The organism is Streptomyces sp. NPDC050674 (genome assembly GCF_040654575.1).
Lineage (GTDB): Bacteria > Actinomycetota > Actinomycetes > Streptomycetales > Streptomycetaceae > Streptomyces.
This window is the reverse complement of the sequence record NZ_JBFAIG010000028.1, coordinates 1-57,671: the sequence shown is the minus strand read 5'-3', so window position 1 is coordinate 57,671 and position 57,671 is coordinate 1. Positions and strand designations below refer to the sequence as shown.

Genomic DNA, 57,671 nt, shown 5'->3' with positions numbered 1-57,671 from the left:
GCCCGTCGCGGTCCGGCCCGTGTTCACCCAGCGGTGCTCGGCGCCGTCGCACACGGCGCGGGTGCCGCCGATGCCGTAGCGGGTCGGGGAGACGCCCTGACGCACCGAGGAGCTGACGAAGACCGGGCCACTGGAGCTCACGCAACGATAGGTGCCGGACAGGGTGACGGTGCCGTCGGCGGCGAGGCGGCCCACGGGGTCGACCGTCACGGAACCGGCCGGGGCGAGCACGGAGGCGCCGGCGGGCGTCGCGCCGGCGCCGGTGAGCAGGAGCAGCGCGGCACCGGCCGCCGCGCCGAGAAGGGGACGTACACGCATGGGGGAAACCTCCCGAAAGGAGCGGAATTGCGTCTTCCACTCGTACCGGCCCTGCGGGTCGGCGCCCGTGACCCTCACCCCTTCGGTGGCGAGTTGGCGCCGGCCGTCGTGGAACCGTCCGGGGAATGTCCTGGGCGTGTCACGCTTCCCGCCGGGCCGTTCCGATGAGTCCGGTACGGGAGGATGGTCTGTCTGTGAGCGTCGTACGAATCCTTCGGACGGCCCTACCGACGTGGAGGTGCGCCATGTGTGCCCACCAGCCCCAGTGCCCCGCGACCGACTCCCCCGCCGCGCACGTCGTCGCGGCCCGCCCCGAGCAGGGCTGGAGCCTGCTGTGCGACGGGAGGGTCGTCTTCGACGACACCGGCGAACTGCTCCCCGACGGCCGTGTGGTGCAGCCGCGCCGGGCGGCGGCGCAGGGACTGGCCGTCGCGGCCTGAGCCGGGCGTCACCCCCGGGCCGTGGGCGGGGCTCTACGGCAGGACCGCGAAGCCGTCGAGTTCCACCAGCGCCTCCGCGTCCCAGAGCCGGACCACCTGGACGACCGCCATGGCGGGGTAGTCGCGCCCGGCCGACGCCCGCCACAGGCGGCCCAGTTCGGGCGCGTGCGCGCGGTACGCCTCGACGTCCGTGGCGTAGACGGTGACGCGGGCCAGGTCGGACGGTGTGCCGCCGGCCGCGGCCAGGGCGGCCAGCAGGTTGGTGAGGGCCTTCTCGAACTGCTCGGGCAGGGTCCGCCCCACCACCTTGCCGTCGGCGTCCAGGGCGGTCTGGCCCGCCAGGAACACCACCCGTGAGCCGCAGGCCACGACGGCGTGGGAGAAACCGGCCGGCGGGGACAGCTCGGGCGGGTTGACGCGCTCGGTGCTCACCGGTCCTCCTGACGGGCGAACAGCTCCTTGGCGATGATGCCGCGTTGCACCTCGCTGGCCCCCTCGTAGATGCGCGGGGCGCGCACCTCGCGGTAGAGGTGTTCGAGCAGGTGGCCGCGTTGCAGGGCCCGGGCGCCGTGCAGTTGGACGGCCGTGTCGACGACGTACTGCGCGGTCTCGGTGGCGAGCAGTTTCGCCATGGCGGAGCGCCGGGGCACGTCCGGGGAGTCCGCGTCGTACGCCGACGCCGCCGCGAGGACCATCAGCCGGGCGGCCTCGGTGCGCAGGGCCATCTCGGCGACCTGGTGCGAGACGGCCTGCAATTCACGCAAGGTGCCCCCGAAGGCGTGACGTCCGGCGGTGTGGTCGAGGGTCGCGTCGAGGGCCGCCTGCGCCATGCCCACCGCGAACGCGCCGACGCTGGGCCGGAACAGGTTGAGCGTCCCCATGGCGACCCGGAAGCCGTGGTCCACCGCACCGAGCACGTCGTCGGCCGTCACGGGCACGGCGTCGAAGTCGAGTGCGCCGATCGGGTGCGGTGAGAGCATGTCGAGAGCGTGGCCGGTCAGGCCCGGGCGGTCGGCGGGCACGAGGAAGGCCGTGACGCCGCGCGCCCCGGCATCGGGACCGGTGCGGGCGAAGACGGTGTAGAAGTCGGCGCCGGGGGCGTTGGAGATCCAGCACTTCTCTCCGGTGAGGCGCCAGCGGGTCGAGCCGTCGGGGGCGGCGGTGAGGGCCGTACCGGCCGGGCTGCCGCCACCTCGTGGCGCGTCGGGCTCCGCTCGCAGCGCCAGCGCCGCCGCGTCCGATCCGGCCCCCGGCTCGCTCAGCGCGAAGGCCGCGATCGCCGTGCCGTCGGCCACCCGCGGGAGCCACCGGGCGCGCTGTGCCGGGGTGCCGTACGCGTGCACCGGGTGGGCGCCCAGGCCCTGGAGGGCCAGGGCCGTCTCCGCCTCCGTGCAGGCGTAGGCCAGGGACTCGCGCATCAGGCACAGGTCGAGCGCGCCCGAGGTGAACAGGCGCCCGAGCAGTCCGAGGCCGCCGAGTTCGGCGACCAGGGCGCGGTTGACCTGGCCCGGTTCCCCCTTGTCCGCCAGCGGGCGGAGCCGTTGCGCGGCCAGGGCGCGCAGTTCGGCGCACCAGGCGAGTTGTGCCGGTTCGAGCGAGAATGCGGTCATCGCCGGTCCCTTCTCCGCCACCCTGCGTTCCGGCCGGGTCACTCCGAGGCTATCGCGGACCGTTGACTGTCGTCACCAACACGATACGCTCCAGGGGCGAGCCCACCACGCCGAGGGGGCAACCGTATGAACGCACGGGGCACTGCCCACGTCGACACCTTCACCCGGGACCATCTGCCACCCCCCGACCAATGGCCCGAGCTCCGCTTCGACCTGCCGGAGCTGCGCTACCCCGAACGGCTCAACAGCGCCGCCGAGTTGCTCAGCGGCCCGCCCGACGACCGCCCCGCCTTCCACACCGGGACCGGCGCGTCGTGGACGTACGGCGAGCTGCGGGCCCGGGTGGACCGCGTCGCCCATCTGCTCACCGGCGGACTCGGGGTCGTCCCCGGCAACCGGGTGCTGCTGCGCGGCCCCACCACCCCCTGGCTCGCGGCCTGCTGGCTGGCGGTGCTGAAGGCCGGGGCCGTGGCGGTCACGGTGCTCGCCCAGCAGCGTCCGCACGAACTGAGCACGATGTGCGAGATCGCGCGGGTGCGGCACGCCCTGTGCGACGTGCGGTCCGTCGACGACCTCGCCAAGGCCGAGATCCCCGGCCTCAGGATCACGACCTACGGCGGTGACGCCCCGGACGACCTGTTCAGCCTCGCGGCGCCCCCGAGACCGTTCGAGGCCGTCGCGACCTCGGCCGACGACGTGGCACTGATCGCCTTCACCTCCGGCACCACCGGCCGCCCCAAGGGCTGTATGCACTTCCACCGGGACGTCCTGGCGATCGCCGACACCTTCTCCCGGCACGTCCTCGGGCCCCGCCCGGACGACGTGTTCACCGGCAGCCCCCCGCTCGGCTTCACCTTCGGCCTCGGCGGGCTGGTGGTCTTCCCGCTGCGGGCCGGCGCGAGCGCGCTGCTGCTCGAACAGGCGGGGCCCCGGCAGTTGCTGCCCGCCATCGCCCGGCACCGGGTCTCGGTGCTGTTCACCGCGCCGACGGCGTACCGCGCGATGCTCGACGAGCTCGACGGGCACGACGTCTCCTCGCTGCGCCGCTGCGTCTCGGCCGGCGAGAATCTGCCGGCGGCCACCTGGCGGGCCTGGTACGAGCGCACGGGTCTGCGCGTCATCAACGGCATCGGCGCCACCGAGCTACTGCACATCTTCATCTCCGCGGCCGGCGACCGGATCCGCCCCGGGACCACGGGCGTTCCGGTGCCGGGCTGGCAGGCACGCGTGCAGGACGCGGACGGCGAGCCCGTGCCCGACGGGCAGCCGGGGCTGCTCGCCGTGCGCGGACCGGTCGGCTGCCGCTACCTCGCCGACCCGCGGCAGCGGGACTATGTCCGCGACGGCTGGAACATCACCGGCGACACCTACGTCCGCGACCCCGACGGATACTTCCGCTACGTCGCCCGCGCCGACGACATGATCATCTCGGCCGGCTACAACATCGCCGGGCCCGAGGTGGAGGACGCGCTGCTGCGGCATCCGGACGTGGTGGAGGCGGCGGTCGTGGGGCGGCCCGACGAGGCCCGCGGGCAGGTCGTGCAGGCCTTCGCCGTCCTCAAGGAAGGCGCGCGGCGGGACGCCGAGGCACTGCGCGCCTTCGTCAAGAGCGAACTGGCACCGTACAAGTGCCCGCGCGAGATCGTCTTCCTGGACGCGTTGCCGCGCACGGCCACCGGCAAGCTCCAGCGGTTCAGACTGCGCGCCCCGGGGGTACCGGAAGGCGACCGGGACTGATCCGTACGACCTAAGATGATCAACGTGTCCGACCAGCATGCACCACGGTCTCTCATCGTCACGCTCTACGGCGCGTACGGCCGCTTCGTACCGGGCCCCGTGCCGGTGGCCGAACTCATCCGGCTGCTGGCCGCGGCCGGTGTGGACGCGCCGTCCGTACGCTCCTCGGTGTCCCGGCTGAAGAGACGGGGACTGCTCGTGCCCGCCCGTACCGCCCAGGGCGCGGCCGGGTACGAACTGTCTCCGGACGCCCGCCAGTTGCTCGACGACGGTGACCGGCGCATCTACGCCTCGGCGCCGCCCGGGGACGAGGGCTGGGTGCTCGCGGTGTTCTCCGTGCCGGAGTCGGAGCGGCAGAAGCGGCACGTCCTGCGCTCCCGGCTGGCCGGGCTCGGTTTCGGCACGGCCGCTCCGGGCGTGTGGATCGCGCCGGCGCGGCTGTACGAGGAGACCCGGCACACCCTCCAGCGGCTGCGGCTGGACGCGTACGTCGACTTCTTCCGCGGTGACCACCTCGGCTTCGCCCCGACCGCTGAGGCCGTCGCCCGGTGGTGGGACCTGGCGGCCATCGCCAAGGAGCACGAGGCGTTCCTCGACCGCCACGCGCGCGTGCTGCACGCGTGGGAGAAGCGCGCGGACACCCCGCCCGAGGAGGCCTACCGGGACTATCTCCTGGCCCTGGACTCCTGGCGCCACCTGCCCTACACCGACCCGGGCCTGCCGTCGGAGTTGCTGCCGGCGGACTGGCCGGGGGTCCGCTCGGCGGCGGTGTTCCGGGGGCTGCACGAGCGGCTGCGGGACGCGGGGGCGGCGTTCGTGGGGCTCTGACCCACCCGGGCGCCGCCCGGTTTGCCGCGTTTGCTCCGCTATGGAACCGTCAACGATGTCCGCGAGTGGACGGAGCGCGCACCGGGAGGCGGACCGAGGGATGACCGTCACCACCACACCGCCGAGGACGGCGGGCGCCCGCGCGGACCGGCTCCCGTGAGGCGGTGGGGTCGCTCGGTGCACGGCGGGTGGAAACGGATCGGCGCGCACACCCTCGTCCGGCAGGGCAGGGACGTGGAGTTGCTGCACCGGGCCACGGGGTTCGCCACGCTCGCGCTGGTGACCCTGGCACCGCTGCTCATCGTGGTGGCCGCCGCCGACCCGCTGGCACGCGGCGGATTCGCCTCCTGGCTGGCCGACGGGATGGGGCTGTCCGGACGGTCGGCCCGGCTGCTCACGGACATCATCAGCCCGCCGCGCAAGGTCATCGGCACCACGAGCGTCCTCGGCGGGGTCGCGCTCGCGGTCTTCGGTGTGGCGTTCGGCGGGAGCGTGCAGAACGGCTACGAGCGCATCTGGGGGCTGCCCTCGGGTCCGTGGCACCGAGTCTGGCGGCAGGCGGTGTGGATGATCGCGATGACCGCGTACCTGTACCAGGAGGTGCAGACGCGCAGCCTCGTCTCGGGGCCGGAGCGGATCGCGCTCAGCTCGGCGTCCGGCGTGCTGTTCTTCTGGTGGGGCCAGCGCTTCCTGCTCGGCGGACAGGTCCGCTGGAGCGATCTGCTCCCCGGGGCGGTGGCCACCATGGCGGGACTGGTCGGCCTGCGCATGTTCTCCTACTTCGTCTTCACGCCGCTCATCGTCACCAACGCGATCAGCTACGGCGCGGTCGGAGTCGTCCTCGTCGTGGAGTCCTGGCTGATCGGCGTGGGGTACGTGGTCTACGGCGGCGCGCTTCTCGGCCGCTGGGCACTGGAGCATCACGGCCACGGCCACGGCCATCTCCACCGCCACCGCGATCCCGGCACCGGCACCGGCACCGGCACCGGCACCGGCACCGGCACCGAAGAGTAGGCCCGGCCCGCGCCGACCGCCCCGTGCGAACGCACATGCCACCCCCAGCGATCCTCGCCCCGGCTCATGCGAATCGCCAGGCGACTTTCTCCTCGCATCTGCGGCATTATCATCGGCGTACCGAGCAGAGGGAGCAGCCCGTGATGACCCGTACCGTGCGTCGGACCCGCCGCCCGCTCCAGGTGGCAGCGGGGGGAGCCGCCGCCCTGCTGGCCCTCGGCGCCTGTTCGTCCTCCGGCTCGGATTCCTCGGCGCAGGCCGGCTCCTCCGGGTCGGGCAAGCCGTCCGGCGAGGTGACCGTGTTCGCCGCGGCCTCGCTGAAAGAGAGCTTCACGACGCTGGGCGAGCGGTTCGAGAAGGAGCACCCCGGCACGAAGGTCACCTTCAGCTTCGGGGGCAGCGACTCCCTCGCCGCGAGCATCACCGGCGGCGCTCCGGCCGACGTCTTCGCCTCGGCCAGCCCCGGCACGATGAAGATCGTCACGGCCGCCGGGGACACCTCGGGCCCGCCCGCCACGTTCGTCCGCAACGAGCTGGAGATCGCCACCCTGCCCGGCAACCCCGCCGGGATCTCCTCGCTCAGGGATCTCACCGAGCCGGGCCTGAAGGTCGTGCTCTGCGACAAGCAGGTGCCCTGCGGTGCCGCCGCGCGCAAGGCCCTCGACGCGAGCGGGCTCGAGCTCACCCCGGTCTCCTACGAGCAGGACGTGAAGGCCGCGCTCACCAAGGTCGAGCTGAAGGAGGCCGACGCCGCCGTCGTCTACAAGACGGATGTGCGCGCGGCGGGTGACAAGGTGGAGGGCGTGCGGTTCCCCGAATCCGCCGACGCCGTCAACGACTACCCGATCGCCCTGCTCAAGGACGCGAGGAACGCCGAGGCCGCCAGGGCGTTCATCGCGCTGGTGCGGTCCGCCGAGGGCCGGAGGGTCCTGGGCGCGGCCGGGTTCCTCGAGCCGTGACACCTGCGACCGGCGAGCCCCGCGCCGAGGCCGTGACCCCCCGGGGCGGTCCGCGGGGCCGGCGGGTCCGGACGGGCGTCCCGCTGCCGCTGCTGCTTCCCGCCCTGCTGGGCCTGGCCTTCCTGCTGGTGCCGCTGGTCGCCCTGCTGGTGCGGACCCCGTGGCAGAGTCTGCCCCGGCAGCTGACCGGCCCGGACGTGTGGCAGGCCCTCAGGCTGTCCCTGCTGTGCGCCACCGCGGCCACCGCGGTGAGCCTGGTCATCGGCGTACCGCTGGCCTGGCTGCTGGCCCGCGTCGACTTCCCCGGCCGCGGCCTCGTACGCGCCCTCGTCACCCTGCCCCTGGTCCTGCCTCCGGTCGTCGGCGGTGTGGCGCTGCTGATGGCGCTGGGCCGCAACGGCATCGTCGGGCGGTGGCTGGACTCGTGGTTCGGGATCACGCTGCCCTTCAGCACGGCGGGGGTGGTGATCGCGGAGGCGTTCGTGGCGATGCCGTTCCTCGTGATCAGCGTGGAGGGCACGCTGCGGGCCGCCGATCCCCGCTACGAGGAGGCGGCCGCCACCCTGGGCGCGTCCCGCTTCACCGCGTTCCGCCGGGTCACGCTGCCGCTGATCGCGCCGGGCATCGCGGCGGGCGCCGTCCTGGCCTGGGCGCGGGCGCTGGGCGAGTTCGGCGCGACGATCACCTTCGCGGGCAACTTCCCCGGCCGCACCCAGACCATGCCCCTGGCCGTCTACCTGGCCCTGCAGAGCGACCCGGAGGCCGCGATCGCCCTGAGCCTGGTGCTGCTGGCGGTGTCGATCGCGGTCCTGGCCGGGTTGCGCGACCGCTGGATGCGTGCCGGATGACCCCCGCCCACCCCGCCACCGGGCCCTCCAGGGACGGGCTCGACGCCCGTCTCGTCGTGGACCGCGGGGGCTTCCGCCTCGACGTGGCGCTGAGCGTCCCGCCCGGCGAGGTCGTCGCCCTGCTCGGGCCGAACGGCGCCGGCAAGACCACCGCGCTGCGCGCCCTCGCCGGACTGACCCCGCTGTCCGGCGGTCATCTGCGGCTGGACGGCGCCGACCTGGGCCGCACACCGCCGGAGGCCCGTCCCGTCGGTGTCGTCTTCCAGGACTACCTGCTCTTCCCCCACCTCACGGCCCTCGACAACGTCGCCTTCGGGCCCCGCTGCCAGGGCGCGGGCAAGGCCGAGGCGCGTGCGCTGGCCGCCGAGTGGCTCGACCGCCTCGGCCTCGCGGCGCACGGCGGAGTCAGACCACGCCGGCTCTCCGGCGGCCAGGCCCAGCGCGTCGCCCTCGCCCGCGCCCTGGCGACCCGCCCCCGGCTGCTGCTGCTGGACGAGCCGCTGGCGGCCCTGGACGCCCGCACCCGTCTGGAGGTCCGCGCCCGACTCCGGCGCCATCTGGCCGACTTCGAGGCGGTGGCCGTGCTCGTCACCCACGACCCGCTCGACGCCATGGTGCTGGCCGACCGGCTGGTGGTCGTGGAGCACGGCCGGGTCGTCCAGGAGGGCACCCCGGCCGGTATCGCCCGCCACCCCCGCACCGACTACATCGCGCGGCTGGTCGGCCTGAACCTCTACCGGGGCGAGGCCGACGGCCACACCGTGCGCCTGGCCGACGGCCCGTCCGTCACCACCACGGAGGTGTGGTCCGGCCCGGTCTTCGTGGCGTTCCCGCCCGGCGCGGTCACCCTCCATCGCGCCCGGCCCACCGGCTCCAGCGCCCGCAACCTCTGGCGCTGCGAGGTGGCCGGTCTGGAGACCCACGGCGACCAGATCCGCGCCGACCTCACCGGCGAGCTGCCCCTCGCCGCCGACCTCACGACGGTCGCCGCAGCCGAGCTCGACCTCCACCCCGGCGCGGAGGTCTGGGCCACCGTGAAGGCGGCGCAGACCCACGCCTATCCGGTCTGAGACGGCCGGCGTCCCCACGGCTCAGGCCGCCGTCCTGACCGGCGAGGCCTCGGCGACGGCGGTCTCCCGCACGACGCGACGCCGGACCCCCATGACCATCGGGTGGGCGACCGTCCAGGCCGCGCCCTTGCAGATGATCTCCTTGTAGAAGGCGGCGAGCCGGCCGGTAAGGGCCCACCGGACGGCACGGTCGTCGGCGGTGACGAACTGGATCAGGCCGTCCTTGCGGCCCAGCGAGATGCACTGGTTGAAGTAGCGCACCGGCACGGTCGGGACCTTCCCGCCGGTCAGACGGGCCGCGATGGCGTCGACGGCCTGCCAGGCGGTGAAGACGCCCGAGGCGCACGACATCCGCAGGGGCTTGTCGCCGGGGCCCATCGCCAGCGCCGCGTCGCCGACGGCGTACACGTCCGGGTGGGACACCGAGCGCATGGTCCGGTCGACCACGATCTGGCCGGTGCCGGAGACCTCCAGGGTGGTGGCCCGGGCGATCGGGTGGACGGCAAAGCCCGTGGTCCACACGGTGACCGCGGCCGGGATGCTCGTGCCGTCGGCGGTGGTGACGCGGTCGGCCTCGACGGCGGTGACGGCGGTGTGCTCGTGGACGGTGATGCCGAGCCGGTCGAGGACCTTCCGCAGGTGCCCGCTGCCCTTGTCCGAGAGCCAGTCGCCGAGGCCGCCGCGGGCGGCGAGGGCGACGTCGAGGTCCGGGCGGGTCTCGGCGATCTCGGTCACGGCCTCCAGGCCGGTGAGGCCGCCACCGACCACGACCACGGACTCTCCCGCGGCCAGGCCGGCCAGACGCTCGCGCAGCCGGAGCGCTCCGGCGCGGCTTGCGACCTCGTGGGCGTACTCGGCGGTGCCGGGCACCCCTTGGTCGTTCCAGCCGCTGCCGAGGGCGTACACGAGGGTGTCGTACGCCAGCTCCTCGTCCTGGGGCTCCCCGGTGCCGTCCGCGAGGGCGGCGACGGTGACGGCCTTGCGGTCCACGTCGACGGCGGTGACCTTCCCCTGCTTCAGGGTGACGCCGGTGCCCTCGAACATCTCGTCGAAGGGGCGGGGCGCGAGGTCCTGCCCGGCTGCGAGCTGGTGCATCCGGACACGCTCGACGAAGTCGGGCTCGGCGTTGACGAGGGTGATGGCGACGTCCTCGCGGTGCAGCCGCTTGGCGAGGCGCCCGGCGGCGGTGGCTCCCGTGTAGCCGGCTCCGAGGACGACGATGCGGTGCTGCATGGCGTAGCTCCTGTCATGACGGCTGTCTCCAGCGATTCACCCTTTGAACCGGGCGGCCCGCCGTTTCCTGACAGGAGCGTGATGTGATCCACGTCACATCGCTGGAGGCCGGGTCAGAAGACCCTGAGCAGGGGGTCGCCGTGATCGTCGGCGGCCCATCGCCGGGTCGCGCGTTCGAGCTTGTCGGGGTTGACCTGGTTGCGGAACGCGGCGATGCCGTCGGCGCCGACCTCCAGGCACATGACGCCGATGACCCGGCCGTCGACGACCACCACGACGGCGGGGTCGCCGTTGGCGGTCGACGCGTACGCCGTGGGAGAGCCGCCGACCAGGTCACGCTTGGCCTTGGAGGGCTTGAACAGGCCGCGCATGAACTTGGCGACCGCGAGCGCGCCCTCGAACGCCCTGGCGCGAGCCGGGACCTTGCCGCCGCCGTCGCCGATCGCGACGGCGTCCTGGGTGAGCAGCCGCACCAGGGGTTCGGTCTGCCCGCTCGCGGCGGCCGCGAGGAACTCGTCGATGATCCGGCGCGCGGTGGCGTCGTCGATCTCGGTGCGGCTGCGGGCCCTGCCCTCCGCGACGTGCTTCTTCGCCCGGTGCAGGATCTGCTGGCTGGCGGCCTCGGTGATGTCGAGGATGTCGGCGATCTCCCGGTGCGGGTAGTCGAAGGCCTCCCGCAGCACGTACACCGCCCGCTCCTTCGGGGCGAGCCGCTCCAGCAGGACGAGCACCGCGTACGACACCGATTCCCGCTGCTCGGCGGTGTCGGCGGGCCCGAGCATCGGATCCCCGGCGAGCAGCGGCTCGGGCAGCCACTGGCCCACATAGGTCTCGCGCCGCGCACGCGCCGAGGTGAGCTGGTTGAGGCACAGGTTGGTGAGGACCTTCGTCAGCCACGCCTCGGGGACCTCGATGAGGTCGGGGTCGGCGCCCTGCCAGCGCAGGAACGTCTCCTGCACGGCGTCCTCGGCCTCGCTCGCCGACCCGAGCAGGCGATAGGCCACCGCCTCCAGGCGCGGCCTGAAGGCTTCGAACCGGTCCACGTCGTTCATGGTCAGGGCCATGCCAGGGATCCTAGCGCTCCCGGGCGTCGGCGCCTCCCAGGCTCAGGCGCGGTTTGGGGGCGTCCAGGCGGCCGGTCCGGGGGCGCCGGCTGCCCGCGCGGTACGGGGCCGGCCAGGACACGCCCGGGCCCGCGTAGCCCTGCTCGGCCGCCGCGTGCAGGGTCCAGTGGGGGTCGTAGAGGTGCGGGCGGGCGAGCGCGCAGAGGTCGGCGCGGCCCGCCAGGATCAGGGAGTTGACGTCGTCCCAGGAGGAGATCGCCCCGACCGCGATCACCGGGAGGCCGGTGGTGTGGCGGATCCGGTCCGCGAACGGCGTCTGGTAGGACCGTCCGAACTCCGGCCGCTCGTCCGCCACGACCTGCCCCGTCGACACGTCGATCGCGTCGGCGCCGTGCGCGGCGAAGGCCCGGGCGATCTCGACGGCGTCCTCGGCGCTCGTGCCGCCCTCGGCCCAGTCGGTGGCGGAGATGCGCACGGTCATGGGCCGCTCCCCCGGCCACACGTTCCGTACGGCGTCGAAGACCTCCAGCGGGAAGCGCAGCCGCTTGTCCAGGGAGCCGCCGTAGGCGTCGGTGCGCCGGTTGGTCAGCGGGGAGAGGAACCCGGACAGCAGGTAGCCGTGCGCGCAGTGCAGTTCCAGCAGGTCGAAGCCGGCCCGGGCGGCGCGCACGGCCGCCGCCGTGAACTGTTCGCGGATGTCGGTGAGCTGGGCGCGGGACAGCTCGCGGGGTGTCTGGCCGGACTCCTTGTACGGCAGCGCCGAGGGGGCCACGAGCGGCCAGTTGCCCTCCTCCAGCGGCTCGTCCATGCCCTCCCACATCACCTTGGTCGAGCCCTTGCGGCCGCTGTGGCCGAGCTGCACGCCGATCGCCGTGCCGGGGGCCTGGGCGTGCACGAAGCCGGTGATGCGTTTCCAGGCCTCGGCCTGACGTCCGGTGTAGAGGCCGGCGCAGCCGGGCGTGATCCGGCCCTCCGCGCTGACGCACACCATCTCGGTCATCACCAGGGCGGCCCCGCCCAGCGCCCGCGCGCCCAGGTGGACGAGGTGGAAGTCGCCGGGCACGCCGTCGACGGCCGAGTACATGTCCATGGGCGAGACGACGACGCGGTTGCGCAGGGTCAGGCCGCGCAGCCGGAACGGTGTGAACATCGGGGGCGTGCCGGGCGGGCAGCCGAACTCGCGCTCCACGCTCTCGGTGAAGCGCGCGTCGCGCAGCCGCAGGTTGTCGTGGGTGACGCGGCGGCTGCGGGTGAGCAGGTTGAAGGCGAACTGGCGGGGCGGCTGGTCCAGGTACAGGGCGAGGTTCTCGAACCACTCCAGGCTGGCCCGGGCCGCGCGCTGTGTGGAGGCGACGACGGGGCGCCGCTCCGCCTCGTAGGCGGTCAGGGCCTCGGGCAGGGTGTCCCGCTCCTCCAGACAGGCGGCCAGGGCGAGCGCGTCCTCGACGGCGAGCTTGGTGCCGGAGCCGATGGAGAAGTGGGCGGTGTGGGCGGCGTCCCCGAGGAGGACGATGTTGCCGTGGGACCAGCGGTCGTTGACGACCGTGCGGAACGTCGTCCAGGTGGAGTTGTTCGACCTCAGGGGGCGGCCGTTGAGCGCCTCGGCGAAGACCTTGGCGCAGCGCTCGATCGACTCCGCCTCGTCGAGTTCGTCGAACCCGGCCGCGTGCCAGACCTCTTCGCGCATCTCGACGATCACCGTGGAGGCGTCGGGCGCGTAGGGGTAGCCGTGGAGCTGCATCACGCCGTGTTCGGTCTCGGCGATCTCGAAGCGGAAGGAGTCGAAGGGGAAGTCCGCGGCGAGCCAGATGTAGCGGCAGCGGTGGGTCGTCACCTGGGGGCGGAAGACGTCCGCGTGCCGCTCGCGGGTGGTGCTGTGGATGCCGTCCGCCGCGATGACCAGGTCGTGGGTGTGCGGCAGGTCCTGCGGGGCCTCGGTGCGGAAGCGGAGGTCGACGCCCAGGTCACGGCAGCGGGTGTGGAGGATGTCGAGCAGCCGCTTGCGGCCCAGGGCGGCGAATCCGTGGCCGCCGGAGGTGTGGCGCACGCCGCGGTGGACGATGTCGATGTCGTCCCAGCGGGTGAAGTGCCGTTGCAGGGCCTCGTGGACCCGGGGGTCGGCGTGTTCGATGCCGCCGAGGGTCTCGTCGGACAGGACCACGCCGAAGCCGAAGGTGTCGTCCGGGGCGTTGCGTTCCCAGACGGTGATCTCCCGTGCCGGGTCGAGGCGTTTGAGGAGGGCGGCGGCGTAGAGGCCGCCGGGGCCGCCGCCGATGATCGCCACGCGGAGGGGGTGGCTGGTGTCGTGGTGCGGCTGCGGGTGCGTCGTGGCTTGTCGCGCAGTTCCCCGCGCCCCTTCGGGGACGTCCACTATCGTCCGCTCCATTTCGGGGGGCGCTTCTCCGTGAACGCCGCGTGGAACTCGGCGTAGTCCTCGCCGTTCATCAACAACGCCTGCGTCGAGGCGTCGAGTTCGATCGAGGCCGCCAGGGGCATGTCCAGTTCGGACGTGAGCAGCGCCTTGGTCTGGGCGTACGCGAGGGCCGGGCCCTGGGCCAGGCGGTGGGCCAGTCGCCGGGAGGTCTCGTCCGCCCGGCCCTCCTCCGTCAGTTCGCTGATCAGGCCGATGCGCTCGGCCTCGGCGGCGCGGACCGGGTCGCCCAGCATCAGCAGGCGGGTGGCGTGGCCGAGGCCGACGACGCGAGGCAGGAGGTAGGCCGCGCCCATGTCGCCGCCGGAGAGCCCGACGCGGGTGAAGAGGAAGGCGAAACGGGTGGTGGGGTCGGCGACGCGGAAGTCGGCGGCCAGGGCGAGGACCGCTCCAGCGCCCGCGGCCACCCCGTGCAGCGACGCGATCACGGGGAACGGGCACTCCCGGATCGCGCGGACCACCTGGCCGGTCATCCGGTTGAAGTCCAGGAGCCGGGCGGTGTCCATGCCGAGGGTGGCGCCGATGATCTCGTCGACGTCACCGCCCGAGCAGAAGCCACGGCCCTCCCCGGCCAGCACCAGGGCCCGCACGGACCGCTCCCGGGACAGCTCGGCGAGCAGGTCGCGCAGGTCGGCGTAGGCGCCGAAGGTGAGCGCGTTGAGCTTCTCGGGGCGGGCCAGGGTGACGGTCGCGACGCCGTCGGCGACGTCGAGACGCAGATGCTCCCAGCCGGGGGTGCGGGCGGCGGAGCCGGTGAAGGGACTCATGACGTGCGGCCTCCTCGGGCGGGCACTGCCTCACTGAGCTCTACCCCACGAAGCTATCACTCATTCGTGACTGTCGTCATGAGTGCGCGATAGACCGTGCGGGTAGGAATCCGGTGTGGAGCCGGATGTGACCCGCGCCGGTCACATCCGTCACAGATCGTCCACACCGGCGTAACGGCGGGAGCAGCTGTGCGCGGCGCCGCGTTCACCTGGGTAAGCCGTCGGCAAGGAGGCAAAGGCGCCTCCGGCGGTGCCCCTCGAACGCGTGCGGAGAGCGGCGCCGTACCATTCACAAGGTTGAAAGCAGGACGTCCTGCTCCATGAACGGACCCGCCGTGTACGAACTCCCCTCAGCCCCCGCCTCCTGGCGCATCGCGCTGCCGCACACCACAGCGGCGGTGCCCGTGGCACGCGCCCTGGTCCGTACGGCGCTGGCCGAGCTGGAGCACACGGCGGACTGCGACACCGCGGAGCTGCTCACCGCGGAGCTGGTGGCCAACGCCGTGGAGCACACCACGGGCGAGACGCCGATAGAGCTGGTCGTGGAGCTGATGCCGTCGGGCTGCCAGGTCGAGGTGCACGACACCGACCCGGCCCCGCCCGGCGACCTCACGCGTCCGGCCGGCGGCCCGCCCGACCCCTGGCAGGAGCACGGGCGCGGGCTGCTGCTGATCCGCGCCCTGAGCTCCTCCTGCGGGCACCGCCCGACCGAGTCCGGCAAGGCCGTCTGGTTCAGACTGTCTGCGGTACCGGCTCAGCGGCGTCCGTCGGCGTGACCCGGGCGAGCCGGGAGTTGCGCCGCCCGTAGAGCAGGTACAGGGCGACCCCGACCGCCAGGAAGCCCGCGAACTGGATCCAGGTCGTCGCGCCCGTCTCGTACATCAGGTACAGGCAGAAACCGACGCCGAGCAGCGGGGTGACGGGGTACAGCGGCACCCGGAAGCTGCGGGAGAGGCCGGGCTCGCGGCGGCGCAGCGCGATGACCGCGATGTTGACGACGGCCATGGTGGCGAGGGTGCCGATGGTGCACAGGTTGACCACCGCGTCCAGCGGGGCGAAGGCCGCGGGGATCGCGAAGACGACCGCCACGATCAGCGTGCCGGCGACCGGCGTGGACGTCCTCGGCGACACCTTCTCGAAGACGCGCGGGACGAGTCCGTCGCGGGACATGGACATCAGGATCCGGGTCTGGCCGTACATCACGGCGAGCACGACCGAGGCGATGGCGACGACCGCGCCGAAGGCGATCACCCCGCCGCCGACGCCGGAGCCGGTGACCTGGTCGACGACGTAGGAGAGGGCCGCCGGACGGCCGCCGACCGCGTCGCCGCCGATGGCACCGATCGCGGCGAGCGCGACGGCGCAGTAGAGCAGCGTGACCAGGCCGATGCAGACGAGGATCGCGACCGGGATGTCCCGGCGGGGGTTCTTCGCCTCCTCACCGGCGGTGGTGATCGCGTCGAAGCCGATGTACGAGAAGAACGCGGCGGTGGTGCCCGCGCCGATGCCGGCGAGGCCGGTCGGCGAGAACGGCGTGAGGTTGCCGTCCTCGAAGGCGGTGAAGCCGATCGCCAGGAACGCGACCAGGACGGCGAGCTTCAGCACGGCCATCGCGGCCGTGGCCCGGGCGCTCTCGCGCACCCCGCGGACCAGCAGGACGGCGGCCAGGGCGATGACGATCACGGCCGGGAGGTTCACCACCCCGCCGTCGCCCGGGCCGGCCGACAGGGCCGCGGGCAGGTGCAGGCCGATGACGCTGTCGAGGAGCTCGTTGACGTACTGGCTCCAGCCGACCGCCACCGCGGACACCGACACGCCGTACTCCAGCAGCAGGCACCAGCCGACGAGGAAGGCCGTGCCCTCGCCGAGACCGGCGTAGGCGAAGGAGTACGAGGAGCCGGAGACCGGGATCGCGCCGCCCAGCTCGGCGAAGGCGAACGCGGTGAAGACGCAGGTGATCGCGGCGAGGAGGAAGGAGACGACGACGGCCGGGCCGGCCTGGGCGACCGAGTCGGACAGGCCGACGAAGATGCCGGTGCCGACGATGGCGCCGACACCGAAGCAGATGAGCTGGAAAAGGCCCATCGTGCGCTTCAGGCCGTGGCCTTCACGGTCGGCGCCCGATTCCGCCACGAGAAGGGCGGGGGACTTGATCCGGGGAGCGGGCATGCGGGTGGTGCTCGTTTCTGGTGGTGCGGGGAGTGCGACGGGTCCGTCGCGCGGCGGCCGCGAAGAAGGGGTGGTTCCGGGCCGCCGGTCAGCATAAGGCCTGTTCAGGCGAGGGTCGCCACCAAGACCGCCTTGATGGTGTGCATCCGGTTCTCCGCCTCGTCGAAGACGACCGAGTGGGCCGACTCGAAGACCTCGTCGGAGACCTCCAGGTACTCCAGGCCGTGCGCGGCGTGGATCTCCCGGCCGACCTTGGTGCCGAGGTCGTGGAAGGCGGGCAGGCAGTGCAGGAACCTCACGTCCGGGTTGCCGGTGGCGCGCAGCACGTCCATGGTCACGGCGTAGGGGGCGAGGGCGGTGATGCGCTCCGCCCAGACCTCCTTCGGCTCGCCCATGGAGACCCAGACGTCCGTGGCGACGAAGTCGGCGCCCCGGACGCCCTCCTCCACGGTCTCGGTGAGCGTGACGCGGGCGCCGCTGCTCTCGGCGAGGGCCCGGGCCCGCTCGACGACCTCCTCGGCCGGCCAGTACTCCTTCGGGGCGACCAGCCGGACGTCCATGCCGAGCAGGGCGCCGGTGACCAGGTAGGAGTTGCCCATGTTGAAGCGGGCGTCGCCGAGGTAGGCGAAAGCGACCTCGTGCAAGGGCTTGGCGCAGTGCTCGGTCATGGTCAGCACGTCGGCGAGCATCTGGGTGGGGTGCCAGTCGTCGGTGAGCCCGTTGTAGACGGGGACACCGGCGTGCGCCGCCATCTCCTCGACCTTCCGCTGACTGTCGCCCCGGTACTCGATCGCGTCGTACATCCGGCCCAGCACCCGCGCGGTGTCCTTGACCGACTCCTTGTGCCCGATCTGGGAGCCGGAGGGGTCGAGGTAGGTGGTCGAGGCGCCCTGGTCGGCGGCCGCGACCTCGAACGCGCAGCGGGTGCGGGTGGACGTCTTCTCGAAGATCAGCGCGATGTTCCGGCCCCGCAGGTACTGGGTCTCGGCCCCGGCCTTCTTGGCGGCCTTCAGCTCGGCGGCCAGCTCGACCAGGGCGCGGAACTCCTCCGCGGTGAGGTCCAGCTCCTTGAGGAGGTGGCGGCCGGCGAGGGCGGTCGGGACAGTCGCCATGGGGGCGCTCCAGGAGTGCGGGGACACAGACGTCTGGAATACTATACGAACTTCAGCATGCCTATACGGAGAGCGGCGGCCGCGGACCCCTTCCCCGCCTCCTCCCCGGCCCCTACACGGGGTCCCGCTCCACCGGGCAGCTCATGCACCGCGGTCCGCCCCTGCCCCGGCCCAGCTCGCTGCCGGGGATCTCTATCACCTCGATGCCCTGCTTGCGCAGGTGCGTGTTGGTGGTGGCGTTCCGCTCGTAGGCGACCACGACCCCGGGTTCGACGGCCAGCACGTTGCAGCCGTCGTCCCACTGCTCGCGCTCGGCCGCGTGCACGTCCTGGGTGGCGGTCAGCACGCGGATCTCGTTGAGGCCCAGCGCGGCGGCGATCGCGCGGTGCATGTGCTCCGGCGGGTGGTCGGTGACCTTCAGTTCCTTCTCCCCGACGCCCGGCTCGATGGTGTACGAGCGGAGCATGCCGAGGCCCGCGTACTGGGTGAAGGTGTCGCCGTCGACCATCGTCATCACGGTGTCCAGGTGCATGAAGGCACGCCGCTTGGGCATGTCGAGGGCCACGATCGTCTCGGCGGACCCGGCGGCGAACAGCTTGTGCGCGAGCATCTCGACGGCCTGCGCGGTGGTGCGCTCGCTCATGCCGATGAGCACCGCCCCGTTGCCGATGACCAGCACGTCGCCGCCCTCGATGGTGGACGGATAGTCGGCCTGCCCCTCCGACCACACGTGGAACGCCTCGTCCCGGAACAGCGGGTGGTGCCGGTAGATCGCCTCGAAGTGCACGGTCTCGCGCTGCCGGGCGGGCCAGCGCATCGCGTTGATGGAGACGCCGTCGTAGATCCAGGCGGAGGTGTCCCGGGTGAAGAGGTGGTTGGGCAGCGGGCCCAGCAGGAAGTCGTCCAGTTCCATGACGTGGAAGCGGACCGAGGTCGGCTCCGGGTGCACGTCGAGGAACTCGCGTTTGGTCATGCCGCCGATCAGGACCTCGGCCAGCTCCCGCGGGGGCAGGTTCTCGAAGGCCGCTCTGAGCGGGTCGGTGGCCAGCGGGCCGTACTCCTTCTCGTCGAAGACCCGCTCCAGGACGAGGGATCTGGCCGCCGGAACCTCGAGCGTCTCGGCCAGCAGGTCGCCGAAGAGGTGGACGGCGACGCCCCGGTCGCGCAGCACGTCGGCGAACCCGTCGTGCTCGGCGCGGGCCCTGCGCACCCACAGCACGTCGTCGAAGAGGAGTGAGGTCTTGTTGCTCGGGGTGAGCCTTTTGAGCTCGAGGTCGGGCCGGTGCAGGATGACGCGGCGCAGCCGCCCGGCCTCGGAGTGGACGTGGTATGCCATGCCTTCATCCTGACCGCCGGGGCCGGGGTTGACGCGCTTCTCGGCGGTTTCCGTGAACGCCGGTTCTCGTCACACCGACGACGGACGCGGCAGGGCGGGGTCACACCCGGGGCGACGGCTCCAGCAGCTCCTCCGGCCGGGCCAGCGTCCGGCGGGCGGCCCGTCCCGGTTCGAGGATCGTCCGGGCCACGATCCAGCCCGCGAGCGCGTGCGGTTCGGCCGGGGCGTCGGCCAGGAGATCGGTGTACCGGGCGAGCGCGGTGGACGCATCCCCGGCGGCGAGGTGTTCGTCGGCGGTGCGGGGGGCGGCCGGACGGGTGGCGAAGGCATGGGTGCGCTGGTCCGGCCAGGAGGTGCGGCCCGGGCGGAAGCGGAGGTCCGCGGGCCCGGTGGCCCGGGCGGGCACGACGTTGCGCAGGCGCCATTCGGTGCGGTGGAGCGCGGCGGCGGTGCGGGCCCGGGTGAGGGCGGCGTACGGGACCGGCTCGCGCAGCCAGCCGTCGAGCGTGCGGGCCAGTCCCGTCACCAGGACCCGGCCCTGCGGGGTGAGACGGCCCTCCGTCAGCAGCGTGCGCACCACGAGCCGGCTCTGCAGCCGGCGCAGCGCGAAGTGGTACCCGGCCGTGTCGGCCGCCCGGGCGTCGCGCGCCACGGCCAGCCGGTCCCGCCAGAACCCGGCGACACCGGTGAACGCGTAGGCCCCGTGCAGCAGACCGGTGAGGTGGCGCGGATCCGGTCGCCAGGGGGCGTAGTAGCGCTCCTCCCGGTCGTCGTCGAGCAACGGGAAGAGGTGCAGCAGGGCGGCCAGCTTGCTGTGCTGGAACTCGTGGACCAGGGTCTCGGCGAGCGCCGTACCGCAGGACGGGCGGGCGATCACCATGGCCCCGAAGGAGTCTCCGCTGGTGGCCGACACCGACACGGTGGGCGGGGCGGGCGGCAGCGAGGCGGTGCGCCCCCAGGGCACCACGGCCCGGATGTCACGGGGGTCGAACCGGCCCGGTCCGTCGCCGCCCGGTGTGGCGAGGAGGGCCGCGGCCTCCTCGAAGAGCCGCTGCCAGGCCGCGGCCTCGTCGGGGTCGAGCCGGGCCGGCGGGAGGGGGTCGTCCAAGTCGCGGTAGGGGTCGAGGTCTTCGAGGGGGATGCCGACCGGGCCGCCGGGGGTGCGGTGGGTGAGGATACGCAGGGGCAGCCAGGCGGGGGTGTCGGCCGCCGGCGCGGGCAGCGGCCGCGTCGCCGGGCGGACCGTCGATGACAGGGGGGTGCCGTCGCGGCCCGGGCCGGACAGCGTCAGCTCGCCCCCGTTCGTACGGGCCCGGCCGATCGTCGGCCCCTCCTTCGCCCCGGGGAGCCGGGCCAGTCCCAGTCCGGGCAGCGGCAGCGCGCCGTCGGTGAGGGCCACCCGGAGGTCCGCCCGTGTGCCGGCGCGCAGGGACGCCGCGACGGCCAGGGCGCACAGATGCCCGGCCTCGGCCCACAGCGGTGGGCCCGACGCGGTGCCGTGCAGCCGGCGCAGGAGGTGGGCGATCCACCCCCCGGTCGCCGGTGCGAGCAGCAGCCGGTCGACCGGTCCGGGCGCCGCAGCGGCGGCCTCCTTGAGGACGCCCCAGGCCTCGGCGGCGGAGCTCAGCGGGGTGCTCAGGGCGCCGAGCCGGTCCAGCAGGGTCCGCAGGAGCAGCAGCCGCCTGGCCCGCTCCGCGCGCACGAGGAAGGCGACGGCCTCCGCGGAGCCGCCCCCCGCCGCCAGTTCCGCCAGGATCCGCTCGGGCATGCGGAACGGGGGGTGGCGCGGCTCGCTGGGCATGCGGGACCTCCGGTCGCGGGTGCGGGCGTGGGCCCCGGCACAGCGTCGAGGCCACGGGCGGGCCGCCTGCCGGGGGTCTGCAGACCTATTCGGCCCGGGCGCTCCCCTCGCTGCCCCCTCTGATGCTGCCGCGGGCCCGCAGGACCTCGCCGAGCAGACGGGCGGAGGGCCGCAGAGGGGCGAGAGCGTCCACCGCGGTCAGGGGCAGCTCCGTCAGATCGGCGAGATCCGACTCCCAGACGGCGGTAGCAGCAGCCGCGGCCGGCTCGCGGACGGCGACTTCGGCGTGGCACAGAGCGGGCTGCTGGTCCAAGATGCTCCCCCTTCTCGCACGGTGGCACGCGATGCCCCGTGCCCGTCCTTTTCCATCATGGCCATTCCGGCCCGGGTCGAAAACCGTACGATCACGCCACCCGATCATTTCCGATCGCCCGGGCGTCGCGTCGAGGCCGTGAACTCGGTCAGTGCCGCGCCCAGTTCGGCCTGGAGATCGGGTGCGTCGTCCAGCGCGACCACGGCGTCGAACAGCTCCCACAGCGCCTCCGGCCCCTTCCGGGCCATCCCGTTGAGGATGCTGACGATATCGGTGCGTGCCTTGCTGTGGCGGGCGAGTGTGCCCGTGACGCGCGGGTCCAACGAGCTGACGAGCGCCTGCCGTTCGGCGGGGTCCCGCATCAGCGGATAGGCGAGGAGCGCGGTCACGGCCCGCTGGAGCGGTGAGGCCGGCCGGCCCTCGGCGCCCTGCTCCGCCGGTGCCATGATCTCGGTGCGCTCCGGGCTCCGCAGCCGAATCTCCGGATACTGCAGAGTACGTCCCGCTTCCCTGAGGGCCGCGATACGTGCCCGTACGGCCGGAAACAGTCCCTCCGGATCGGGCGGTGCGGGCAGGACGGCGGCCCGGTCGGCCAGCAGCGCGAGCAGGATCTCGGAGAACAGGCCCGTCCCGCGCTCGGGGTCGTTGGCAGCGGCCCGCCCGCGCCCGGCGGCCTGCAACAGCGTCTGCCGATGGGCGTGGTTGCGCCGCCCCACCGGCAGGGCGTCCGGGGGCAGTTGCTCCCGGAAGGCGAGGTCTTCCTCGAACGTCTCGCAGGCGTCCACGATCCACAGCTGCTCCCCGAAGGCCGGTACGGCGTCCCCGGCGTACCGGTCGAGCGCGCTGTCGAGGTCGATGCCCAGCTTGTCGGCGGTGCTGGCATCGGAGCAGAACAGCCGCAGGTGCCCGGCCCGGTCGAGCACCCCGTGCCCGCCCCACCAGACCCACAGGACGTCACCCCGCTCCCGGGGCAGTTCCCGGACCAGGACGCGGCGCAGGGTGGCGTGGTCGGCGGGCTCGTGGGCCACCCCGGGGGCGTGGGTCGCCAAGGGAGCAAGATGCAGCCGCAGTTGTTCCTCAGGCACCCCGGCCTCGCGCAGCAGCCGGCGGAAGGCGACCGCGTCGCGGGCCGGGCCCGGCAGGTCCCAGCCGGGTCCTGCGTCGTAGCGCTCGATGCCGACGATCAGCGCGTGCACGCGGGCGGGGTTCACGGCAGCCGGTCCACGATGTGCCGGTAGACCTCGGGGTTGGTCCAGTAGGCGCTGTGGGAGGCGGGGAAGGGCTGACGGCTGTCGACCCGGACGTCCGTGACGCGGCCGGGGAAAAGACCCGCGCCGAGGTAGGAGAGCAGGTCGCGGGGGTCGTAAAGGTTCAGCCAGTCGGGCAGGTGCGGCGGGAGCGGCGCGGGGTGTTCGAGGGAGGGCAGGGATCCGGACTCGTAGAGGAAGGGGCCCTGGGAGCCCGCTGTCACCAGGAGCCGGACCTGGGGCAGCGGGGTGGTGATCAGGGTGTCCAGGGCGATGATGCCGCCCAGACTGTGGCCGACGAGGGTGACGGGCGGTTCCAGGCCCGCGACCAGCTCGCGCAGGTCGGTGCGGACCGCCTCGCCCCGGCTGAGGTAGCGCAGGATGTCGGCGGCGGCCGGGTGGGCGGCCTCGGTGAGGGCGCGCCGGCGGCGCAGGACGGCACGGGATGCCATCGAGCCCGCCGTCCGCAGCATCAGCGAGCGCACCCCGCGTTCCGTGCCCCGGGGCGCCGCGCCGAGTGCCACGGCCAGCCGCTCGGCGACGGCGTCACGGCTGTCGCCGGTCGGCACCAGGGGGGCGTCGCGGTCCAGGGCGTCCGCTATGACCCGGGCGGTGAGGCTGCGGGCGGCGAGGTGAGCGAGGTCGTCGGGGGTGAGAGCCTCCGCGGCGGGCCCGAGCAGGTGATGGGCGGCGAGGTCGGTGGCGGCGTGGCCGAGGCCGGGCCCCAACTCCTCGGCTGCTTCGTCCCCCTGGGCCGCGAGTGCGGCCAGCCGTGCGCGTATCGCCTGGTCCGGCGGCAGGGTGCCGGGGGGCCGCTCCGCGCCCTGCGTGGCGCCGGCGGCGGCGAGGGCGAGCTCCGCGTACGGGTCGGCGTAGAGGGCGGCCCAGCGGGCGGCCGTCTCCTCCTCGGGGTCCGGTCCGGCCGGGCCCCGGGACGTGCCGCCCGGCGCGGCGGGAAGACTGGCGCCGCCCGCCGCGAGCGTGGCGCCGTGCGTGTCGCCCCAGTAGTACGGCACGATGCGAAGCCCCTCGCGCAGGGCGGTCAGTCCGGCCGCCACGCGCCCCGCAAGCTTCGAGAAGCCTGGTTCGCGCACCCCTGTCCCATGGATGAATACGACCGTCGCCATGTGCCCCCCGTGACACCGGTGCAGTGTTGTGTACGACTGCCGATACGCCGTCAAGTTAGCTCTATCATAGGGAGGTTGGGGTCGATCAGAGGTGTGGCGACGCGTCCACGGCCGCGGTGCGGGCCTCGGCGACTGGACACGGGGGGACACGGTGAGCCCTGAAACGGTGGTCACGCATTTCCTGTTCGCCTCCGCCCTGATCCTGGCGGTCGGCCACGGCGCCGGCTGGCTGGCCCAGCGGCTGAGGCAGCCGTACATCGTCGGCCAGCTGGCGGCCGGCATCGCCCTCGGCCCCTCGCTGCTCGGCAGTGCGGCACCGGATGCCTACACCGTGCTGTTCCCCCGGGAGATCGGCACCGCGCTGACCGGGCTCGCGCAGTTCGCCCTGGTGGTCTTCCTCTTCGCGGTCGGGTACGAGCTGGACCTGAAGATCCTCGGCGACCGGGCGCGCACGGTGGTGACGGTGGCGCTGGCGTCGTTCGTGGTGCCGATGGTGGTGGGCAGTGGCTGTGCGCTGCTGTTCCGGGAGCAGTTGCGCGAGCTGGACATGCCCGGGCTGACGGTCGGCATGGTGCTGTTCGCCGGGGTCGCCCTGTCCATAACGGCCGTACCCGTGCTGACGGCCATCGTGCGGGAGAACGACCTCGCCGACACGGTGCCGGGGATCCTCGCGGTGTCCGCGGCCGGACTGCTCGATGTGATCGGCTGGACGGTGCTGGCCGGGACGATGCTGGACGGTGACAGCGGGGATCACGCGCTGGACTGGCGGGGGCGGGCGCTGATCGCGGCCGGGTTCGCCGTGCTGATGCTGCTGGTGGCCCGGCCGGCGCTGCGCAGGCTGCTGTGGCGCACCCGTATGGAGCCGTCCCTGCGGCTGGCGCTGCTCATCGGCTTCGCCTGCGCGTCGGCATCCGTCACCCAGTTCCTCGGGCTGCACGCCATCTGCGGTGCGCTGCTCGCCGGGATCGTCTGCCCGCGCGAGGACGACGGGACCCTCGACCCGGACCTGCTGCGGCCGCTGCACGTCGTGAGCTCGCTGCTGGTGCCGTACTTCTTCGTCTTCTCCGGGCAGTCCGTCACGCTGAACAACATGAACACCACCGGGTGGCTCACCCTGTTGGTGGTGACGGCGCTCGCGGTGGTCACGAAGGTCGGCAGCGGCGCGGTGGCGGCCCGGCTGGGCGGACTGGACCGCGACGACGCGCGCACCGTGGGAGTCCTGCTGAGCGCCCGCGGCCTGACGGAGCTGATCGCGCTCAACGCCGGTTTCCAGGCGGGGCTGGTGAGCAGGCCGCTCTACACCGTGCTGGTCTTCATGGCCCTGGCCACGACGCTGCTCACCCAGCCCCTGCTGGACCTGGTGCGCCGCCTGTCGGACCACGAGCCGACCCGCGCCCCGGGACGCCCGGGGGTGATCCCCGCGCACGACCCGCGCCCGGCCGACGGCGCGTCCAGCACGCCGGTGGTGGACGCGGGCTGACCGGCCCCGGGGTGGCCCGAGCGCCACCCCGGCCGGGGTCGCCCGCTACAGCGGCATCGGCGCCATGTCGCACTCGATCCGACGGCGCTGACGGGCCGCGAGCAGCCACGGGTGATCGGCGCGCACCACCCGGGCGAACCCGTCCGTCGCCCGGCGCTGGAGCTCGTCGGCCTCCGCCCCGCGCCCCAGGCCCCGCAGGTCGAGTCCGAGGTTGGCCATGCAGGCGAGCGTCAGCGGATGCTCCTCGCCGGCGATCTCGGTGAGCAGCTCCAGATTGGCCTGATCGATCTCGTGCGCCCGTTCGAAATCGACGCGCGCATAGGCCGTGTTGGCCTGCCCGACGGCCACCGTCAGGGTGGTGACGTGCTGGGCACCCACCCCGTCCGCCAGCCGGCTCGCGGCGTCGTCCTCCAGCTCCTGGGCCTGCTCCAGGGCCCCCTGCGCGCGCAGGGTCGCGGCCAGGTTGGCCTTGGTCAGCAAGGTGTACGCGTGGTTCGCGCCGAGGCGCTGCTCGAAGCGCCGCAGCGTCACCTCCGCCAGCTGGCGGGAGCCCTCGAGGTCACCGGCGAGCCGCTGGTCGACGGAGACGTTGGTGGCCGACGACATGGCGTCGAAGTGGTCCGGGCCGTAGCGGGCGATGAAGCGGCGCAGCGTCTCCTCCGCGAGTTTGGCCGCCTCCGCGTGCGCCCCGTCACGGCGCCGGCACACCGCGAGGTTTCTGGCGACGCGCAGGGTCAGCGGGTGCTCCTCGCCGAGTTCGCTGCGCGCCCTGCGGTAGGCGTCCTCCTGGAAGTCGCGGGCGCCGGGGTAGTCCCCGCTCTCGCGCATGTCGATGGAGAGCGCGTTGAGGGTGTTGAGGGTGAAGAAACTGGCCGGGCCGAACAGCAGTTCACGCTGCTGGGCGTTCTCCTGGTCGAGCGGCAGCGCCTCCTTGAACCGGCCGCACAGCCGCAGGGCCACGCCCCAGGCGTGGGTGGCGCGCAGGGTCATCGGGTCGTCCGGTCCGAACAGGGACCGGGCCAGCTCGGTGGCCTCCTGCGTCAGGGCCCGGGCTTCCTCGAACCGGCCCTGGTAGCCGCGGGCGTCGGCCATCTCGCAGAGCGAGTCGATGAGGTTCTCCGGGTCGATGTCCGTCCTGCGGGAGATCTCCAGCGCCTTCTCGGTGAGCGGAATGGACTCGGGGACCTGGCCGATCTGCCGCAGCAGGAAACCGAGGCTCTTCATCATCCGCAGGACGTGGACGTCCTCCTCGCCCGACGCCGCGATCCAGGCGCTCCAGGCCTGGCGGGCGAAGTCGGCGGCGCCCACGTGGTCGCCCCAGTAGTAGAGGAACCAGACGGTGTCGAAGACCAGCTCCCGCACATAGGTGTCGGTGCTGGTCACGGCCTGGGAGGTGAGCACGTGCGGCAACAGCGCCTGGTAGGCGCGCCATTCGAGCGACGAGCCGTAGGGGCCCGGCTTGGCGGCGGACAGGAGCTGGTGGGCGGCGTCCCGCATCCGCTCCCGCTCCTCGGCGCTCAGTTTGGCCAGGAGCACGGTCTGGAGCAGACGGTGCATCTGGAGGGTGTCGGAGCGGGGGTCGACCTTGACCAGGGAGAACTGGCTGAGGTCGCGGACGGCGCGGTTCAGTTTGATCGACTCGCGCAGCAGGGGGTCGACCTCGGGCGTCACATTGACGCCGCGGCTGCCGCGCAGCATCGACCGGGGAATGGGCTCGGGCGCCATGCTGGCGCAGATGTCGAGCAGCTGCCGCGCGCCCGGGTTGTTCTCCTTGATCCGCTCCAGCGAGATGTCCCAGGCGGCCGCGACGGAGACCGGGTAGTCGGGGGCCGGGTCGAGTTCGAGGATCTCTGGGCTGCGCTGTGCCAGCAGGTCCAGGTACTCGTCGACCTGCATGCCGGTGACCGCCCGCCAGGCTCCGGCCTGCTCGACCGCCAGCGGCAGGTCGCCAAGCGCCTCCGCGAGCCGGTCGGCGTCCTCGGTGGACAGGTCGGGCGACCGCTTCTGGAGCAGTTCGACCGATTCCTCGCGCTCGAACACGTTGACGGGCAACGAGGTGGCCACCCTCTCCCACGCGCGGTTCCGGGACGTGACGATGACCTTGCCCGGGCCGTTGGTCGGGAAGAACTGACGCACCGCCTCGACGTCTTCGGCGTTGTCGAAGACCAGCAGCCAGTTGTCGTAGGGCGACCCGCTGCGCAGGGCCTCCAGTACGGCCGGCACGGCGGTGTTGGCGGCGGGCGCTCCGACGTCCTGGCCGGTGGGGGCGACGCCCAGCTGTGCCGCCAGCTGGGCCAGCGCGGCGAGGATGAGGCTTTCGCGCTCGGCGGGGATCCAGCAGATCACCCGGTAGTCGTGCTGGTGGGTGTAGACGTACTCCAGTGCCAGCTGCGACTTGCCGACGCCGCCGAGTCCGTGCAGGGCGTTGGGCAGCACCGCCGCGGTGTCCTGCGCCCCGAGCTGCTCCTCGACGGCACTCAGCAGCGCCTGCCGGCCGACGAACGAGGTGTTCCGCAGCGGAACGTTCACCAGGAGGGCGGGCGCTGACGAGGTCGTCATGGTGCTCGGCATGGGGGGCTCAGCCTCCGGAGGTTCTTGTGAGGTGACGTCGGATACCAGGGGTGGCACGGGAGGTTCTCCAGGTTCGTTGGGGGTGTTCGACGGTGGCAGACTTCCCGATCCGTCGGACAATCCCCCATGATCCGCTCGGTTCACCTCAGAGAGTGCAGGCTCGGACATTCCCGGACTCACTCGTTCGGTGGCACCGGGTCCGCGGGCCCGGGCCGGTCCGGGCTCGATGCGGCGGGCCCGCTCGGAGTACGGTCCCGAGAGCGCCCGCATCACGGCCAGCTCGCTGCGCACCCAGCCCCGCTCGGCCGCGTCGGGCAGCGTCGTGCCCATCGGGTCGCGCAGTGCGGCGCGCAGCGCGACCCCCCGGGCGCCGGCGGCGGGCAGTTCGCCCACCACGCTGACGGTGTGCGCGAGTTGGCTGCGGGTGGTGGTGGCGAGCAGTTCCTCACGCACCCCGTCGGCGAACTCGGGGCGCCCCTCGCCGTCGCCGTCCCAGTCGATCAGCCCGCCCATCAGGATCTCGGCGAGGTGGTCAGGGCCGGTCTCCGGCATGGTGCGCCGCCGCAACTGCTCCACGAGGTCGAACTCGAAGGGAATGGCGGCGAGTTGGGTGGCCAGTCGCCGTGCGGCCGGGGTGGCGAGGGTGAAGAAGCGGCGCACGGCGGCCTTGGCGGCGCGCGGGAAGCGCGGGGCACGCAGTCCGGGCGCGGGCGAACCCTTGGTGAGGGTGCCGGCCAGCACGACCGGCAGGGCGCGGCGCATCCCGCGCTCCCCGGTGACGAGATCGGCCCAGGCGGAGAGCGAGCCGGGCTTCAGGGAGAGCACCGGCACGGGCACGGAACCGTCACCCGCGTCGGGCAGCGGCCGCAGCGGGTCGGGCCCGCCGGGCGGCGCCCAGTGCTCGAGTCCGTCGTTGGCGACACCGAATCCGCCCGCTTCCAGAACGGCCGGGTGGGGGTAGAGCGAGGTGCGGTGCCGCAGGTGCGGGGGCAGCAGGTGGACCAGGGCGGTGGGACCGGCGTGCGCGAGCCGGCCGAGCAGGTCGTCGGCGGCGGGCGCGGCCCAGCCGTGGGCGAGCCCGTCGGTGACGACGAGGAACACGCGGTCGCCGCGTCCGTCGAGCAGTTCGGCCGGGTCGGCGGCGACCCGGCCAGTGGTCCAGCGCAGGGTGGCGGTCCCGGTGCGCGGCAGCCGCACCCGGACCGTCCGGACGGCCCGGAAGGCGCCGCTGTGCTCGGCGGCCCGGGTGAGGCGGGCGGTGGACTCGTCCCAGATGCGCAGGGTCGGGGCGTCGTCGACGAGCACGACCAGGTCGAAGGCGGCCGTCCGGGCCGGCCTGAGGAACGGCATCCACAGGCCGTCCACGACCCCCTGTTCGGCGGTGGTCTCCTCGTCGAGTTCCAGCGCCTCGCGGGTGGGCACGCGCCGGGCCAGCCGGTGCAGCGCGCGGGCGAACAGGGCGGTGGTGCGGCCCGGGGCCTGCCCGGAGTGGTCCTCGGCGGGCAGCAGGGGCTGTCCGAGGCGCAGGGTGAAGCGGCCCTCGGCGTCCGGTAACAGACGGGCCGCGCCCACCGGTTCCGCGGGAGGGGCCCATCCGGCGGCCCACGGGCGCTCTCCGGGACCGTCCGGAGCAGCCGGGGTGGAGGGGACGGCGGGCGGCTGCGGCGGGTGTGCGGCGTCGGGAGGCGTAGCGGCGGGGTCACGCCCGGCGGCCGGGGGCGAGTCCGGCGCCTTCGCCCGGTCCGGGTCCTCCGCGTCCCCTTCAGGCACGGGGGGCTGGGCGCGGGATGCCGCCTCCCGGTCCGGCACGAGACCCGGGGCGGAGGGGGCGGGGCCGCCGTGGCGGTTCCAGTACGCGGCGAGCCAGACCGCGTCGGCGATGTCCTGCCAGCGCGGGGCGGGCGCCTCGGGGGTGTCCGGCACCGTCGCTCCGTGCTCTGCCGCCTGGTCGGCGGACTCGGGGAACGCCGACGGGGGCGACGACCCCGAAACGGGAAATCCGTCGCCGAGCCCGGATGCGTGCTCCCTGGGATAACCCTTCATTCAGCGGCCCTTCGCGAGGTCGCGCAGGAGCATTTCCACGAGCTTACGCCCGTCCCCGTCCGCCTGGAAACCACCCGTGGTAGTCATATGGACAGCGCTGAGTAGCTGGTCCAGGGAGTGGGTGCCACCGGACCGGACACTCCGGACGAACAGGTCGACCAGGCTTTCCGTGCCCGGGGGCCGGGTTCCGAGGTGCCCCTCGACCATGGCCAGCAGCTGCTCCCGGGTGGGGGTGCGCATCTCCAGTGGCAGACACCGCCGGCGGAAGGCCGCGGGGAATTCGCGTTCCCCGTTGCTGGTGATCACCACGACCGGGAACTCCCGGCACTCGACCCGCCCGTCGCCCACCTCGGCCCGGCCTCCGGGGTCACTGGTGTGGACGCTCGCGGTGTCCGCGGCGTCGCGCACCAGCTCGGGGACGTCATAGCTTCCGTTCTCCAGGACGTGCAGCAAGTCGTTCGGCAGGTCGATGTCGCTCTTGTCGAGCTCGTCGACGAGAAGCACCCGGGGACGATCGTAGGGCAGCAGCGCGGTCCCCAGGGGACCCAGCGTGATGAAGTCCCCTAAAAGCGGGGGAAGTTGACGAGATTTTTGAGAAAGCGCCGTGTTGACGTCCGCGGCGGCACCGGCATCGTCCGGGTCCGGCTCCCAGGCCGTCGCGTGCCGCAGCCCGGCCCGCCAGGCGGCGATGGCCTGGGCCCGGCCCATGGCGTCGTGGGCGTAGAGGCCGTCGCGCAGGGTGGTGCGGCTGACGATGTTCCACTCCAGGACCCGGCCCAGACCCAGCTCACGGGAGATGAGGTAGGCGAGGGTGGACTTGCCGACGCCGGGCGGGCCGGTGATCAGCAGCGGCCGGCGCAGCAGCAGGGCCGCGTTGACGATGTCGATCTCTTCCTCGCCCAGCTGCGGGGTGACGTCGCCCGGGCCCATGCGGCGCAGCGCGGCCTGCGGGTCGGCCGGCGGCACGGGCCGGGACGGTCCGCCGCCGAAGCGGCGCCAGGGCGGCGGCGCGGGCAGGGCGGGTGGTTCGGCGGGGGCACTGCCCGTGCCGTGGAAGATCCGCCAGCCGTTCGGGGCCGTCTGCTCCTGCGCGCTCATGCCGGTGCCTCCTCGCTGGCGAGATCGCCTGGGTCGGTGGGCTGGAAGTCGACGGGACGCGTCGGATCGTCCCAGAAAAACCCGATATGTCTGCCGAGGAGCTCTCCGGGGCCCCGGCCCTCGCTCTCGGCGTTCCGGCGCAGCAGGTGCACGGCGACCGGGATTCTCGCCGGGGTGGGCGCCGCGGCGAACAGGGCGGTCACCACCTCGCGGCGTTCTTCACGGAAGACGCCTCTGCGGTCCCAGACGGCGATCCCTATCCCTTCCGCTATGGCGGCCTTGAGGGCCTCCAGGGCCAGAACGTCGGTCGGGGCGTCGAGCACCACCGCCGTATGCCGTGGTTCCCCGGCGAGGCCGGTTTGCCACGCGCCGAGCCGGCGGCCGTCCGGTTCGCGCCACCCGTGCACCAGGACGCCGTCCTCGCGCAGGATTCGCCAGCGTTCCCGCCACTGGTCCCGTACCAGGGCGTCGTCCGTGCGCATCCGCTCGAGACTGCGCAGATGCACCCCGTACTTCAGACTGAGCGGAAGCGGCTGACCGTCGCCGATCCGGAAGGTCAGACCCGCCACATCGTGGTTGAGGAGGTCGTACGGGAGGACGAACTCGACATACGGCGGCGGCTGCCGGCGTCCACGGGGGTCGGCGTCGCGGGGCGCCGACCAGAGGCGGGCGCCCTGCCGTAAGGCACGCTGGACGGCCGTGCCGAGTTCGTCGAGCGTGGTCGTGGCGGGTTCGCCGGGCTGGGGGTTCCAGTGACCGGGGACGGTGTTGAGCCAGGGGCGGACGACGATCTCGCCGGTGCCGTCCCGGGCCGGCTCCACGGCGACGACCAGGCAGCGCGGGATGTCCGGATCGCTCGTCACCGTGGCACGCGCCCGCCGCCGTTCCTCCATCGCCCCGGTCAGACCGGCGCGCCGGGCCCAGTCCTCGGCCCAGCCGGCCAGGGCGGCGCGGTGCGCGGGGCCGGCGGCGAGCCGGGCGGCGTGGTCGACCAGGAGGACGGCCGGGGGCAGCCCGTCCGGCTGGACGTTCCAGTCCAGGACGTGGGCGAGGAGCTGCTCCGGGGTGAGTCCGGTGGGCAGGTCGAGCCCGTTGAGTTCCTCGACGAGGGCGTCGCGCAGCCGGGCCGCGGGCAGGTCGCCCTGGGCGAGGAGGGCGCGGGCGCCGGTCTCGTCGTCACGGGTGAGGGGGCCGTGCAGGGCGGGGGGCGGGGCGGGCGCGAGCCACTGGGCGAGCAGCTGGTCGAGCTCGTCGCCCGCCAGGTCGCCCTCGAGGATCCGCACCACCTCGACCAGTACGCGCTCGCCGCCCGGCAGGTTCAGCGCGGCGCGCACCAGCAGCACCACGTCCTCGCGCAACTTGACGCCACGCAGGTCGATCTGACGCCCCAGCAGGTCTCCGAGGACGACACCGAAGTGCAGTCGCCCCTGGGCGTCCTCCATGCAGCCGAGGCCGCACAGGGCGTTGGTCAGCCCCAGCAGCAGCCGTAAGCCGTCCGCACGCCCGGATCCGCCCTCGGGCTCGCCGAACCCCGCCTGTGTCTCCACCGACTTTCCCCCTGAGCCGGTACACCCGCCTGACCGACCAGCGAAGTTAGCACGGCAACCAGCGGTTAACCAGGGACGAATGGGAACGGAAGGGCGAGGTCCGGCCAGGAGCGCCCCAGGCGGGACAAGCCTGGCCGGAATCGTTCGTGTCCGCGGTCAGAGCCTCGGGTCGACCGGCTCCGACTCCAGCGCCAGCACCCCGAACACCGCCTCGTGCACCCGCCACAGCGGTTCGCCCTCGGCCAGCCGGTCCAGGGCCTCCAGGCCCAGGGCGTATTCGCGGATGGCCAGGGACCGCTTGTGGTTGAGGAACCGCGAGCGCAGCCGGGCGAGGTTCTCCGGGCGCGTGTACTCCGGGCCGTAGATGATCCGCAGGTACTCGCGGCCGCGGCACTTGATGCCGGGCTGCACCAGGCGGCCCTGGCCGTCCCGGACGACCGCGCCGACCGGTTTGACGACCATGCCCTCGCCGCCGCGGCCGGTCATCTCCAGCCACCAGTCGACACCGGCCCGCACCGACTCCGGGTCGGCGGTGTCGACGTAGAGCCGCCGGGTGGTCTGCAGCAGGCCGCTGCCGTCGTGCTCGACGAGCCGGTCGAGCAGGGCGAGCTGCTCGTCGTGCGGCAGGCCGGCGAGGCTGCGGCCCTGGACCGCTAGGATCTGGAACGGTGCCAGGCGCACGCCCTCCAGGCCGTCCGTGCTCCAGCAGTAGCGGCGGTAGGCCTCGGTGAACGCGGCGGCGTCGGCGGCCCGTTCACCCGTGCGGGGAAGCAGGCCGGTCACGTCCACGCCGCGTTCCGCCGCGCCGCGCAGGGCGCCCAGCGCCCGCGGGAGCACCGCGCCGGACGCGGCGCCCACGGCGGCGTACTGCGACCGCAGCAGCCCGGACGCCTTCAGCGACCAGGGCATCAGCTCGGCGTCCAGCAGCAGCCAGTCCGTCTCCAGCTCGTCCCACAGGCCCGCCTCGTCGACCGCCGCGCGCACCCGGCCGAGGATCTCCTCGGTGAGCGCCTCGTCGTCGAGGAAGGGGCGGCCGGTGCGGGTGTAGAGGGACCCGGTGGGGCCCTCCACGCCGAAGCGCTTGCGGGCGGCCTCCGCGTCGCGGCACACCAGGGCCACCGCCCGCGAGCCCATGTGCTTCTCCTCGCACACGACCCGCGCGACACCGTCGTCCTTGTACTGGGCGAAGGCCTCCGCGGGGTGCTCCAGGTAGCCCTCCACGTGCGAGGTGGCCGTCGGGGCCATGGTCGGCGGGAGGTACGGCAGCAGCCGCGGGTCGACCGCGAAGCGGCTCATGACCTCCAGGGCCGCCGCGGCGTTCTCCTCGCGGATGGTGACGCGGCCCTGGTGCCGGGTCTCGACGGCCCTGCGGCCCCGCACGTCCGCCAGGTCCAGCGGCCGGCCGTCCTGCCCGCCGGGCGCCTCGGTGAGCAGCGGTTTCGCCGGCTCGTACCAGACCCGCTCCGCCGGTACGTCGGCCAGCTCGCGCTCCGGCCAGCGCAGCGCGGTGAGCTTGCCGCCGAAGACGGCGCCGGTGTCCAGGCAGATGGTGTTGTTGAGCCAGGTCGCCTCCGGCACCGGGGTGTGGCCGTAGACGACGGCGGCCCGGCCCCGGTAGTCCTCCGCCCAGGGGTAGCGCACCGGCAGGCCGAACTCGTCGGTCTCGCCGGTGGTGTCGCCGTACAGGGCGTGGCTGCGGACCCGGCCGGAGGTGCGGCCGTGGTACTTCTCGGGCAGCCCGGCGTGGCAGACGACCAGCCGGCCGCCGTCGAGGACGTAGTGGCTGACGAGGCCGTCGAGGAACTGCCGTACCCCGGCGACGAACTCCTCGCTCTCGCCCGCCATCTGCTCGATGGTCTCGGCGAGACCGTGGGTGTGCTGGACCTTACGGCCGCGCAGGTGACGGCCGAACTTGTTCTCATGGTTGCCGGGCACGCACAGGGCGTTGCCGGACTTCACCATGGCCATCACGCGGCGCAGCACGCCCGGGCTGTCGGGGCCGCGGTCGACCAGGTCGCCGACGAAGACGGCCGTACGGCCCTCGGGGTGGACGCCGTCGACGTAGCCCAGCTTGGCCAGCAGCGCCTCCAGTTCGGCGGAGCAGCCGTGGATGTCGCCGATGATGTCGAAGGGGCCGGTGAGGTGGGTCAGGTCGTTGAAGCGCTTCTCGGTGACGACCGTCGCGTGCTCGATCTCGTCGACGCCGCGCAGGACGTGCACCTTGCGGAAGCCCTCGCGCTCCAGGTGCCTCAGGGAGCGGCGCAGTTCGCGGGTGTGGCGGCCGATGACCCGGCGGGGCATGTCGGCGCGGTCGGTGCGGGCCGCGTTGCGCTCGGCGCACACCTCCTCGGGCACGTCGAGCACGATGGCTATCGGCAGCACGTCGTACCGCTTGGCCAGGTCGATCAGCTGGCGGCGGGCGTCGGACTGCACGCTGGTCGCGTCCACGACGGTGCGGCGGCCGGCGGCCAGGCGCTTGCCCGCGATGTAGTGCAGGACGTCGAAGGCGTCCTTGGTGGCGCTCTGGTCGTTCTCGTCGTCCGAGACCAGGCCGCGGCAGAAGTCGGACGAGACGACCTCGGTGGGCTTGAAGTGCCTGCGGGCGAAGGTGGACTTGCCGGAGCCGGTGGCGCCGATCAGCACCACCAGGGACAGGTCGGTGACGGGCAGCACGCGCCCCTGCGTCTCGTCGGTCATGCCGCCTTCGCCTCCTTCGGGGTGGTCATCGTGAACACGGCCATCTGGGTGGGCGGGCCCACCTCGGGGTCGTCGGGGCCCACGGCGACGAACTCGACGCCGTAGCCGTGCCGTTCGGCCACCGCCTCCGCCCAGGCGCGGAACTCCTCGCGGGTCCACTCGAAGCGGTGGTCGCCGTGCCGGACGTGGCCGGCCGGGAGGGACTCCCAGCGCACGTTGTACTCGACGTTCGGGGTGGTCACCAGGACCGTCCGCGGGCGTGCGGAGCCGAACACCGCGTACTCAAGGGCGGGCAGCCGGGGCAGGTCGAGGTGCTCGATCACCTCGCTGAGCACGGCGGCGTCGTAGCCCTTGAGCCGGGCGTCGGTGTACGCCAGGGAGCCCTGGAAGAGCTGGACGCGGGAGGCCTGCCGCTCGCCCATGCGGTCCAGCTTGAGGCGCCGGGAGGCGATGGTGAGCGCGCGCATCGAGACGTCCACACCGACGATCTCGGTGAAGGCCGGGTCCTTGAGCAGGGTCTGCACCAACTGGCCCTGCCCGCAGCCCAGATCGAGGACCCGGGCGGCACCGGACGCGCGGAGCGCCGTGACGATCGCCTCGCGGCGATGCACGGCCAGCGGGGTCGGCTTCTCCTCGGCCTCGGTCTCCGCCTCGACGGCGTTGTCGATCTCCTCGACCGCGCTGTCGTCGGCCTCGGCGAGCCGCACCAGTTCCAGGCGCTCGGTGGCCTGCCGGGTCAGCGACCAGCGGCGCGAGAGGTAGCGGCTGGTGATCAGCCGCTGCTCGGGGTGGCCGGGCAGCCAGCCCTCGCCGGCGCGCAGCAGTTTGTCGACCTCGTCGGGGGCGACCCAGTAGTGCTTGGCGTCGTCGAGAACAGGGAGCAGGACGTAGAGGTGGCGCAGGGCCTCGGCGAGGGTGAGCGTGTCCGCTTCCAGGACGAGGCTCACGTAGCGCGAGTCGCCCCACTCGGGGAACGCGGTGTCCAGCGGCACGGGTTCGACGGCGGCGGTCCAGCCGAGCGGCTCGAAGAGCGCCCGCACGAGGTCGGGGCCGCCGCGGGCGGGCAGTGCGGGCACCTCGACGCGCAGCGGCCTGGCCTGCCCCGGCAGCTCCGGGCGGGCGTGGCAGACGCCCTTCATGGCGCTGGAGAAGACGCTGCTCAGCGCCACGGCGAGCAGGGAGGAGGCCGCGTAGGGGCGGTCGTTGACGTACTGCGCCAGGGCCGCGTCCGGGGCGCCGCCGCGGCCCTTGCCCTTGCCGCGCCTGACCAGTGCCACCGCGTCGACCTCCAGCAGCAGCGCCGCCGTGCAGCGCTGGGCTTCCGCCTCGGGGTAGAGGACGTGGGCCGTGCCGTAGGAGGTGGAGAACGCCTGCGCCTTGTCGGGATGCTTGTGCAGCAGGTAGCCGAGGTCGGTGGCGGGGCGTTCCGGGGTGCCGGTGGTCGTGATCGTCAGGAACATGCGGAGGGCCTCTCCGGCTGGGTGGACGGTTTCGCCGCCGTGCGTGCGCGGGCCCCCGGGACGGTGATCCCGGGGGCCCGGCAGGACGACGCCCACAGCTTCGCACACCCGTGCCCACCAGCGCCTTCGTTTATCGAGGGCGCCCGGGACCGCTAGGCGAGCTGCGACTGCACCGGCGCGGAGATGAGCTCCAGGTGGTCGAGGTCGTCGAGGTCGAGGACCTGGAGGTAGATACGGCTCGCACCGATCTCGGCGTAGCGGCCGATCTTGTCGACGACCTCGGCCGGTGAGCCGGCCAGGCCGTTGAGCCTCAGCTCGTCGACCTCGCGGCCGATCGCGGCGGCCCGGCGGGCGACCTCCGCCTCGTCCCGGCCGACGCAGACGACGAGGGCGTTGGAGTAGGTCAGCTCGTCGCCTCGGCCGGCTTCCCCGGCGGCGGCGCGCACGCGGGCGAACTGGCGCTCGCTGTCCTCGACGGAGGCGAACGGCATGTTGAACTCGTCGGCGTACTTGGCGGCCAGCCGCGGGGTGCGGGTGGGGCCGTGGCCGCCGACGAGCACCGGGATCTTCTCCTGGGCCGGCTTGGGCAGCGCGGGAGAGTCCGTGAGGTCGTAGTGGGCGCCGTGGAAGTCGAAGGTCTTGCCGGGGGCCGTGCCCCACAGGCCGGTGACGATCTCCAGCTGCTCTTCGAGCCGGGCGAACTTCTCCTTGGGGAAGGGGATGCCGTAGGCCTTGTGCTCCTCCTCGAACCAGCCCGCGCCGAGGCCGAGTTCCACCCGGCCGCCGGACATCTGGTCGACCTGGGCGACCTGGATGGCGAGCACGCCGGGCAGCCGGAAGGTACCCGCGGTCATCAGGGTGCCGAGCCGGATGCGCTTGGTCTCGCGGGCGAGTCCGGCCAGGGTGATCCAGGCGTCGGTGGGGCCGGGCAGGCCGTCCACGTTGCCCATGCGGAGGTAGTGGTCGGAGCGGAAGAAGGCGTCGAAGCCGAGGTCCTCGGTGGCCTTGGCGACGGTGAGCAGAGTGTCGTAGGTGGCCCCCTGCTGGGGCTCGGTGAAGATGCGCAGATCCATACGTCCATCCTGCACGCCGGGGTGCGCGATCAGGAGGTCGCCTCCCCCGGGGTGCGCGATCAGGAGGCCACTCCCCCGGGCCGGTCACCCCGGAGTGCGCGATCAGGAGGCCCCTTCCCGCGGGCCGGTCACCCCGGGGTGCGCGATCGGGCGGCCGTCTCCCGCCGACCGGGCGCTCCCCGGTCGGGTGAAATTACGTCCATACCGCCTCAGGCGGCTGACCGGGCCAGTGACCGGCCCCGGCGGTGATCGTTGGCTCGGGCGGAGCCGGAGCCCCCGGCTTCCGCACCGGGGGTGGACCGCCGGGGCGTCACCCGCGTCGGCCTCCCCGGGGGGCCGGGGGCCGAGGAGGCCGTCATGTCCGAAGAGACCGTGCCGCAGCAGGGCGGGAGCGGGCAGCCGAAAGGGCTGTTGCAGCAGATGGAGGAGCTGATGGCGGCGTTGAACGCGGACCTGTCGGCGCTGGACGCCGATCTCCAGGCGGCGGGGGACGCCGAGCGCGGGGCCGTCGAGGAGGGGCAGCCGGGATAGCAGGGCCGCGCCGGACCCTGCCCGCGCCGCGCCCCGCCCGGTACGCCCCCAGGACGCCTCCCTACCCCGCTTCCCGCTCCGGCAGGGTCTGTTCCCGGTCGGCGAGTTTGCGGAGCATCTCCAGGACGCGGTCGCGGGACTCGTCCGCCGCGTCGATGGCCTCCATGCACTGCCAGTAGGTGCCCTCGTCGGCGGCGGCGCTGGCCAGGGCGACCAGGGCGATGCCGACCTCGCCGAGGAGGCCACCGAGGTACATCAGGGTGTGACGGGCCTCGCCCAGTTCGGTGAGCTGGCCCGCCCGCAGCTCGCCGGGGGCCAGTTCCGGCGGGTCGAGGACACCGCAGCCCCGGCCCGCCAGCTCCGTCAATCCCAGTGCCTCGCCCCGCAGTTCGGGCGGTCCGGCGACCGCGAGGCGGCTTCCTATCGCCTGCGCGAGGGCCTGCGCCTGCCACACCTCGGCCAGGGTCTCCCGCGCGTCGCCGCCCGCCGCCAGGGACCGCCTGCTCGTCACGATGAGCCGCACCGCGTCCATGCGCTGCCCCCGTCTTGTCCGACGCGCCGCGCGCGTCCGTCTGCCCGCACTCCCTAGTTCACTACCCAGAGTGAGAGGGCGTGAGACGAAAAGCCAGAGGAAGACGGAAATCTGCGGACAACAATTCGGATTCGGGCGGCATTTCGGTTACTCAGCGTGCAAGTGGACTGTGCGGCTCCCTGTGGCGGGAGTGAGGGGCTAGAGCGGGAACCTCCGTTCGTTCCGGTCGATCTTCGCGGCCAGGGCGGCCAGCGGATCGACGCCGAGCACCTCGCACAGCTGGAGCAGATACGCGAGCACGTCGGCGACCTCGTCGTTGACGCGGTGCGCGGTGTCCGGGTCGGCCATGACCCGCGCCGACTCCTCGGGCGTCAACCACTGGAAGATCTCGACCAGTTCGGACGCCTCCACACTGAGGGCGGCGGCCAGGTTCTTGGGGGTGTGGTACGGCTGCCAGTTCCGCGCGGCGGCGAACTCGGCCAGCCGGCGTTGCAGTGCCGCCACGTCCGGGGGTTCGTCACGGGGGCCGGGCTGCGGTACGTCGAGTGGATCAGTCACGGTCCAGGTGTACCACCGTGACCCCGTCCGTCCCGGCGGCCCAGGAGGCGTCGCTGACCGCCCCGACCAGCCGGATGTGCCCGCGTGCGCACATCCGGGCCGCCACGTCCAGCAGTTCCCGTCGCTGGCGTGGGTCCAGATCCCGGTCGAAACCGTCGGCGAGCACGGTGAGCGTCTGGAGCGCGGCGGGCACCTCGCCGGCCGGGTCGACCTCCAGCACGCCCGGTCCGGTCAGGAGCACCAACGCGAGGGCGAGGTAGCGCAGTTCACCACGGCCGAGCCGCCCGAGATCCGTGCGGAAGCCGTTGCCCCGGTCGACGGCGGCGGTGACGGACCCGGCCCCGTCGAGCCGGGCCAGCACGTCCGCCACCGGTCCCGCGCACCCCGCCCGCACCGCCGCCACGAACTGCGCGTGCCGCCGTCCGCACTCGGCGCGGGTGCGCCACAGCACGTCGGCGAGGTTGCCGCAGCCGCCCAGCAGCCGGCCGGATCCGGATGCCACCGGGCCGCGCATGCGGGCGGGTTCGGGGTCGCAGGCGAACGCCGAGCGCAGGGCGACGACCATCTGCTCGGCGGCGGCCAGCACCCTGCGCTGCCCGGGTGTCCCGCCCGCGACGCGCAGCGGCAGCAGGGGCGTGCCGAGCCGGTCGTCCGGGAGCGGCCCGCGGGTCACCGGTGTCGGTCCGGCCGTGTGCCAGGCGGCCTGCACGGCGCGCTTGCCCGGGTCGCGCAGGGCGGTCTCCAGCAGGACCTGCCCGTCGGCCGACAACCGCTCACCCACGACGCGCAGTTCGGGCTCGGCCTGCACGGCCACGTCGAGCCGGACCGGTCCGGCGGGGCCGTCGGCCGTGCAGCCGATGCGAAAGCCCCGGCGGCGCTGGGCGTCGGGCCGGGCCCGTTCCGGTACGCAGGCGACGGGGTCGGGGAACACCGCGCCGAGCACGGCACCGCCCCCGAGCCGGGCCAGGGCCTCGTACGCCCGCAGCGCGCTGGTCTTGCCGCAGCCGCTGGGACCGGCCAGCAGGGTGAGGGGCCCGAGCGGGAACGCGGCGCGACGGTGGGTGGTGAAGGCGGCCAGACGCAGTTCGGTGATGCGGGGGCGGCCGGGGAGGGCGGGCTGGGTCATGCCCGGACGGTAGGGCTCCACCGGCAGGACGAACCGTTCCGTCTCCGAGGCTTCCTACGATCGGGCTACGGCCCGCCCCGCGGTCATCACCGCGATCACCCCCGCGGTCGTCCCAGCGGTCACATCCCGGGAAGCCCCGCCCCCTCCATCAGCCCGGTCACCTCGGTCCCCGCCGGTGTCAGCAGGAAGACGTTGCGGTCCACCCGGTGCATACCGCTCGCCAGGCCGAAGACGACGCCGGTGCTGAAGTCGAGGACCCGCTTGGCGACCTCCGTCTCCGCGCCGGTGAGGTCGAGGAGGACCGGGACCCCCGCCATCAACCGCTCGGCGACGTCCCGCGCGTCGGCGAAGACATTGACGCGCAGGACGACGAAACGGCGGCGGGTCTGCGTCTCGGCCTCGGGTATGGACCGGTGGCCGACGGACGACGGCCAGGCGTCCCGGCCCCGCAGCGGTACGACCTGGGCGAGCCCCTCCCACTGTTCGTCGGTGACATCGTGGCTGCTCACCGGCATGCTCCGTCCTGGGTCGCGCTCGCTGTCTGCATCGGGCAATTCTTGCGCAGAGTCACCCGTTCGGCCCAACAGCGACACGCTCCGCCACCTCGATGCACCTCACAACGGCCGGAAGGCGGCTGTGTGACGGGCGTAACCCCTGGTGATCAAGCCGTGTGACGCAGGCGTAACGGGCGATTCGTACCGTCGGGGCATGACCACGACCCCCGGGAGCCGGCCGGACACGCGGCAGGTGCGCACCGTCTGCTCGTACTGCGGTGTCGGCTGCGGTCTCGTGCTCGACGTGGGAACGGGCCCGGACGGGCGGCGGACCGTGCTGAAGGCGTCCGGCGACAAGGCGCATCCGGCGAACGCGGGGCGGCTGTGCACCAAGGGCGCGACGACGGCCGACATGCTGGCCGCGCCCGGCCGGCTGACCGGCGCGCTGGTGCGCGACGACCGGGGCGAGGAGCCGGTCCCGGTGCCCGTGGCCGACGCGATCGCCGGGACGGCGGCGCGGCTGCGCTCGATCGTCGACGAGCACGGGCCGGACGCGGTCGCCTTCTACGTCTCCGGGCAGATGAGTCTCGAGGCGCAGTACCTGGCGAACAAGCTGGCCAAGGGGTTCGTGGGGACGAACCTGATCGAGTCCAACTCGCGGCTGTGCATGGCGAGCGCGGGCACCGGCTACAAGCTGTCGCTCGGCGCGGACGGGCCGCCCGGTTCGTACGAGGACTTCGACCGGGCGGACGCCTTCCTCGTGATCGGGTCGAACATGGCCGACTGCCATCCGATCCTCTACCTGCGCATGATGGAACGGGTCAAGACGGGCGCCAAGCTGATCGTCGTCGATCCGCGGCGGACCGCGACCGCCGCGAAAGCCGATGTGTTCCTCCAGCTCCGGCCGGGGACCGATCTCGCGTTGCTGAACGGCCTGCTGCGTCTGCTGTACGACGGCGGCCATGTGGACGAGGAGTTCGTCGCCGCGCACACCGAGGGCTGGGAGTCCCTGCCCGCGTTCCTCGCCGACTACGACCCGGCCACCGTCGCCCGGATCACCGGCGTCGCCGAGGACGACCTGCGCGAGGCGGCCCGGGTCATCGGCGCGGCGGGCAGGCGGTGGATGAGCTGCTGGACGATGGGCCTGAACCAGTCCACCCACGGCACCTGGAACACCAACGCCCTGGTCAACCTGCATCTGGCCACGGGAGCGATCTGCCGCCCCGGTGCCGGGCCGTTCTCCCTGACCGGGCAGCCCAACGCCATGGGCGGGCGCGAGATGGGGTACATGGGGCCGGGGCTGCCGGGGCAGCGCTCGGTGCTCGTCGACGAGGAGCGGGCGTTCACCGAGGAGGTGTGGGAGCTGCCGCCGGGGAAGCTGCGGTCCGACGGGTCCGGGCAGGGCACCGTCGACATGTTCCGGCGGATGGCCGACGGGGAGATCAAGGCCTGCTGGATCATCTGCACCAACCCGGTCGCCTCGGTCGCCAACCGCCGTACGGTGATCGAGGGCCTGGAGGCCGCCGAGTTCGTCGTCACACAGGACGTGTTCACCGACACCGAGACCAACGCGTACGCCGATGTCGTCCTGCCCGGCGCGATGTGGACCGAGGCGGAGGGTGTCTTCGTCAACAGCGAGCGCAACCTCACCCTGACCCGGGCCGCCGTGGACCCGCCCGGGGAGGCGATGGCCGACTGGCGGATCATCGCGGAGGTGGCGTGCGCCATGGGGTACGAGAAGGGGTTCTCGTACGACAGCGCCGAGCAGGTCTTCGAGGAGATCCGGCGGTTCCGGAACCCCCGGACCGGGTGGGATCTGAGCGGGGTCACCTACGAGCGGCTGCGCGAGACGCCCGTGCAGTGGCCCGCCGCGCGGGAGGACGGACCGGAGCGCAATCCGATCCGGTACGTCGGTGAGGAGGGGCTGCGCTTCCCGACGGCGTCGGGGCGCGCGGTGTTCTTCGCGCGGCCGCATCTGCCCGCCGCCGAACTGCCCGACGACGACTACCCGTTCGTGCTCAACACCGGGCGCGTGCAGCACCAGTGGCACACCCTCACCAAGACCGGGAAGGTCGCCAAGCTCACCAAGCTGAATCCCGGGCCGTTCGTGGAGCTGCACCCCGGGGACGCCTCGGAGCTCGGCGTCGCCGAGGGTGACCTCGTCGAGGTGGCCTCGCGGCGCGGGCGGGCGGTGCTGCCCGCGGTCGTCACGGACCGGGTGCGGCCCGGGTGCTGCTTCGCGCCGTTCCACTGGAACGACCTGTTCGGCGAGTACCTGAGCGTCAACGCGGTGACGAGCGACGCGGTGGATCCGCTGTCGTTCCAGCCGGAGTTCAAGGTGTGCGCGGTGTCGCTGGCGAAGGTGGCGTCCACGGCGCCCGAGCCGCGGTCCCCGGTCCTGGCGCCCACCGCGGTGGCGCCGGGCACCGCGCACCCCTTCGGCCTCGAACCCTCTCCTCCCCCGGTGCTCTCCGCCCAGGAGCGCCGGTACCTCACCGGCTTCCTCGCCGGGCTCGGCGCGGGCGCCCCCGGGGTGCCGGTGCTGCCGCCGGACGCGCCCTTCTCCCCGGAGCACGCGCTGTGGGTGAACGGCGTCCTGGCCGGCATGTACTCGCGGACGGGGGCGGCGGCGCCGCGGGAGAGGCCCGGACGTGAGGTCGTCGTGCTGTGGGCCTCGCAGACCGGGAACGCGGAGGAGTTCGCCACCGCCACCGCCGAGCGGCTGACCTCGACCGGGCACCGTACGACGCTGCTCGGGATGGACGACGCCGACGTCACGGCACTCGCCCGCACGGCGGACCTGCTGTTCATCACGAGCACCTTCGGCGACGGCGACGCGCCCGACAACGGCTCGGGCTTCTGGGACGCGCTCAGCGGCGAGCGGGCCCCGCGGCTGGACGGGGTGCGGTACGCGGTGCTGGCCCTCGGCGACTCCTCGTACGACGATTTCTGCGGGCACGGGCGGCGGCTGGACGCGCGCCTCGACGAGCTGGGCGGGGTGCGGCTGGCCCCGCGCACGGACTGCGAGCCGGACTTCGAGCCGTCCGCCGGGCAGTGGCTCGACCAGGTCCTCTCGGCGCTCGGCGGCACGGCTGCCGCACCCCCGGCCGAACCCAGGGCCAGGCCGAAACCCCTCACCACGGCCCGGCTCGTCGGCAACCGGCTGCTCAGCGGGGCCGGAGCGGGCAAGGAGGTCCGGCGGTTCACCTTCGACACGAGCGGGACGGACCTGGCCTACGAGGCCGGTGACGCGCTCGGGGTGCGGCCGGTCAACGCGCCCGCGCTCGTGGAGGAGTGGCTCGCGGTGACCGGCGTGGACGCCGGGGCGGCCGTACCGGTCGACGGGGTCGGGGAGGTGCCGTTCGGGGAGGCGCTGCACCGGCATCTCGACATCACCCGGATCACCCCCGACCTGCTGCGCTTCGTGGCCGAACGCGCCCGGGACAGGCATGAGTTGCGCAGACTGCTGCGGCCCGACAACAAGGACGGGCTGGCGCAGTGGAGCTGGGGGCGGCAGGCCGTGGACGTGCTCGCCGAGTACGCGGTGCGGGCGAGCGCCGAGGAGTGGGCCGGGGTGCTGCGCAGGCTCCAGCCGCGGCTGTACTCCATATCGTCCAGCCCGCTGGCCGACCCCCACCGGGTGTCGCTGACGGTGTCCGTGGTGCGGTACGAGAACCGGCACGGCCGGGCGCGCGGCGGAGTCTGCTCGCCGTTCCTCGCGGACGCCGCACCGGACACGCGGGTGCCGGTGTTCGTGCAGCGCTCGCCGCATTTCCGGCCCCCGGCCGACGCCTCCACACCGATGATCATGGTCGGCCCGGGCACCGGCGTGGCGCCCTTCGTCGGCTTCCTCCAGGAGCGGCGGGCACTCGGCCACCGGGCCCCCAACTGGCTGTTCTTCGGCGAGCAGCACCGGGCGACGGACTTCTACTACGAGGACGAACTGACGGCGCTGCTCGCCGAGGGCACCCTCACCCGGCTGGACACCGCCTTCTCCCGGGACCAGCGCAACAAGGTGTACGTGCAGGACCGGATGCGCGAGCACGGGCCGGAGCTGTGGCACTGGCTGCGCGACGGGGCCCGCTTCTACGTCTGCGGCGACGCCTCCCGGATGGCGAAGGACGTGGACCGTGCGCTGCGGGAGATCGCGATGACGCACGGCGGGCTGGGCGAGACGGAGGCGGCCGTGTTCGTGAAGCAGCTGGCGGCGGAGAAGCGGTACGTGCGGGACGTGTACTGACCCGCCGCCGGGCAGCCGACGGCCCGCTTACCCGGTCCACACCGGAATCTTCACCTCCGTCCGGGCCCCCCTCACCGGAGGCGATTAGCGTCCTGCGGCGTGTACTCGGCAGAAACCACGCTGGTGGTGCCCGGCCCGCGCACGCAGTCGGCGGGATCCGCGCCGCCGGCTCCCCCGGCCCAGTGGCACCGCGTCCTGACCCTGCTCGCCGACATCGGTCTGATGATCGGTACGCGAGCGGTGTGGACGTCGGCGGCCGGCCACCGTCCGCTGGTGGCCGCGGTGATCTCGCTGTGCTACGCCTCGATCCTGGTGTGTGGGGTGCTGGCCCTGGTCGTCGGCCGGGCCCGGTCGCTGGCCCGGGTGGACCTGTGCGTGCTGGTGACGGGCGTGACGCTCACCCTGTGCGCCTGGATCATGCTCCACAACGGCTCCGACGAGGCCCTTCTCACCACCCAGGCGGCACGCGAGCTGGCCGCGGGGCACCCGGTGTACGGGCAGCCGTGGCCCTGGCTCTTCGGCCACGGCGTGGCCCTCACCCCGACGGTGACCGGCGGCTACGACCTCACCTACGGTTACCCGCCGCTGGCGCCGCTGCTGACCGTGCCCTTCCTGTGGCTGGGGCACGGCGGCACCCCCGCGACGGCGGTGAGCACGGGCGCGCTGATCGCCGGGACGGTCGCGCTGTGGCGGATGCTGCCGGCGCCGTGGCGGTCGGCGGCGACGCTGGTGTGTCTGGGCTTCGGCATGCTGCCGTCGTACGGACGGCTGGGCTACCCGGCGATCGTGGCGCTGGCGCTGCTGGTGCCGGTGGTGGTGCGCTGGACCCGCACCGGTGCGGGCGGGCGGCTCGGTGCGGGGGGTCTGGCACGGGCCGCGTGTCTGGGTGCGGCGTGCGCGGCGCAGCAGCTCCCGTGGTTCCTCGCGCCGTTCCTCCTGGCGGGGATCTACGCGGTGCGGCGCGGTGAGCCGGGCGGGCGGGCGGCGCCGGTCGTGCTCAGGTACGCCGGGACCGCGGCCGGGGTGTGGCTGCTGATCAACGCGTACTTCGTCGTGAGCGAGCCGGGGCGCTGGCTGAAGGGGGTCGCCCTGCCGCTGACACAGGGGGCGGTGCTGCACGGCCAGGGCGTGGTCGGCATCTCGCTGTACCTGACCGACGGCAGCGACCGGATCGTCTGGTACTCCCGCGCGAGCCTGCTGCTCCTCGCCGGTCTCCTCGTGCTGCTGGTGCTGTTCGTGCGGCGGCTCGGCCCGGCCGCGACCGTGCTGCCCTGGTGCGCCTTCTATCTGGCGACCCGGTCGCAGGACGGCTACTACCTGCTGATGACGCCGCTGTGGCTGGCGGCCGCGGTGACCGCTCCGGCGTCGGCCTTCGCCCGGGCCTGGCAGCCCCGCCCCGGCCCGCTGTCCGGGCCGCACCGCCGCCCGGCCCGGATCGCGGCGACGGCCCTGCTGCTCGCGCCCGCGCTGGCCTGCGCGGCGGTGGCGGCGACGGGCACACCGCCCCTGCGCATGCGGGTCACGCAGGCCCGGCACCCCACCCCGGGAACCGTGTCCGGGCTCACCCTCCAGGTGGCCAACACCGGCGACACGGCCCTCGCCCCGCACTTCACCCTGACGACGGGCCAGGGCATGGACCCGTACTGGCGCGTGGTCCGGGGCCCGCGGACCGTGCCCGCGCACGGCACGGCCCGTTACGAACTCCGGGCGCCCGGAGGGCGCTTCCTCCTCCCCCGGCCGGGCGCCCGGATCCGGCTGCGCGCGTTCACCGCGTCGCCGCAGACCCTGTCGAGCACGGATGTCCAGGGGTCCGTTGTGCGGGGGTCCGTGCGCGCGGCGAGGTGACGGCGGGGGCGGGCCCCCGCCCGGGGGGATTGGAGGGGCGCGGTGACCGTGGCCCGGCCACGGAGGAGTCTCACCGGCGGCCCGCCAGGAACGCCCGTACGCCCGTACGCCCGTACGCCCGGCGTGATCGCCCGTACGCCCGGCGTGATCATGCCGGAACACCCTGCCGCACGGCCGTGGTCCCCTCCGGCCGCTTCCGCCAGGGGGCCCGCCCCCGGCATGCCCGTTTCGACGGTCACGCCGGATACCGGAACGCCGGGCGGCCGTACGGCCGTGTTCCGCTGCGACGCGCCCCCGTGGCTCGCCGGGCACTCCCCCGCCCCGGGCAGATCGACCGCCGCCGCGCCCCGCGCTCCGGGCGGCTTCATCTACACGGCCGTAGAATCCGGGAACACCGGCGCGGCGGCGATCGTTGTACCGGAGACACACCACACCTCTAAGGAGCGCGTTCTTGTCCGCCAGACCGACGGACCCTCCGGGGCACAGTCCCCGACCATCCCGCCACGACATGCGTGATCGCGGCACACGGCGGGGTGGTGTTCGATGAGTGCCGCCGAAGCCCTGCTGGGCCTGCTGGCCGTGTTCGTGCTGACCGCCGGCACCGGCTACTTCGTCGCCCAGGAGTTCGCCTACGTCTCCGCGGACCGGCTCACTCTCGCGCGTGAGGCCGAGGCCGGGGACCGCAGAGCCGCCCGCGCCCTCACGGTGCTGGAGCGGTTGTCGTTCATGCTGTCCGGCGCGCAGCTCGGCATCACCGTCACCGGACTGGTCGTCGGCTTCATCGCCGAGCCCTCGGTGTCCGCCCTGCTCAGGCCCGCCCTGTCGGGGATCGGCCTGCCCGAGGCGGCCGTCGGCACCGTCGCCGTCGTGCTCGCCTTCGTGCTGGCCACGGTCGTGCAGATGGTGCTGGGCGAGCTCGCGCCGAAGAACCTCGCCATCGCCGTGCCCGAGCGGCTGGCCAAGGCGCTGGCCCCCTCGACGCTGGCCTACCTGAAGGTCGTCGGCCCTGTCGTGCGGATCTTCGACAGCGCCGCCGACCGGCTGCTGCGCAAGGCCGGCATCGAGCCCGTCGAGGAGCTGCACCACGGCGCCACGCTGGAGGAGCTGGGGCACCTCATCGGAGAGTCCCACGAGCGGGGCGAGCTGCCCGAGGACACCGCCGCGCTGCTGGACCACGCGCTGGAGTTCTCCGAGCGCGCCCTCGACGAGGTGATGGTGCCGCGCGCCGACGCCGTGTTCGTCCGCAAGGACGCGGGCGCCGAGGAGGCGGTCGGTCTGATCGCCCGGCACGGCCACTCCAACTACCCGGTGCTCGGCGACCACCCCGACGACATCGTGGGCGTGCTGGGCGTGCGTGAGCTGATGGCGCTGCCCGCGAGCCGCCTGGCGGGCGCGCGGGCCGGTGAGGTGGCCCGGCGGCCGCTGCTGCTGCCGGACACGCTTGCGCTGCCCGACGCGGTGGCACGGATGCGGGAGCAGGACGACGAGTTCGCGGTCGTCCTCGACGAACACGGCGGCGTGGCCGGCATCGTCACCTACGAGGACATCGCCGAGGAGCTGGTCGGTGACATCGCCGACGAGTCCGACAAGGTCACCCTGCTCGCCGCCCCCGACGGCGACGGCTGGCTGGTGGACGCCGGCCGCCGGGTGGACGAGGTGGCCGAGGCGACCGGTGTCGGACTGCCGGAGGGCGACGACTACGACACGGTGGCCGGACTGGTCGTGGACCGGCTCGGCCGCTTCCCGACGGTCGGCGACCGGGTCACGGTCGAGCTGCCCGGGGGCGGGCGGGTCCTGATCGACGTCCGCACCCTGGACCGGCATGTGGCCGACCGGGTCCGGATCAGCCCGCTCGTGGCGGCCGGGGAAGCCGCGGAAACCGAGGAGATGGCGTGAGTTTCCCGATGGCGGTCTTCGTGACCGTGCTGCTGCTGATCGGCAGCGGTTTCTTCGTGGCGGCCGAGTTCGCGCTGGTCGCCGCCAAGCGGCACCGCATGGAGAAGGCGGCGGCCGAGGGGCGGCGCGGTGCCGGGGCGGCCCTGGCCGGGATGCGCGAGCTGTCGCTGATGCTGGCCGGTGCCCAGCTGGGCATCACCGTGTGCACCCTGGGCCTGGGCTCGGTGTCCAAGCCGGCGATCTCCCACGAGCTGGATCCGCTGCTGCACGCGCTGGGCCTGCCCAGTGCGGTGAGCTACGGCGTGGCGTTCGCCGTCGCCATGGTCGTGGTGGTGTTCCTGCACATGGTGGTCGGCGAGATGGCGCCCAAGTCCTGGGCGATCGCCCACCCCGAGCGTTCGGCGATGCTGCTGTCGCCGCCCTTCCGGGCCGTGGTGCGGGCCGTGCGGCCGCTGATCCGGCTGCTCAACCGGGTGAGCAACACCCTGGTGCGGTTGTGCCGGGTGGCCCCGCGCGACGAGCTGGCCTCGGTGCACAACCGGGAGCAGCTGACGCACCTGGTGGAGGAGTCGGAGCGGCTGGGCCTGATCAGCGCGACCGACTCGGAGCTGCTGACCCGCTCGCTGACCGAGCCGGACACGCCGGTCGCCGCGTTGCGCATCCCGGCCGCCGAGATCACCTGGGTGGAGGGCGGCGCGGACGTCGACGCGCTGCTGCGGTTCGCCGCCGAGCACGACCGCACCCGGCTGCTGGTCCGGGAGCACGGCGCCGTCCTCGGCTCGGTGCACGCGCGCGACGCCCTGGTGGCCCGGGCCCGGGGCCGGGCGGGGACCGCGCGGGATCTCGCCCGGCCGGTGCCCGAGCTCACGGAGACCGCCACGGTCGCCGAGGCGATCGAGGTGCTGCGCCGCCGCCGCTCGTCCCTGGCCGTGGTGCGCGACGGCTCGGGCCGGCTCACCGGCCTGGTCACCCTGGACGACCTGCTGGCCCGTCTGATGCAGCCGGCCGCGGCGGCCTGACGGGCCCGGGGCCCGAACATCCAGCACATCTGCACACCGCGCGCCGTGGGGCGGCGAAGTGCCCGGCCCGACGCGTAGCCTGCGCGACGGCATGGGAGCTTGGCGGCGAAGTGCCCGCTTCGGGAACCGGGGCGCAACCCTCCCGCGCCGGACCGGGCGACGGGCTGTGTGAAGGAGTGGGCGCATCCGGTGACCGGGCGGTCACAGCGGTGAAGGCGATCGCGGAACGCAGCCGTACGGCGGCGCCGGGCGGTTGGCTCTCCTCTGCGGGGAGTGCTTTCATCCTGCCCACGGCGGGAGCGGCCGGGGCGGGACCACGGTCCCCGCTCTCCGGCTTCCCCCACGCTCACCGCCCCTGCGAGACATTCACGCGAAGGGAAACACCCCCATGAACCTCACCTCTCGGGTCGACACCGCCGAGCTCTCCGACGCCGACCTGGACGCCGTCGCCGGTGGCAACGCGGGCGGCGCCGGTGTCTCCGCGGGCCTGGTGGGCGGCCTGTCCGCCGGCCTGGTCGGCCCCCTGACCGGCGAGGCCTGCGCCACCGTGCAGGCGGTCCTCTCGCCGGAGGGCGCGGCCGCCGGCGCGAGCGCGGGCGTGCACACGACGTCGCTCTGACGCGATACGCGCGAAGGGCCCCGGGAAGCGCTTCCCGGGGCCCTTCCGTGTGCGCGGCGGCGGATGCGGGGCCGGGCCCTCACACGTGTGGGATTTGCGAAGCACGTGATGGAAATCTGGACGCCCCGGGGGTGAGTAACGCGGTGGCAGGCCGTGACGCAGACTTACTCGGACCCTTCAGATCCCGGATGCAAAGCGATTGGAAAAAGCTGTGATAGCGGACTCGACACGAACCGAAGAACTGCCGATCTACGAGAGCCTCATCCGTGAACGAGGCGACGTCGTCGAGGAGGCCCGTGTGGTGGCCGAGGAGACGCAGCACCAGCTGACCCAGGCGCTGAACGGCGTCGCCCCGGCTCCCCAGGACACCGGCGCGCAGTGACACCCGGAGGCCGCCCGGCCTCCTGTCGGCATGACGCTCCCCGGGCTCCGGCCGTCACCCGCCGAGCGGGTCGTGGCCCCAGTTCATCAGGGAGTGCCGCCACCGCGTGTCCCGTACGTCCCCGGAGGGACGCTGGGCCAGGTGGCGGCGGACGTAGCCGACGACCTTGCGCATGTGCCGGTAGTCGTCGTCCGTGAGGTCGTCCTTGCCGGACCGCAGGATCTCCACGATCCGCCGGCCGGAGGCGTGCCCGGTGGACTCGCCCCCGTCCTGGTGCTGCCCGGCGCTTCGCGAGTCGTCGGACGCCAGCCACTTCTCCAGACCTGCCGGTGTCATGTTCACCAGCTCACGGAAGTCGTGCCAGGTCTCCTCGCGCTCCTCGGCGTCCACGCCGTCACTTCTTCTTCTTGAGCGCTGACGGCTTGTGCACCGCGGTCCGGCCGGACTTGTCGCTGCGCACTTCGTACTGCGGGTCGTCCGGTGAGGCGTCGACCGTGCGGCCGGATGCCTCGGTCCGTTCGGTGATCTCCTTCTCCACCTCGCCCTCGACCCGGTTGCCGTGACTGCTCCAGGTGACCTTGTCGCCCTTCTCCGGTTTCCCGCTGTCGCTGCGGCCCTTCGCCATGCCGGTGCTCCCTCGCGGTGAAGTGTGCTGTCCTCCCAGCGTGCGGGCTCGGCGGTCAGGGCGCAGCCCGGCCCCGCTCGGCCGGGGTGCCGGCGGCGTCACGCGAAGGCCGGGGCGGGTGATCGTCCCCTCACGGCTCCTTCCACACCAGCACGGTCAGCACGGCGCTCGCGACGGTGACCGGGACGGCGGCCTGGTTCAGCAGCCGCACCCGCATGCTGCGGCCCGACGCGATCCGTTTGGTCAGGGGCAGGACCACGAAGGTGCCGCCGCCCGTCCCGGTGATCTCGTGGATCGGATGGTCCGCGCGGAGCTCGTCGTCCTGGTACTCGGACATGCGCGCCTGCACGACCGCGCCCGCGGGCAGGCCGTCGAGGTGGAGGCTGAGGGTTCCGCCGAAGCGAGCCGGGCCGCGGGCGAAGACGCTCCCGCCCGTGGCGTGGTCGCCGGTCTCGTCGGTCCACTCCTCGGTGAACTCGACCGAGTCCCAGGTGCCGGGTTCGAGGGCGTACTGCTCGGCGGCGCCGAGGTTGACGTACTGGGGCATGGGGTCCTCTCCTTCCCACCGGCCCGCCGGGTGGGCCAGGGCGTCGGCGACGTCACGGCGGAAGCCGGCCATGTCGAATCCGCGCGGGTCGACCTTCCAGTCGCTCCATTCCAGGTGCCCTATGGCGCTCTTGGGGCCCCAGCCGTGGGCGCGGCACACCGCGGCGGTGGCCTTGACCATGGCGGTGTACTGGGCGGGGGGCCACGGGTCCCTGCCGTCCCCCTTGTTCTCGCATTCCCAGCCGTAGAAGCGGGCGTTGCCGTCGACCGCGCCGGGCGAGCCGTCGTGCTCGTGCGTCGGGGGCGGATACGTGCCGTAGGACTCGCCGATGACGGCGTTCAGCACGTCGCCGTCACCGCCGCCGGCGTGGTTGGCCCGGCCGTTGCCGGTGAGGTGGACGACGCCGTCCTTGGTGATGCAGCCGGTGGCGAGCGGGCCGGGCAGGGCGCTGTGACCGTGGTAGATCAGGCTGACGACGTCCGTGCCGGGCCCGGTGACGGTGTGGTGGATCACCACACCGTGCACGGGCCCCCAAGGGCCTTTGTGATTGCGGTTGTTGGTGCGCCATCCGCTGACTTCGCGAACGGCGCAGCCCTCGGCCTGCAACGCGGCGACGAGCCGGGAGGCGGTGAGCGGGGTGGCCATGTGTCGGTCCTCCGTTCCGGCGTGGGGGGATGCCGGTCTGAAGACGGTCCATCACATCTGGGGAGCGTGCCTGGACTCGGAGCGTGCCGGGTGACGCAGCGGCGTGCCGGTCCCCGGAGCCCGCTGCCCCCGGCCCTCACCATTCTCGCGCCGCTCGCCCCGCCGCTCACCTCGCCGTAGGCACGTCCGTGAAATCGGCGCGATTACGACGCCGGTGGGCCGGGGCGGGTGGGCCGCCCTCCTTGTGTGCGCCGGTCCGCGGCACGGCCGGCTCCCCGCCGGCCGGGACGAGATCCGAACCCCGGGCCGGGCCCGCCGCCGCGGACGACCTGAATCCGACCGCTTGCGGGTGGACTTGCCGGTTCCCGGCGAGGGCCGGTGTCCGCCGCGGGGGTCACGACCGGGGCGCCGCTGCGTCCGGATCGCCGCCCGAGGGGGCCGGGGGCGGAGGCGGGCGGCCGGGAGCCGAACGGTTCACGGAGGTCTGCGGGGCCTCGACCGTCCAGATGCGGCTGCTCAGGTCCGCACCGCGCAGAACCTGCACGCGCCAGGGGTCGATGCGCAGCAGGTGGTAGTCGGGGCTGTCGGGTCCGGCACTCCAGTACAGGTGCGGGTCGTAGCCGACGCCCGGCGGGCTGTTGCGGCGGTACAGCTCCCAGGCACGGAGTTTGGTGTCCCGGTCGTGCGCCCAGGCCGAGACGCTGTCGACGAACACCGCGTCCTGGCAGGGGTGCCAGTACGCGTAGGTGGTGTGGGGGTTGTTCGCGAGGTGGGCGGCCTTCACCGGGGTGCGGAAGACCGCCAGCCACCCGACCGGGCGTCCGCCGACGGTCTCCCAGACGGGCTGGACGACACGGGCCCGGGGCCGGTTGTGGCGGTCGACGGTGACCATCGTGCAGTAGACGGTCCGCTGGACGTACTCGACGAAGGCGGCCTCGATCTCGGAGAAGGAACGCACCTGTGCGGCGCCCATGGCGATACCTCGGATTCCCTACGCGGCGGCATGAACAGGGGGACAGGGGCGGGCCGCCCGGCCGCTCGGGGGGAGCGGCCGGGCGGCCCGTGGTGTCCGGTCGGAGGACCTCACGGGTCACGGGGCGGGCGGGAAGTGCCCTTCCTGGACGAAGAACTCCACGTACCTGGCAAAGAGTTCACGCGTCAGCGGCGGGCAGGCGATGCCCGTGCCGGTCAGCGCCGCCTCGGTCTCGGCCGTGTCGAGCGGCGGGTAGAAGCCGTCGGTGTCGGACGTCATCATCTCGAACGCGTGCAGCAGCGGCAGCAGGGCGTTGTCCCGGTCGGACCGCACCGCGGCGCTCCACTGCTCCCATTCCCTCTCGTCGAGCCGGTACCCGAGTCCGCGCAGGTACGACACGCAGTCGGCGAGACTCAGCGAGCTCCGGTTGAACAGGTGGAAGGTGCCACCGGCCCGTTCGCGCCGGGAGATCCCGACGATGGCGGCACTGACGTAGTCGACGGGCAGCAGGTGGAAGCGGCCGCCGACCCCGGCCGGGGCGGCCTGAGCCTGGAGGAGGCCCTTGAGGCTGAGCCAGACGAAGTCACGTGTCTGGCAGGCGCCGTTGCGGGTGTCGCCGGAGATGACGTCGACGCGGTGCACCGACACCGGCAGGCCCCGCTCCCGGGCGAGGCCGACGAGCTGTTCGGCGACCCACTTGGACTGGAGGTAGCCGCTGGGCAGCGCCTCGGCGGGGCCGGTCGGGTCGGTCACCTTCAGCGGGACGCCGGGCGTGACCGGGCCGTTGAAGACGCCGACGGTGGAGATGTAGTGCACCGGGACCGTGCGGTGGCGGGCCGCCAGGCGCAGGATCTCCCGGGTGCCGTGGACGTTGGCCGCGCGCAGTGCCTCGTAGGGGTGGAGCCAGTGGACGGTGGCGCCCGCGTGGTAGACGGCGTCCACGGTACGGGCGAGACCGTCGAAGTCCCCCTCGCTCAGGCCGAGTCGCTCCTCGGCCAGGTCCCCGGAGAGCACCCGCAGCCGGCTCTCGTCGACCTCGTCCCACACGCGGTACCAGGTGAGGCTGGAGCGCAGCCGCTCGTACGCCGCCGCGTCGTCGGCACCGCGCACCAGGCAGTGCAGGCGGGCGGTCGTGGTGCGCATCAAGTCGCGTACCAGGAACGCGCCGAGGAACCCGCTCGCGCCGGTGATCAGCAGGTCGGACGGGTCGGTGACGGTGTGCACGACCTCGTCGGCCGGGCGGATGTCGGCGGGCAGGTCCAGGTCGGCGGCGTAGTCGGGTGCGGGACCCGGCTCGGTGCCGTCCTCGGGCGCGAGGAGTTCGGCGCGCAGGTACGTCGCCAGGGACCGGGGGGTCGGATGGTCGAAGACCAGGGTGGCGGGCAGCCGCAGGCCGGTGACGGCGGCGAGCCGGTTGCGCAGTTCCACGGAGGTGAGGGAGTCGAAACCGCTGCTTTGCAGGGGTCGTTCGGGGTCGACGGTGCCGGTGCGGCCGAGGACGCGCGCGATCTCGGCGGACACGGTGTCGAGGACGAGGGTGTGCTGGGCGGCCTCGTCGAGTCCGGCGAGCCGGTCGCCGAGGGCGGGCCCGGAGTCGGCCGCGCCCCGCGCCGTGGCCCGGACCGGCACCCGCACCAGGGACCTCAGCAGCACCGGGACCTGCGGCTGGCGGCGCAGGACGGGGAGGTCGAGCGGCGTGGCCACGAGGTACGGGCGGCCGGTGTCCAGGGCCAGGTCGAACAGGGCCGTGCCGAGTTCCTGCGGGACGGTGCGGAAGCCGCTGCGGGCGATCCGCTTCAGGTCCGTCTCGGTCAGCCCGCCGGTCAGCCCGGTCGCCTGCTCCCACAGGCCCCAGGCGATGGACGTGGCGGGAAGGCCGGACGCGGCGCGGTGCTGGGCGAGGGCGTCCAGGTGGGCGTTGGCCGCGGCGTAGGTGGACTGGCCGGGGCCTCCTACGGCGGCGGCCACGGACGAGAAGAGCACGAACGCCGTCAGGTCGGCGCCCCGGGTCAGCTCGTGCAGGTTCCAGGCCGCGTCGGCCTTGGGCCGCAGCACGGCGTCGAGCCGCTGGGGCGTCTGCGCGGTGATGACGCCGTCGTCGAGGACGCCCGCGGTGTGGACGACGCCGCGCAGCGGGTGCGCGGCCGGCACCGAGGCCAGTACCCGCGCGAGGGCGGCGCGGTCGGCGACGTCCGCGGCGGCCAGGGTCACCGACGCGCCCGATGCCCGCAGTTCGGAGCGCAGCGCCGTGGCGCCCGGGGCGTCCGGGCCGCGCCGGCTGACCAGCAGCAGGTGGCGCACCCCGTGACGCGTGACCAGGTGGCGGGCGAAGTGGGCGCCGAGCGACCCCGTACCGCCGGTGACGAGGACGGTGCCGTCCGGGTCCCACACCGCGCGGGGGCCGTCGGCCGCGGGCTGCGGCACCGGGGTGCGCCGCAGGCGCGGTGCGTGGATGCGGGGCGCGGTGCCGGGGCCGGCGTTGCGGATCGCGGCCTGGGGTTCGCCGGAGGCGACCACGGCGGACAGCGCCTGGGGGCCGGGTTCGCCGTCCGCGTCGACCAGGACGATCCGTCCGGGCGTCTCCGACTGCGCGGAGCGCAGCAGGCCCCAGGCGGCAGCGGCGGCCGGGTCGGTGACGTCCTCGTCGCCCGTGACGGTGACGGCGCCGCGGGTGACGACCACCAGCGGCGTCGCGGCCAGGCTCTCCTCGGCGAGCCACTGCCGCGCCCACGACAGGGCCCGGCCCACGGTGTCCCGGACGGCGTCCTGCGCGGTGCGTCCTTCGGGGGTGGTCAGGTCGAGGCGTACGGCCCCGTGGTGCCCGCCGGCCACGGCGGCCGCGACGGCGGGTACGTCGGGGTGGTCGGCGGAGCCGAGGGTGAGCCAGTTCAAGGAGGCGGCGGGCAGGGGCCGGGCGGTCCACTCCACGTGGTGCAGGGCGTCCCGCTGCCGGGAGCCGGCGGCCCGCAGCGCTTGCGCGCGCAGGGGGCCCACGGTGACGGCGTCGGCCACCGCGACCACCTGTCCGGCCGGGTCGGTGAGGCGCACCGTGTAGCTGTCGCCGGCACCGGGGAGCGGGGCGAGGTGCACACGCAGGGTGTCCGCGCCGACGGCGTACAGCCGCAGTCCGCGCCACCGGGTCGCCGTGGACGGCGGCCCGGCCGGTCCGACGGCGTACAGCGGCTGAAGGGCGGCCTCGAGCAGGGCCGGGTGGAGTCCGAAGCCCTCGGCGGGCTGGTCGCCGTCCGAGGCCAGGGTCACTTCGGCGTACAGCTCGCCGGTGCGCCGCCACATCCGGGCGAGGCCCCGGTACACGGGCCCGTAGTGCACTCCGGCGGCGGCGAAGCGCTCGTAGAACTCGTCCTGCGCCCGCGGGAGTTCGTCGTCCTTGCCGGCGTCCCGGAGTGGCTCGGCGCCGGCCGGCGGCCACGCCGTGGCCGGCTCGGTGCCGGCCGGCGGGACGAGCGGCGCGTCGCTGAGCAGGCCGTGGGCGTGGCGCGTCCAGGACGCTTCGCCCTCGTCGGGCCGGGCGTGGACGGTGAGGGCACGCCGGCCCTCGGTGTCCGGCTCGCCGACACGGACCTGGAGGTGCAGGGCTCCCTCGCCCGGCAGCACCAGGGGCGTCTCGACGACGAGTTCGTCCAGGGTCGTGCAGCCGGTCTCGTCCCCGGCCCGGACGGCCAGTTCGGCGAGGACCGTGCTGGGCACGACGGTCTGTCCGGCGACGGTGTGGGCGGCCAGGAGGTGGTCCGTCCGAGCCGACAGGCGTGTGGTGAACACCGCCTCGTCGCGGTCTCCGGGGAACAGCGCGGCCCCGATGAGGGGGTGATCGGTGCTGTCCAGGCCGAACCCGCCGGCGTCACGGCGTCCGGCCGCGAGCGCGTCGGCCCAGTACCGCTGGTGGCGGAAGGCGTAGGTGGGCAGGGGGACCCGGCGGGCCCCTGTGCCGGCGAAGAACGCCTCCCAGTCGACGCTCACGCCCCGGGCGTGCAGGGCGCCGATGCCGTCGGCCAGCGCGGAGGGTTCGGGCCGGTCGGCCCGCTGGAGGGCCTGGACGGTGATGTCGTCCCGGTCGGCGAGCACCGTTCGGGTGAGGGCGGTGAGGACGCCGCCGGGGCCGACCTCGACCACGGTGCGCACTCCCTGGTCGGCCAGGGTGGTGACGGCGTCGGCGTAGCGGACCGCCTGCCGTACCTGGCTCACCCAGTAGTCGGCCGACCGCAGATCCTCCCCCTCGGCCAACCGG

General features: G+C 73.6%; 45 protein-coding genes (1 of these 45 running past the window's edge). 16 read left to right on the top strand and 29 right to left on the bottom strand.

Annotation, left to right across the window (positions count from 1 at the left end):
• Positions 1 to 318: the 5' portion of a DUF6299 family protein gene (locus AB0I06_RS32395; protein WP_363122427.1), read on the bottom strand. 123 nt of this gene lie to the left of the window's left edge; the window shows 318 of its 441 coding nt (coding positions 1-318); it begins with the start codon at positions 316 to 318; the stop codon falls past the left edge of the window.
• Between the two features lie 245 nt (positions 319 to 563).
• Here AB0I06_RS32395 and AB0I06_RS32390 point away from each other — a divergent pair, with 245 nt between their 5' ends.
• Positions 564 to 758, top strand: coding sequence for a DUF5999 family protein (locus AB0I06_RS32390; protein ID WP_363122426.1), 195 nt, complete (start codon positions 564 to 566; stop codon positions 756 to 758).
• 33 nt (positions 759 to 791) lie between these two features.
• On the opposite strand, the gene AB0I06_RS32385 is transcribed toward AB0I06_RS32390, so the two are convergent.
• Together AB0I06_RS32385 and AB0I06_RS32380 are read right to left on the bottom strand one after the other, a co-directional pair.
• Positions 792 to 1,190 (bottom strand): Rid family hydrolase, encoded by a 399-nt coding sequence (locus AB0I06_RS32385; RefSeq protein ID WP_363122425.1) that lies wholly within the window; start codon positions 1,188 to 1,190, stop codon positions 792 to 794.
• Positions 1,187 to 2,368, bottom strand: a complete 1,182-nt coding sequence (locus AB0I06_RS32380) for an acyl-CoA dehydrogenase (protein WP_363122424.1) — start codon at positions 2,366 to 2,368, stop codon at positions 1,187 to 1,189. The genes AB0I06_RS32385 and AB0I06_RS32380 overlap by 4 nt, the downstream gene beginning before the upstream one ends.
• Before the next feature lie 66 nt (positions 2,369 to 2,434).
• Here AB0I06_RS32380 and AB0I06_RS32375 point away from each other — a divergent pair, with 66 nt between their 5' ends.
• From AB0I06_RS32375 to AB0I06_RS32350, 6 genes are all read left to right on the top strand, one after another.
• Complete coding sequence (locus AB0I06_RS32375; RefSeq protein WP_363122437.1) at positions 2,435 to 4,105, top strand: AMP-binding protein; 1,671 nt, start codon at positions 2,435 to 2,437, stop codon at positions 4,103 to 4,105.
• 15 nt (positions 4,106 to 4,120) lie between these two features.
• A complete protein-coding gene (locus AB0I06_RS32370) occupies positions 4,121 to 4,933 on the top strand; it encodes a PaaX family transcriptional regulator C-terminal domain-containing protein (RefSeq protein ID WP_363122423.1) in 813 nt (270 codons plus the stop codon).
• A gap of 156 nt (positions 4,934 to 5,089) precedes the next feature.
• Complete coding sequence (locus AB0I06_RS32365) at positions 5,090 to 5,947, top strand: ribonuclease BN (protein WP_363122422.1); 858 nt, start codon at positions 5,090 to 5,092, stop codon at positions 5,945 to 5,947.
• A 143-nt stretch (positions 5,948 to 6,090) separates the two neighbouring features.
• Positions 6,091 to 6,906, top strand: a complete 816-nt coding sequence (modA, locus tag AB0I06_RS32360; RefSeq protein ID WP_363122421.1) for a molybdate ABC transporter substrate-binding protein — start codon at positions 6,091 to 6,093, stop codon at positions 6,904 to 6,906.
• A 32-nt stretch (positions 6,907 to 6,938) separates the two neighbouring features.
• Complete coding sequence (gene modB, locus AB0I06_RS32355; protein WP_363122436.1) at positions 6,939 to 7,754, top strand: molybdate ABC transporter permease subunit; 816 nt, start codon at positions 6,939 to 6,941, stop codon at positions 7,752 to 7,754.
• The gene (locus AB0I06_RS32350) at positions 7,751 to 8,824 is read left to right on the top strand and encodes an ABC transporter ATP-binding protein (RefSeq protein ID WP_363122420.1); all 1,074 of its coding nucleotides are present in this window, start codon (positions 7,751 to 7,753) and stop codon (positions 8,822 to 8,824) included. Before modB ends, AB0I06_RS32350 begins: the two co-directional genes overlap by 4 nt.
• Positions 8,825 to 8,845: 21 nt before the next feature.
• Here AB0I06_RS32350 and AB0I06_RS32345 read toward each other — a convergent pair whose 3' ends face one another.
• From AB0I06_RS32345 to AB0I06_RS32330, 4 genes are all read right to left on the bottom strand, one after another.
• A complete protein-coding gene (locus AB0I06_RS32345; RefSeq protein WP_363122419.1) occupies positions 8,846 to 10,057 on the bottom strand; it encodes an FAD-dependent oxidoreductase in 1,212 nt (403 codons plus the stop codon).
• Between the two features lie 113 nt (positions 10,058 to 10,170).
• Positions 10,171 to 11,121: an RNA polymerase sigma factor SigJ gene (gene sigJ / locus AB0I06_RS32340; RefSeq protein ID WP_363122418.1), complete on the bottom strand. Its 951-nt coding sequence runs from the start codon at positions 11,119 to 11,121 to the stop codon at positions 10,171 to 10,173.
• 10 nt (positions 11,122 to 11,131) lie between these two features.
• Positions 11,132 to 13,507 carry a bifunctional salicylyl-CoA 5-hydroxylase/oxidoreductase gene (locus tag AB0I06_RS32335; RefSeq protein WP_363122417.1) on the bottom strand — a complete coding sequence of 792 codons (2,376 nt, stop codon included), beginning with the start codon at positions 13,505 to 13,507 and terminating at the stop codon, positions 11,132 to 11,134.
• Complete coding sequence (locus tag AB0I06_RS32330) at positions 13,492 to 14,319, bottom strand: enoyl-CoA hydratase family protein (protein ID WP_363122416.1); 828 nt, start codon at positions 14,317 to 14,319, stop codon at positions 13,492 to 13,494. The genes AB0I06_RS32335 and AB0I06_RS32330 overlap by 16 nt, the downstream gene beginning before the upstream one ends.
• A gap of 320 nt (positions 14,320 to 14,639) precedes the next feature.
• On the opposite strand from AB0I06_RS32330, the gene AB0I06_RS32325 reads away from it, so the two are divergent.
• Entirely contained in the window at positions 14,640 to 15,095 is a 456-nt protein-coding gene (locus AB0I06_RS32325) for an ATP-binding protein (protein WP_363122415.1), read from the top strand.
• Here AB0I06_RS32325 and AB0I06_RS32320 read toward each other — a convergent pair.
• The 7 genes from AB0I06_RS32320 to AB0I06_RS32290 form a co-directional block, all read right to left on the bottom strand.
• On the bottom strand, positions 15,052 to 16,488 hold the full coding sequence (locus AB0I06_RS32320) for an amino acid permease (RefSeq protein WP_363122414.1): 1,437 nt from the start codon (positions 16,486 to 16,488) through the stop codon (positions 15,052 to 15,054). The genes AB0I06_RS32325 and AB0I06_RS32320 overlap by 44 nt on opposite strands.
• A gap of 104 nt (positions 16,489 to 16,592) precedes the next feature.
• Positions 16,593 to 17,600 (bottom strand): ornithine carbamoyltransferase, encoded by a 1,008-nt coding sequence (gene argF, locus AB0I06_RS32315; protein ID WP_363122413.1) that lies wholly within the window; start codon positions 17,598 to 17,600, stop codon positions 16,593 to 16,595.
• A gap of 112 nt (positions 17,601 to 17,712) precedes the next feature.
• Entirely contained in the window at positions 17,713 to 18,936 is a 1,224-nt protein-coding gene (locus tag AB0I06_RS32310) for an arginine deiminase (RefSeq protein WP_363122412.1), read from the bottom strand.
• 100 nt (positions 18,937 to 19,036) lie between these two features.
• Complete coding sequence (locus AB0I06_RS32305; RefSeq protein WP_363122411.1) at positions 19,037 to 20,737, bottom strand: HEXXH motif domain-containing protein; 1,701 nt, start codon at positions 20,735 to 20,737, stop codon at positions 19,037 to 19,039.
• Positions 20,738 to 20,822: 85 nt separating this feature from the next.
• Positions 20,823 to 21,050 (bottom strand): hypothetical protein, encoded by a 228-nt coding sequence (locus AB0I06_RS32300; protein WP_363122410.1) that lies wholly within the window; start codon positions 21,048 to 21,050, stop codon positions 20,823 to 20,825.
• Between the two features lie 104 nt (positions 21,051 to 21,154).
• Complete coding sequence (locus tag AB0I06_RS32295) at positions 21,155 to 22,261, bottom strand: caspase family protein (protein WP_363122409.1); 1,107 nt, start codon at positions 22,259 to 22,261, stop codon at positions 21,155 to 21,157.
• A complete protein-coding gene (locus AB0I06_RS32290; protein WP_363122408.1) occupies positions 22,258 to 23,355 on the bottom strand; it encodes a hypothetical protein in 1,098 nt (365 codons plus the stop codon). The genes AB0I06_RS32295 and AB0I06_RS32290 overlap by 4 nt, the downstream gene beginning before the upstream one ends.
• Before the next feature lie 220 nt (positions 23,356 to 23,575).
• On the opposite strand from AB0I06_RS32290, the gene AB0I06_RS32285 reads away from it, so the two are divergent.
• Complete coding sequence (locus AB0I06_RS32285) at positions 23,576 to 24,904, top strand: cation:proton antiporter (RefSeq protein ID WP_363122407.1); 1,329 nt, start codon at positions 23,576 to 23,578, stop codon at positions 24,902 to 24,904.
• 45 nt (positions 24,905 to 24,949) lie between these two features.
• Here AB0I06_RS32285 and fxsT read toward each other — a convergent pair whose 3' ends face one another.
• From fxsT to AB0I06_RS32255, 6 genes are all read right to left on the bottom strand, one after another.
• Positions 24,950 to 29,398: an FxSxx-COOH system tetratricopeptide repeat protein gene (gene fxsT / locus AB0I06_RS32280; RefSeq protein ID WP_363122406.1), complete on the bottom strand. Its 4,449-nt coding sequence runs from the start codon at positions 29,396 to 29,398 to the stop codon at positions 24,950 to 24,952.
• A 120-nt stretch (positions 29,399 to 29,518) separates the two neighbouring features.
• Positions 29,519 to 30,616: an AAA family ATPase gene (locus AB0I06_RS32275; protein ID WP_363122405.1), complete on the bottom strand. Its 1,098-nt coding sequence runs from the start codon at positions 30,614 to 30,616 to the stop codon at positions 29,519 to 29,521.
• Positions 30,613 to 32,163, bottom strand: coding sequence for a hypothetical protein (locus AB0I06_RS32270; RefSeq protein ID WP_363122404.1), 1,551 nt, complete (start codon positions 32,161 to 32,163; stop codon positions 30,613 to 30,615). Before AB0I06_RS32270 ends, AB0I06_RS32275 begins: the two co-directional genes overlap by 4 nt.
• Positions 32,164 to 32,319: 156 nt before the next feature.
• Positions 32,320 to 34,860: a polynucleotide kinase-phosphatase gene (locus AB0I06_RS32265; protein WP_363122403.1), complete on the bottom strand. Its 2,541-nt coding sequence runs from the start codon at positions 34,858 to 34,860 to the stop codon at positions 32,320 to 32,322.
• A complete protein-coding gene (locus AB0I06_RS32260; protein WP_363122402.1) occupies positions 34,857 to 36,320 on the bottom strand; it encodes a 3' terminal RNA ribose 2'-O-methyltransferase Hen1 in 1,464 nt (487 codons plus the stop codon). Before AB0I06_RS32260 ends, AB0I06_RS32265 begins: the two co-directional genes overlap by 4 nt.
• Before the next feature lie 152 nt (positions 36,321 to 36,472).
• Positions 36,473 to 37,393 carry an LLM class F420-dependent oxidoreductase gene (locus AB0I06_RS32255; protein ID WP_363122401.1) on the bottom strand — a complete coding sequence of 307 codons (921 nt, stop codon included), beginning with the start codon at positions 37,391 to 37,393 and terminating at the stop codon, positions 36,473 to 36,475.
• Between the two features lie 357 nt (positions 37,394 to 37,750).
• Here AB0I06_RS32255 and AB0I06_RS32250 point away from each other — a divergent pair, with 357 nt between their 5' ends.
• A complete protein-coding gene (locus AB0I06_RS32250) occupies positions 37,751 to 37,924 on the top strand; it encodes a hypothetical protein (RefSeq protein ID WP_363122400.1) in 174 nt (57 codons plus the stop codon).
• A 61-nt stretch (positions 37,925 to 37,985) separates the two neighbouring features.
• Here AB0I06_RS32250 and AB0I06_RS32245 read toward each other — a convergent pair whose 3' ends face one another.
• From AB0I06_RS32245 to AB0I06_RS32230, 4 genes are all read right to left on the bottom strand, one after another.
• Positions 37,986 to 38,456 (bottom strand): DUF6099 family protein, encoded by a 471-nt coding sequence (locus AB0I06_RS32245; protein WP_363122399.1) that lies wholly within the window; start codon positions 38,454 to 38,456, stop codon positions 37,986 to 37,988.
• Between the two features lie 198 nt (positions 38,457 to 38,654).
• Positions 38,655 to 39,014 carry a nucleotide pyrophosphohydrolase gene (locus tag AB0I06_RS32240; RefSeq protein ID WP_363122398.1) on the bottom strand — a complete coding sequence of 120 codons (360 nt, stop codon included), beginning with the start codon at positions 39,012 to 39,014 and terminating at the stop codon, positions 38,655 to 38,657.
• Positions 39,007 to 40,140, bottom strand: a complete 1,134-nt coding sequence (locus AB0I06_RS32235) for an ATP-binding protein (RefSeq protein ID WP_363122397.1) — start codon at positions 40,138 to 40,140, stop codon at positions 39,007 to 39,009. The genes AB0I06_RS32240 and AB0I06_RS32235 overlap by 8 nt, the downstream gene beginning before the upstream one ends.
• Positions 40,141 to 40,259: 119 nt before the next feature.
• Entirely contained in the window at positions 40,260 to 40,655 is a 396-nt protein-coding gene (locus AB0I06_RS32230; RefSeq protein WP_363122396.1) for a cell division protein SepF, read from the bottom strand.
• A 193-nt stretch (positions 40,656 to 40,848) separates the two neighbouring features.
• Here AB0I06_RS32230 and AB0I06_RS32225 point away from each other — a divergent pair, with 193 nt between their 5' ends.
• The 6 genes from AB0I06_RS32225 to AB0I06_RS32200 all read left to right on the top strand — a co-directional run bounded on the left by AB0I06_RS32225 (position 40,849) and on the right by AB0I06_RS32200 (position 50,635).
• A complete protein-coding gene (locus AB0I06_RS32225; protein ID WP_363122395.1) occupies positions 40,849 to 44,874 on the top strand; it encodes a bifunctional nitrate reductase/sulfite reductase flavoprotein subunit alpha in 4,026 nt (1,341 codons plus the stop codon).
• Positions 44,875 to 44,973: 99 nt separating this feature from the next.
• Positions 44,974 to 46,719, top strand: a complete 1,746-nt coding sequence (locus AB0I06_RS32220; RefSeq protein ID WP_363122394.1) for a hypothetical protein — start codon at positions 44,974 to 44,976, stop codon at positions 46,717 to 46,719.
• A gap of 543 nt (positions 46,720 to 47,262) precedes the next feature.
• On the top strand, positions 47,263 to 48,615 hold the full coding sequence (locus tag AB0I06_RS32215) for a hemolysin family protein (RefSeq protein ID WP_363122393.1): 1,353 nt from the start codon (positions 47,263 to 47,265) through the stop codon (positions 48,613 to 48,615).
• Positions 48,612 to 49,634, top strand: a complete 1,023-nt coding sequence (locus AB0I06_RS32210; protein ID WP_363122392.1) for a hemolysin family protein — start codon at positions 48,612 to 48,614, stop codon at positions 49,632 to 49,634. The genes AB0I06_RS32215 and AB0I06_RS32210 overlap by 4 nt, the downstream gene beginning before the upstream one ends.
• 388 nt (positions 49,635 to 50,022) lie before the next feature.
• A complete protein-coding gene (locus AB0I06_RS32205; RefSeq protein WP_363122391.1) occupies positions 50,023 to 50,253 on the top strand; it encodes a hypothetical protein in 231 nt (76 codons plus the stop codon).
• Between the two features lie 211 nt (positions 50,254 to 50,464).
• Positions 50,465 to 50,635: a hypothetical protein gene (locus AB0I06_RS32200; protein WP_363122390.1), complete on the top strand. Its 171-nt coding sequence runs from the start codon at positions 50,465 to 50,467 to the stop codon at positions 50,633 to 50,635.
• A 54-nt stretch (positions 50,636 to 50,689) separates the two neighbouring features.
• On the opposite strand, the gene AB0I06_RS32195 is transcribed toward AB0I06_RS32200, so the two are convergent.
• From AB0I06_RS32195 to AB0I06_RS32175, 5 genes are all read right to left on the bottom strand, one after another.
• A complete protein-coding gene (locus AB0I06_RS32195; RefSeq protein WP_363122389.1) occupies positions 50,690 to 51,025 on the bottom strand; it encodes a DUF3140 domain-containing protein in 336 nt (111 codons plus the stop codon).
• A gap of 4 nt (positions 51,026 to 51,029) precedes the next feature.
• Positions 51,030 to 51,260: a DUF2945 domain-containing protein gene (locus AB0I06_RS32190; protein ID WP_363122388.1), complete on the bottom strand. Its 231-nt coding sequence runs from the start codon at positions 51,258 to 51,260 to the stop codon at positions 51,030 to 51,032.
• Positions 51,261 to 51,390: 130 nt separating this feature from the next.
• Entirely contained in the window at positions 51,391 to 52,452 is a 1,062-nt protein-coding gene (locus tag AB0I06_RS32185; RefSeq protein ID WP_363122387.1) for an N-acetylmuramoyl-L-alanine amidase, read from the bottom strand.
• A 394-nt stretch (positions 52,453 to 52,846) separates the two neighbouring features.
• Complete coding sequence (locus AB0I06_RS32180) at positions 52,847 to 53,425, bottom strand: pyridoxamine 5'-phosphate oxidase family protein (RefSeq protein ID WP_363122386.1); 579 nt, start codon at positions 53,423 to 53,425, stop codon at positions 52,847 to 52,849.
• 117 nt (positions 53,426 to 53,542) lie between these two features.
• Positions 53,543 to 57,671: thioester reductase domain-containing protein (locus tag AB0I06_RS32175; RefSeq protein ID WP_363122385.1), on the bottom strand; the 4,129-nt coding region annotated here is incomplete at its 5' end.

Excerpts from the sequence above, each read along its gene's own strand:
- AB0I06_RS32275 (WP_363122405.1), bottom strand. The coding sequence starts at position 30,616 with ATGAGCGCGCAGGAGCAGACGGCCCCGAACGGCTGGCGGATCTTCCAC.
- AB0I06_RS32245 (WP_363122399.1), bottom strand. The coding sequence starts at position 38,456 with ATGGACGCGGTGCGGCTCATCGTGACGAGCAGGCGGTCCCTGGCGGCG.
- AB0I06_RS32370 (WP_363122423.1), top strand. The coding sequence starts at position 4,121 with ATGATCAACGTGTCCGACCAGCATGCACCACGGTCTCTCATCGTCACG.
- AB0I06_RS32215 (WP_363122393.1), top strand. The coding sequence starts at position 47,263 with ATGAGTGCCGCCGAAGCCCTGCTGGGCCTGCTGGCCGTGTTCGTGCTG.
- argF (WP_363122413.1), bottom strand. The coding sequence starts at position 17,600 with ATGGCGACTGTCCCGACCGCCCTCGCCGGCCGCCACCTCCTCAAGGAG.
- AB0I06_RS32180 (WP_363122386.1), bottom strand. The coding sequence starts at position 53,425 with ATGGGCGCCGCACAGGTGCGTTCCTTCTCCGAGATCGAGGCCGCCTTC.
- AB0I06_RS32305 (WP_363122411.1), bottom strand. The coding sequence starts at position 20,737 with ATGCCCAGCGAGCCGCGCCACCCCCCGTTCCGCATGCCCGAGCGGATC.
- AB0I06_RS32260 (WP_363122402.1), bottom strand. The coding sequence starts at position 36,320 with ATGTTCCTGACGATCACGACCACCGGCACCCCGGAACGCCCCGCCACC.
- AB0I06_RS32205 (WP_363122391.1), top strand. The coding sequence starts at position 50,023 with ATGAACCTCACCTCTCGGGTCGACACCGCCGAGCTCTCCGACGCCGAC.
- AB0I06_RS32190 (WP_363122388.1), bottom strand. The coding sequence starts at position 51,260 with ATGGCGAAGGGCCGCAGCGACAGCGGGAAACCGGAGAAGGGCGACAAG.
- modA (WP_363122421.1), top strand. The coding sequence starts at position 6,091 with ATGACCCGTACCGTGCGTCGGACCCGCCGCCCGCTCCAGGTGGCAGCG.
- AB0I06_RS32235 (WP_363122397.1), bottom strand. The coding sequence starts at position 40,140 with ATGACCCAGCCCGCCCTCCCCGGCCGCCCCCGCATCACCGAACTGCGT.
- AB0I06_RS32250 (WP_363122400.1), top strand. The coding sequence starts at position 37,751 with ATGTCCGAAGAGACCGTGCCGCAGCAGGGCGGGAGCGGGCAGCCGAAA.
- AB0I06_RS32255 (WP_363122401.1), bottom strand. The coding sequence starts at position 37,393 with ATGGATCTGCGCATCTTCACCGAGCCCCAGCAGGGGGCCACCTACGAC.
- AB0I06_RS32325 (WP_363122415.1), top strand. The coding sequence starts at position 14,640 with ATGAACGGACCCGCCGTGTACGAACTCCCCTCAGCCCCCGCCTCCTGG.
- AB0I06_RS32320 (WP_363122414.1), bottom strand. The coding sequence starts at position 16,488 with ATGCCCGCTCCCCGGATCAAGTCCCCCGCCCTTCTCGTGGCGGAATCG.
- AB0I06_RS32345 (WP_363122419.1), bottom strand. The coding sequence starts at position 10,057 with ATGCAGCACCGCATCGTCGTCCTCGGAGCCGGCTACACGGGAGCCACC.
- sigJ (WP_363122418.1), bottom strand. The coding sequence starts at position 11,121 with ATGGCCCTGACCATGAACGACGTGGACCGGTTCGAAGCCTTCAGGCCG.
- AB0I06_RS32380 (WP_363122424.1), bottom strand. The coding sequence starts at position 2,368 with ATGACCGCATTCTCGCTCGAACCGGCACAACTCGCCTGGTGCGCCGAA.
- AB0I06_RS32310 (WP_363122412.1), bottom strand. The coding sequence starts at position 18,936 with ATGGCATACCACGTCCACTCCGAGGCCGGGCGGCTGCGCCGCGTCATC.
- AB0I06_RS32225 (WP_363122395.1), top strand. The coding sequence starts at position 40,849 with ATGACCACGACCCCCGGGAGCCGGCCGGACACGCGGCAGGTGCGCACC.
- AB0I06_RS32330 (WP_363122416.1), bottom strand. The coding sequence starts at position 14,319 with ATGAGTCCCTTCACCGGCTCCGCCGCCCGCACCCCCGGCTGGGAGCAT.
- AB0I06_RS32230 (WP_363122396.1), bottom strand. The coding sequence starts at position 40,655 with ATGCCGGTGAGCAGCCACGATGTCACCGACGAACAGTGGGAGGGGCTC.
- AB0I06_RS32335 (WP_363122417.1), bottom strand. The coding sequence starts at position 13,507 with ATGGAGCGGACGATAGTGGACGTCCCCGAAGGGGCGCGGGGAACTGCG.
- AB0I06_RS32350 (WP_363122420.1), top strand. The coding sequence starts at position 7,751 with ATGACCCCCGCCCACCCCGCCACCGGGCCCTCCAGGGACGGGCTCGAC.
- AB0I06_RS32185 (WP_363122387.1), bottom strand. The coding sequence starts at position 52,452 with ATGGCCACCCCGCTCACCGCCTCCCGGCTCGTCGCCGCGTTGCAGGCC.
- AB0I06_RS32265 (WP_363122403.1), bottom strand. The coding sequence starts at position 34,860 with ATGACCGACGAGACGCAGGGGCGCGTGCTGCCCGTCACCGACCTGTCC.
- AB0I06_RS32390 (WP_363122426.1), top strand. The coding sequence starts at position 564 with ATGTGTGCCCACCAGCCCCAGTGCCCCGCGACCGACTCCCCCGCCGCG.